The 57,281-nt window shown below is 41.1% G+C and carries 62 protein-coding genes and 3 tRNA genes (1 of these 65 running past the window's edge); 59 read left to right on the top strand and 6 right to left on the bottom strand.

The genetic code is table 11. From position 1 onward, the window contains the following. From recD2 to JOC36_RS06490, 37 genes are all read left to right on the top strand, one after another. Positions 1 to 168, top strand: partial view of an SF1B family DNA helicase RecD2 gene (recD2, locus tag JOC36_RS06670; protein ID WP_205145728.1) — the 3' end only. Its footprint begins 2,298 nt before the window's first position; 168 of the gene's 2,466 nt are visible here — the last part of the coding sequence; its start codon lies off the left edge, out of view; the stop codon is at positions 166 to 168. A gap of 94 nt (positions 169 to 262) precedes the next feature. After that, the gene (locus JOC36_RS06665) at positions 263 to 985 is read left to right on the top strand and encodes a YebC/PmpR family DNA-binding transcriptional regulator (protein WP_205145727.1); all 723 of its coding nucleotides are present in this window, start codon (positions 263 to 265) and stop codon (positions 983 to 985) included. Positions 986 to 1,221: 236 nt separating this feature from the next. After that, positions 1,222 to 2,676, top strand: coding sequence for an NCS2 family permease (locus tag JOC36_RS06660; RefSeq protein WP_205145726.1), 1,455 nt, complete (start codon positions 1,222 to 1,224; stop codon positions 2,674 to 2,676). 97 nt (positions 2,677 to 2,773) lie between these two features. Then, positions 2,774 to 3,616: an ATPase, T2SS/T4P/T4SS family gene (locus tag JOC36_RS06655; protein ID WP_205145725.1), complete on the top strand. Its 843-nt coding sequence runs from the start codon at positions 2,774 to 2,776 to the stop codon at positions 3,614 to 3,616. A 4-nt stretch (positions 3,617 to 3,620) separates the two neighbouring features. Continuing rightward, a complete protein-coding gene (locus tag JOC36_RS06650) occupies positions 3,621 to 4,586 on the top strand; it encodes a type II secretion system F family protein (RefSeq protein ID WP_205145724.1) in 966 nt (321 codons plus the stop codon). Further along, the gene (locus JOC36_RS06645; RefSeq protein WP_205145723.1) at positions 4,583 to 4,891 is read left to right on the top strand and encodes a competence type IV pilus major pilin ComGC; all 309 of its coding nucleotides are present in this window, start codon (positions 4,583 to 4,585) and stop codon (positions 4,889 to 4,891) included. Before JOC36_RS06650 ends, JOC36_RS06645 begins: the two co-directional genes overlap by 4 nt. 124 nt (positions 4,892 to 5,015) lie before the next feature. Further along, complete coding sequence (locus JOC36_RS06640) at positions 5,016 to 5,303, top strand: hypothetical protein (protein ID WP_205145722.1); 288 nt, start codon at positions 5,016 to 5,018, stop codon at positions 5,301 to 5,303. Further along, positions 5,290 to 5,493, top strand: coding sequence for a hypothetical protein (locus tag JOC36_RS06635; RefSeq protein WP_205145721.1), 204 nt, complete (start codon positions 5,290 to 5,292; stop codon positions 5,491 to 5,493). Before JOC36_RS06640 ends, JOC36_RS06635 begins: the two co-directional genes overlap by 14 nt. After that, positions 5,471 to 5,896 (top strand): hypothetical protein, encoded by a 426-nt coding sequence (locus JOC36_RS06630; protein WP_205145720.1) that lies wholly within the window; start codon positions 5,471 to 5,473, stop codon positions 5,894 to 5,896. The genes JOC36_RS06635 and JOC36_RS06630 overlap by 23 nt, the downstream gene beginning before the upstream one ends. Next, positions 5,862 to 6,179, top strand: coding sequence for a hypothetical protein (locus JOC36_RS06625; RefSeq protein ID WP_205145719.1), 318 nt, complete (start codon positions 5,862 to 5,864; stop codon positions 6,177 to 6,179). Before JOC36_RS06630 ends, JOC36_RS06625 begins: the two co-directional genes overlap by 35 nt. 76 nt (positions 6,180 to 6,255) lie before the next feature. Continuing rightward, on the top strand, positions 6,256 to 7,269 hold the full coding sequence (locus JOC36_RS06620; protein ID WP_205145718.1) for a class I SAM-dependent methyltransferase: 1,014 nt from the start codon (positions 6,256 to 6,258) through the stop codon (positions 7,267 to 7,269). Between the two features lie 116 nt (positions 7,270 to 7,385). Further along, complete coding sequence (gene priA / locus JOC36_RS06615) at positions 7,386 to 9,806, top strand: primosomal protein N' (RefSeq protein WP_205145717.1); 2,421 nt, start codon at positions 7,386 to 7,388, stop codon at positions 9,804 to 9,806. 51 nt (positions 9,807 to 9,857) lie between these two features. After that, positions 9,858 to 10,811 carry a methionyl-tRNA formyltransferase gene (gene fmt / locus JOC36_RS06610; protein ID WP_205145716.1) on the top strand — a complete coding sequence of 318 codons (954 nt, stop codon included), beginning with the start codon at positions 9,858 to 9,860 and terminating at the stop codon, positions 10,809 to 10,811. Further along, positions 10,804 to 12,177 carry a 16S rRNA (cytosine(967)-C(5))-methyltransferase RsmB gene (gene rsmB, locus JOC36_RS06605; protein WP_205145715.1) on the top strand — a complete coding sequence of 458 codons (1,374 nt, stop codon included), beginning with the start codon at positions 10,804 to 10,806 and terminating at the stop codon, positions 12,175 to 12,177. The genes fmt and rsmB overlap by 8 nt, the downstream gene beginning before the upstream one ends. A 19-nt stretch (positions 12,178 to 12,196) precedes the next feature. Beyond that, on the top strand, positions 12,197 to 12,937 hold the full coding sequence (locus JOC36_RS06600) for a Stp1/IreP family PP2C-type Ser/Thr phosphatase (protein WP_205145714.1): 741 nt from the start codon (positions 12,197 to 12,199) through the stop codon (positions 12,935 to 12,937). Then, a complete protein-coding gene (gene pknB, locus JOC36_RS06595; protein WP_205145713.1) occupies positions 12,938 to 14,734 on the top strand; it encodes a Stk1 family PASTA domain-containing Ser/Thr kinase in 1,797 nt (598 codons plus the stop codon). Positions 14,735 to 14,760: 26 nt separating this feature from the next. Then, positions 14,761 to 15,672 (top strand): ribosome small subunit-dependent GTPase A, encoded by a 912-nt coding sequence (gene rsgA, locus JOC36_RS06590; RefSeq protein WP_205145712.1) that lies wholly within the window; start codon positions 14,761 to 14,763, stop codon positions 15,670 to 15,672. A gap of 23 nt (positions 15,673 to 15,695) precedes the next feature. Continuing rightward, positions 15,696 to 16,355, top strand: coding sequence for a ribulose-phosphate 3-epimerase (gene rpe / locus JOC36_RS06585; RefSeq protein ID WP_205145711.1), 660 nt, complete (start codon positions 15,696 to 15,698; stop codon positions 16,353 to 16,355). Continuing rightward, positions 16,355 to 16,999 carry a thiamine diphosphokinase gene (locus JOC36_RS06580; RefSeq protein WP_205145710.1) on the top strand — a complete coding sequence of 215 codons (645 nt, stop codon included), beginning with the start codon at positions 16,355 to 16,357 and terminating at the stop codon, positions 16,997 to 16,999. The genes rpe and JOC36_RS06580 overlap by 1 nt, the downstream gene beginning before the upstream one ends. Before the next feature lie 142 nt (positions 17,000 to 17,141). Then, positions 17,142 to 17,342, top strand: coding sequence for a 50S ribosomal protein L28 (gene rpmB, locus JOC36_RS06575; protein WP_057788503.1), 201 nt, complete (start codon positions 17,142 to 17,144; stop codon positions 17,340 to 17,342). Between the two features lie 144 nt (positions 17,343 to 17,486). Beyond that, positions 17,487 to 17,849: an Asp23/Gls24 family envelope stress response protein gene (locus JOC36_RS06570; protein ID WP_205145709.1), complete on the top strand. Its 363-nt coding sequence runs from the start codon at positions 17,487 to 17,489 to the stop codon at positions 17,847 to 17,849. Positions 17,850 to 17,861: 12 nt separating this feature from the next. Continuing rightward, entirely contained in the window at positions 17,862 to 19,544 is a 1,683-nt protein-coding gene (locus JOC36_RS06565; protein ID WP_205145708.1) for a DAK2 domain-containing protein, read from the top strand. A gap of 67 nt (positions 19,545 to 19,611) precedes the next feature. Beyond that, positions 19,612 to 21,651 carry an ATP-dependent DNA helicase RecG gene (recG, locus tag JOC36_RS06560; RefSeq protein ID WP_205145707.1) on the top strand — a complete coding sequence of 680 codons (2,040 nt, stop codon included), beginning with the start codon at positions 19,612 to 19,614 and terminating at the stop codon, positions 21,649 to 21,651. Between the two features lie 75 nt (positions 21,652 to 21,726). Continuing rightward, positions 21,727 to 22,764 (top strand): phosphate acyltransferase PlsX, encoded by a 1,038-nt coding sequence (gene plsX / locus JOC36_RS06555; protein ID WP_205145706.1) that lies wholly within the window; start codon positions 21,727 to 21,729, stop codon positions 22,762 to 22,764. A gap of 9 nt (positions 22,765 to 22,773) precedes the next feature. Next, positions 22,774 to 23,019, top strand: a complete 246-nt coding sequence (locus JOC36_RS06550) for an acyl carrier protein (RefSeq protein WP_205145705.1) — start codon at positions 22,774 to 22,776, stop codon at positions 23,017 to 23,019. A 161-nt stretch (positions 23,020 to 23,180) separates the two neighbouring features. Continuing rightward, on the top strand, positions 23,181 to 23,882 hold the full coding sequence (gene rnc, locus JOC36_RS06545; RefSeq protein ID WP_205145788.1) for a ribonuclease III: 702 nt from the start codon (positions 23,181 to 23,183) through the stop codon (positions 23,880 to 23,882). 26 nt (positions 23,883 to 23,908) lie between these two features. Continuing rightward, on the top strand, positions 23,909 to 27,448 hold the full coding sequence (gene smc, locus JOC36_RS06540; RefSeq protein WP_205145704.1) for a chromosome segregation protein SMC: 3,540 nt from the start codon (positions 23,909 to 23,911) through the stop codon (positions 27,446 to 27,448). 5 nt (positions 27,449 to 27,453) lie between these two features. Further along, positions 27,454 to 28,899, top strand: a complete 1,446-nt coding sequence (ftsY, locus tag JOC36_RS06535) for a signal recognition particle-docking protein FtsY (RefSeq protein WP_205145703.1) — start codon at positions 27,454 to 27,456, stop codon at positions 28,897 to 28,899. 1 nt (position 28,900) lies between these two features. Then, positions 28,901 to 29,242 (top strand): putative DNA-binding protein, encoded by a 342-nt coding sequence (locus tag JOC36_RS06530; RefSeq protein WP_205145702.1) that lies wholly within the window; start codon positions 28,901 to 28,903, stop codon positions 29,240 to 29,242. 3 nt (positions 29,243 to 29,245) lie between these two features. Beyond that, positions 29,246 to 30,697 carry a signal recognition particle protein gene (ffh, locus tag JOC36_RS06525; RefSeq protein ID WP_205145701.1) on the top strand — a complete coding sequence of 484 codons (1,452 nt, stop codon included), beginning with the start codon at positions 29,246 to 29,248 and terminating at the stop codon, positions 30,695 to 30,697. 94 nt (positions 30,698 to 30,791) lie between these two features. Next, positions 30,792 to 31,064, top strand: a complete 273-nt coding sequence (gene rpsP, locus JOC36_RS06520) for a 30S ribosomal protein S16 (RefSeq protein ID WP_205145700.1) — start codon at positions 30,792 to 30,794, stop codon at positions 31,062 to 31,064. Between the two features lie 94 nt (positions 31,065 to 31,158). Further along, positions 31,159 to 31,665 carry a ribosome maturation factor RimM gene (gene rimM / locus JOC36_RS06515; RefSeq protein WP_205145699.1) on the top strand — a complete coding sequence of 169 codons (507 nt, stop codon included), beginning with the start codon at positions 31,159 to 31,161 and terminating at the stop codon, positions 31,663 to 31,665. Position 31,666: 1 nt separating this feature from the next. Further along, positions 31,667 to 32,410 (top strand): tRNA (guanosine(37)-N1)-methyltransferase TrmD, encoded by a 744-nt coding sequence (gene trmD / locus JOC36_RS06510; RefSeq protein WP_205145698.1) that lies wholly within the window; start codon positions 31,667 to 31,669, stop codon positions 32,408 to 32,410. Positions 32,411 to 32,526: 116 nt separating this feature from the next. Beyond that, positions 32,527 to 32,883, top strand: a complete 357-nt coding sequence (gene rplS, locus JOC36_RS06505) for a 50S ribosomal protein L19 (RefSeq protein ID WP_205145697.1) — start codon at positions 32,527 to 32,529, stop codon at positions 32,881 to 32,883. A gap of 120 nt (positions 32,884 to 33,003) precedes the next feature. Continuing rightward, the gene (locus tag JOC36_RS06500) at positions 33,004 to 33,189 is read left to right on the top strand and encodes a 2-hydroxymuconate tautomerase (RefSeq protein ID WP_205145696.1); all 186 of its coding nucleotides are present in this window, start codon (positions 33,004 to 33,006) and stop codon (positions 33,187 to 33,189) included. Positions 33,190 to 33,250: 61 nt separating this feature from the next. Then, complete coding sequence (gene glpK, locus JOC36_RS06495) at positions 33,251 to 34,765, top strand: glycerol kinase GlpK (RefSeq protein ID WP_205145695.1); 1,515 nt, start codon at positions 33,251 to 33,253, stop codon at positions 34,763 to 34,765. 255 nt (positions 34,766 to 35,020) lie between these two features. Beyond that, positions 35,021 to 36,085, top strand: coding sequence for a hypothetical protein (locus JOC36_RS06490; protein ID WP_205145694.1), 1,065 nt, complete (start codon positions 35,021 to 35,023; stop codon positions 36,083 to 36,085). A gap of 47 nt (positions 36,086 to 36,132) precedes the next feature. On the opposite strand, the gene JOC36_RS06485 is transcribed toward JOC36_RS06490, so the two are convergent. Beyond that, complete coding sequence (locus tag JOC36_RS06485) at positions 36,133 to 36,777, bottom strand: deoxynucleoside kinase (RefSeq protein ID WP_205145693.1); 645 nt, start codon at positions 36,775 to 36,777, stop codon at positions 36,133 to 36,135. Positions 36,778 to 36,922: 145 nt separating this feature from the next. Continuing rightward, positions 36,923 to 37,324 (bottom strand): large conductance mechanosensitive channel protein MscL, encoded by a 402-nt coding sequence (mscL, locus tag JOC36_RS06480; RefSeq protein WP_205145692.1) that lies wholly within the window; start codon positions 37,322 to 37,324, stop codon positions 36,923 to 36,925. 168 nt (positions 37,325 to 37,492) lie between these two features. Here mscL and JOC36_RS06475 point away from each other — a divergent pair, with 168 nt between their 5' ends. The 21 genes from JOC36_RS06475 (at position 37,493) to accA (ending at position 53,945) form a co-directional block, all read left to right on the top strand. After that, on the top strand, positions 37,493 to 37,720 hold the full coding sequence (locus JOC36_RS06475; RefSeq protein WP_205145691.1) for a hypothetical protein: 228 nt from the start codon (positions 37,493 to 37,495) through the stop codon (positions 37,718 to 37,720). After that, positions 37,695 to 38,423, top strand: a complete 729-nt coding sequence (locus JOC36_RS06470) for a CPBP family intramembrane glutamic endopeptidase (protein WP_205145690.1) — start codon at positions 37,695 to 37,697, stop codon at positions 38,421 to 38,423. The genes JOC36_RS06475 and JOC36_RS06470 overlap by 26 nt, the downstream gene beginning before the upstream one ends. Positions 38,424 to 38,495: 72 nt before the next feature. After that, positions 38,496 to 39,011, top strand: coding sequence for a hypothetical protein (locus JOC36_RS06465; RefSeq protein ID WP_205145689.1), 516 nt, complete (start codon positions 38,496 to 38,498; stop codon positions 39,009 to 39,011). A gap of 86 nt (positions 39,012 to 39,097) precedes the next feature. Beyond that, positions 39,098 to 39,850, top strand: a complete 753-nt coding sequence (locus tag JOC36_RS06460; protein WP_205145688.1) for an adaptor protein MecA — start codon at positions 39,098 to 39,100, stop codon at positions 39,848 to 39,850. Positions 39,851 to 39,956: 106 nt separating this feature from the next. Continuing rightward, on the top strand, positions 39,957 to 40,730 hold the full coding sequence (locus tag JOC36_RS06455) for a competence protein CoiA family protein (protein ID WP_205145687.1): 774 nt from the start codon (positions 39,957 to 39,959) through the stop codon (positions 40,728 to 40,730). Between the two features lie 54 nt (positions 40,731 to 40,784). Beyond that, a complete protein-coding gene (pepF, locus tag JOC36_RS06450) occupies positions 40,785 to 42,599 on the top strand; it encodes an oligoendopeptidase F (RefSeq protein ID WP_205145686.1) in 1,815 nt (604 codons plus the stop codon). A gap of 119 nt (positions 42,600 to 42,718) precedes the next feature. Continuing rightward, positions 42,719 to 43,153 (top strand): DUF948 domain-containing protein, encoded by a 435-nt coding sequence (locus tag JOC36_RS06445; protein ID WP_205145685.1) that lies wholly within the window; start codon positions 42,719 to 42,721, stop codon positions 43,151 to 43,153. Positions 43,154 to 43,155: 2 nt separating this feature from the next. Further along, positions 43,156 to 43,740, top strand: a complete 585-nt coding sequence (locus JOC36_RS06440; RefSeq protein WP_205145684.1) for a hypothetical protein — start codon at positions 43,156 to 43,158, stop codon at positions 43,738 to 43,740. 161 nt (positions 43,741 to 43,901) lie between these two features. Next, the gene (fabZ, locus tag JOC36_RS06435; RefSeq protein ID WP_205145683.1) at positions 43,902 to 44,348 is read left to right on the top strand and encodes a 3-hydroxyacyl-ACP dehydratase FabZ; all 447 of its coding nucleotides are present in this window, start codon (positions 43,902 to 43,904) and stop codon (positions 44,346 to 44,348) included. Between the two features lie 17 nt (positions 44,349 to 44,365). Then, the gene (locus JOC36_RS06430) at positions 44,366 to 44,827 is read left to right on the top strand and encodes a MarR family winged helix-turn-helix transcriptional regulator (RefSeq protein ID WP_205145682.1); all 462 of its coding nucleotides are present in this window, start codon (positions 44,366 to 44,368) and stop codon (positions 44,825 to 44,827) included. Between the two features lie 8 nt (positions 44,828 to 44,835). After that, complete coding sequence (locus JOC36_RS06425; RefSeq protein ID WP_205145681.1) at positions 44,836 to 45,807, top strand: beta-ketoacyl-ACP synthase III; 972 nt, start codon at positions 44,836 to 44,838, stop codon at positions 45,805 to 45,807. Positions 45,808 to 45,893: 86 nt separating this feature from the next. After that, positions 45,894 to 46,139: an acyl carrier protein gene (locus JOC36_RS06420; protein WP_205145680.1), complete on the top strand. Its 246-nt coding sequence runs from the start codon at positions 45,894 to 45,896 to the stop codon at positions 46,137 to 46,139. Positions 46,140 to 46,162: 23 nt separating this feature from the next. Beyond that, positions 46,163 to 47,128, top strand: a complete 966-nt coding sequence (locus JOC36_RS06415) for a DUF561 domain-containing protein (protein WP_205145679.1) — start codon at positions 46,163 to 46,165, stop codon at positions 47,126 to 47,128. Beyond that, the gene (locus tag JOC36_RS06410; RefSeq protein ID WP_205145678.1) at positions 47,128 to 48,063 is read left to right on the top strand and encodes an ACP S-malonyltransferase; all 936 of its coding nucleotides are present in this window, start codon (positions 47,128 to 47,130) and stop codon (positions 48,061 to 48,063) included. Before JOC36_RS06415 ends, JOC36_RS06410 begins: the two co-directional genes overlap by 1 nt. A 2-nt stretch (positions 48,064 to 48,065) precedes the next feature. Then, positions 48,066 to 48,788: a 3-oxoacyl-ACP reductase family protein gene (locus tag JOC36_RS06405; protein WP_205145677.1), complete on the top strand. Its 723-nt coding sequence runs from the start codon at positions 48,066 to 48,068 to the stop codon at positions 48,786 to 48,788. Positions 48,789 to 48,811: 23 nt separating this feature from the next. After that, on the top strand, positions 48,812 to 50,047 hold the full coding sequence (gene fabF, locus JOC36_RS06400) for a beta-ketoacyl-ACP synthase II (protein ID WP_205145676.1): 1,236 nt from the start codon (positions 48,812 to 48,814) through the stop codon (positions 50,045 to 50,047). 2 nt (positions 50,048 to 50,049) lie between these two features. Next, positions 50,050 to 50,505 carry an acetyl-CoA carboxylase biotin carboxyl carrier protein gene (gene accB, locus JOC36_RS06395; RefSeq protein WP_205145675.1) on the top strand — a complete coding sequence of 152 codons (456 nt, stop codon included), beginning with the start codon at positions 50,050 to 50,052 and terminating at the stop codon, positions 50,503 to 50,505. An 18-nt stretch (positions 50,506 to 50,523) separates the two neighbouring features. After that, positions 50,524 to 50,952: a 3-hydroxyacyl-ACP dehydratase FabZ gene (gene fabZ, locus JOC36_RS06390; RefSeq protein WP_205145674.1), complete on the top strand. Its 429-nt coding sequence runs from the start codon at positions 50,524 to 50,526 to the stop codon at positions 50,950 to 50,952. 2 nt (positions 50,953 to 50,954) lie between these two features. Next, positions 50,955 to 52,352, top strand: coding sequence for an acetyl-CoA carboxylase biotin carboxylase subunit (locus JOC36_RS06385; protein ID WP_205145673.1), 1,398 nt, complete (start codon positions 50,955 to 50,957; stop codon positions 52,350 to 52,352). After that, positions 52,330 to 53,160, top strand: a complete 831-nt coding sequence (gene accD / locus JOC36_RS08785) for an acetyl-CoA carboxylase, carboxyltransferase subunit beta (RefSeq protein WP_205145672.1) — start codon at positions 52,330 to 52,332, stop codon at positions 53,158 to 53,160. Before JOC36_RS06385 ends, accD begins: the two co-directional genes overlap by 23 nt. Before the next feature lie 2 nt (positions 53,161 to 53,162). Continuing rightward, positions 53,163 to 53,945: an acetyl-CoA carboxylase carboxyltransferase subunit alpha gene (gene accA, locus JOC36_RS08780; protein ID WP_205145671.1), complete on the top strand. Its 783-nt coding sequence runs from the start codon at positions 53,163 to 53,165 to the stop codon at positions 53,943 to 53,945. A gap of 40 nt (positions 53,946 to 53,985) precedes the next feature. On the opposite strand, the gene JOC36_RS06370 is transcribed toward accA, so the two are convergent. Continuing rightward, on the bottom strand, positions 53,986 to 55,086 hold the full coding sequence (locus JOC36_RS06370; RefSeq protein WP_205145670.1) for a M24 family metallopeptidase: 1,101 nt from the start codon (positions 55,084 to 55,086) through the stop codon (positions 53,986 to 53,988). Positions 55,087 to 55,259: 173 nt separating this feature from the next. Here JOC36_RS06370 and ccpA point away from each other — a divergent pair, with 173 nt between their 5' ends. After that, positions 55,260 to 56,261, top strand: coding sequence for a catabolite control protein A (gene ccpA / locus JOC36_RS06365; RefSeq protein ID WP_205145669.1), 1,002 nt, complete (start codon positions 55,260 to 55,262; stop codon positions 56,259 to 56,261). A gap of 473 nt (positions 56,262 to 56,734) precedes the next feature. On the opposite strand, the gene JOC36_RS06360 is transcribed toward ccpA, so the two are convergent. The 3 genes from JOC36_RS06360 to JOC36_RS06350 all read right to left on the bottom strand — a co-directional run bounded on the left by JOC36_RS06360 (position 56,735) and on the right by JOC36_RS06350 (position 57,260). Continuing rightward, positions 56,735 to 56,823: transfer RNA gene (locus tag JOC36_RS06360), tRNA-Ser, on the bottom strand. A gap of 273 nt (positions 56,824 to 57,096) precedes the next feature. After that, positions 57,097 to 57,168 (bottom strand) — tRNA-Glu (locus JOC36_RS06355). A gap of 20 nt (positions 57,169 to 57,188) precedes the next feature. Then, positions 57,189 to 57,260 (bottom strand) — tRNA-Glu (locus tag JOC36_RS06350). Positions 57,261 to 57,281 lie beyond the last annotated feature (21 nt).

The raw sequence follows: 57,281 nt of genomic DNA, 5'->3' as shown, positions 1-57,281 counted from the left end.
CAGATACAATCTGAAAATGAGAAGGCAATTAAGCCAAAGGCTGATGAGACGGTAGCAGCAAAGACACCTGATGATGACAAGCTTTTGACAACGGCAATGATTCAAGCCGGAACGATTGACCCGAATATTGGAATGGCAGGCTTGACACCGGTTGATTTTGAGAGTTAAAATTAATCTTACAATAGTGTAATGTTGGCTAATTTTGTCTTGAATAAAAAGCCAATGCTTATATTGAATAGTTTAATGAAAAGGGGTATTTGACATGTCAGGACACAGTAAATGGCATAACATTCAAGGGCGTAAAAACGCTCAAGATGCTAAGCGTGGTAAGATTTTCCAAAAGCTATCACGTGACTTGTATACAGTTGCTAAAGAAGGTGGTGCTGATCCAGATTCAAACGCCACTTTACGTTTAGTAATGGATAAGGCTAAGGCTGCTAACATGCCTAAGGAAAACATCCAACGTGCGTTGGATAAGGCTTCTGGGGCAGATGGTGCGAACTATCAAGAATTGGTCTATGAAGGATATGGACCAGCCGGTGTTGCAGTGTTGGTTGAAGCTTTGACTGATAACACAAACCGTACAGCTTCATCAGTGCGTGCTAGTTTCAAGCACTTTGGTGGTGAACTAGGAACTTCTGGTTCAGTGTCATTCCAATTTGATCGTAAGGGTTACTTGGAAATTACACGTGATGAAGATTCTGATCTTGATGAAGATCAAGTCTTTGAAGATGCAATTGAAGCAGGTGCCGAAGATGTGAAGACTTACGATGATCAATTCGAAATCTACACTGATAAGCAAGACTTTAAGGATGTTCGTGATGCATTGGCTGACAAAGGGTATACCTTTGAAACTGCTGAAGTAACCATGATTCCACAAAATCCTGTGGCCGTACCTGAGGACAAGCAAGAAACATTGGCAAACTTAGTTGATGAACTAGAAGACAATGATGATGTTTCTGCCGTATATACAACAGCTGAATAATCAAAAAAGAAGCAATTTATGATAAATTGCTTCTTTTTTATTGACCAATGTTCGGGAAAATACTATTATAGATATTTGTAAAGTAATGTTTAGTCGTTAACGTGTTTTGCCACAGACTGAATCCGTGAACAAAAGCCGAACTAACGACATAGTTTTTACTATGTCGTTTTCTTTTTCTCACGCTTTTTGCTGTTGGTAAGAACGCATACGGCGAAGGGTGTAGTGGAAAGGAAATCATGTTAGAACGTATTTTTAAGCTCAAAGAGAATAACACATCGGTAAAAACAGAAGTTATTGCCGGTATCACAACCTTTGTAGCAATGGCTTATATTATCTTTTTGAATCCAGCTGTCTTATCATTGACTGGTATGCCTAGTCAGGGTGTGTTTTTGGCCACCATTTTAACGGCGATTATTGGAACGTTAATTATGGGGTTATTTGCGAACTTGCCGTATGCATTAGCACCATCAATTGGGATGCAAGCGATGTTTACGTACACAATTGTGTTTGGCTTGGGCTTTACTTGGCAACAAGCGTTAGGAATGGTCTTCTTAGTTGGATTAGTTGATGTGTTTATCACCTTAACCAAATTGCGTTCTGCGATTGTTAAAGCGATTCCTGATCAGTTGAAGCATGCGATTTCAGCCGGAATCGGATTATTTATTGCCTATATTGGATTAAAAAATTCAGGCTTCTTAAATTTTGTGATTGATCCTTCCAATATCACGTCAATTAATAACAAGCCCTATACTCCTGGTATGGCGGTGAAGTCGATTGATACGATGTTGGCAAATGGTGGGATTACACCACAATTAACTAATTTCAAAGCAGCACCGGTTGTACTGGCTCTAATTGGATTTATTATTTTGGTATTATTGGTAGTGATGAACGTCCCAGCAGCATTTTTGATTTCTGTGGCTGCAACGACATTAATTGGAATTCCAATGGGGGTTACAAACACGCATATTGATGCGCTTGGATCATTCGGAACAACCTTTAAAGATTTTGGATCAATTTTTGGCCAAGCGCTTGGACCTCAAGGCCTCTGGTCAATGTTTACAACACCTAAACATATTTTGGTGGTGATTTTAACAGTCTTTTCAATGGGCTTGTCAGGATTATTTGATGCGATTGGAACCTTTATCGGAACTGGTATGTCAACGGGAATCTTCTCAAAGGCAGACCAAAAAGAATTTTATGAAGGTAAAGGTTTTAAGTCTAAGATGGATCGGGGACTCGTTGCTGATACATTTGCGACGATGTTTGCCGGAATTTTGGGAACTTCAAATACAACCACATTTATTGAATCTTCGACTGGAATTAAAGCTGGTGGTCGGACCGGCTTAACGTCAGTCGTAGTTGCAATTGGCTTTGCACTTGCCTTCATAGCAGCTCCTTTGGTGAATGTGATTCCAAGCGTCGCAACGGCGCCAATCTTGGTTATCGTTGGTATTTCGATGATGAATGAATTCAAGTTGATTGATTGGGATGATATCGACATTGCAATTCCAGCATTCTTTACTTCAGCATTTATGGCCTTTTCATATTCAATTTCTTATGGAATTGCGGCTGGATTTATTTTCTATATTTTGATTAAATCAGTAAAGCGTCAATTCAAACAAATTAGCCCAGTTTTGTGGGTAGTGACCTTATTGTTTTTATTGAATTTCATTTCAATGGCCTTGGGTTAAAATTAATGAAGCAACTCCTAGTTTGGAGTTGCTTTTTTTTTTTGCAAAAATTAGTCCGGCGATGGTCTTTATTCTTGCTATTTGAGGAGGTGAGTGTGTGGAAGATTTATTTAGACAAATACTACAAAAGGCAGTCACGAAACAGGTGAGTGATATTTATTTAAAAGTTGAAGCACAAACCATCGCGGTCATGTATTTATTGCCTGATGGCCAAACAAGCTTCGAAACGCTTCCGTACATGCAAGGAATGGCATTAATCCGTTTTATTAAATTTCAGGCTCATTTGAATTTAGCAGAAACAAGAAGGCCGCAAGCTGGGCACTGGTGTTATGAGTTGACATCACAAACACTGCAGTTACGCATATCTGCAGTTGGAGATTTTAAACAAACGGAGTCGTTGGTATTACGGATTATTTATCCAGTTCGAATGATACAAACGCAGTTAATTCAAAATGCTGCCTTCATGGCATTTGGACAAGCTTTGCAGCAAAAAAACGGGCTATTTCTGATTGGTGGGGCGATGGGGGCTGGAAAATCGACGACTTTAGCCTGCTTAGTACAACATTATTTACATGAACAAATTGTTTTATCAATTGAAGATCCAGTAGAAATTGAACAAAGACATGTTTTGCAATTGCAGGTTAATCAATTAGCCCAAATGACATACGCCAGTTTATTTAAATTGGCTTTACGGCATCACCCGCATGTGATTGTTATTGGAGAAATTCGGGATGCGCAAACAGCTCAACTGGTGGTACAAGCTGCCTTAACAGGGCATTGTATTTTAACGACAATGCATGCGCTTAATTTAGAGGGAATGCGGCAACGTTTATTAAATCTTGGGATAAATCGCCAGGATTTAAGCTATGCGTTGACTGGTTTAGCTTTCCAAAAGCGGCAAAATCAGCATGTGAATTTTGACGTTGAACTTGTGAGGTGATAAATTGCGTACAAAAAGATGGCGGCGTAAACAACAAGCTGAATTCTTTATTCGATTAGGGCGATTATTGGATAATGGGTTCGATCTGATGACAGCGTTGCAATTGATGATGCAACAAAAACGATTGTGGGGAGCGGATTTTCAATACATTATGTCAGAATTACAAGCTGGCAAGGCGTTAAAAGATGCTCTCAAACCTTTTGTAGATCAAAAACTTGTTGCAGAATTATATTTCGTTGAATTACACGGTGAATTGATTGCTTATTTAAATCAATTAGGGCAACGCGAACGGCATCATCATCAATATGTCCGAAAATTTTGGCAACTGGCAAGTTATCCCTTGTTTTTGTTAGGGCTTATCTTAGTTTTAACTTTTTATTTTGTGCATCAATTTTCTAAGCAAACCTTAGATCTTAGTAATGGTTGGATATGGGGGTGGATGGGTGCTGGTTTAGGTATCATGATTGCTGGATGGAAGTGGCACCCGCAGTTAAGTTGGTGGGTGCAATATGTGCCAGGTCTGAGTGACCTATGGCGAACCAATTTACAAGTGCAACTATGTTTTCAAATGGGATGTCTCATCAAAGCCGGCGTGAATTTAGCTGATATTCTGTTGATTTTTGAGCAACAACCGGTTTTGAGAACGCTACGATCATATGCGACTTTAGAAAATGCAGTTAAACAAGCCTTAGATCAGGGCCGTCCGTTATCAGAAGTCTTGCAGTTTTTGCACTGCTTGCCAAAAGGAATTCAATCTTTATTTGATGTCGGGCAAACATCTGAAAAGGTGGGCTTATCATTGTTGCATTTTGCTAAAGAATTGCAAAGAGAGTTGGAACAAAACATCTTATTGTATTTACAGTTATCGCAACCACTACTATTTATGTTGATTGGTATTTGTATTATTGGCCTGTATGGTGAATTTTTGTTGCCAAATTATCAAACGATTGAGGGGTTACCAGGAAAATGATTAGCTGGCAGAAATTAAAAAAACGGGCGGGTTTTACCCTTATTGAAATCATTACGACTTTGTTTATTATGAGTTTACTGATGTTATTGGTTTTGCCAAATATTAATCACTTACGTCAATTTGCGCAAGAGAAGCAAAAGACTGCTTTTCGTCAGACGATTAGACATCAAGTGGCACTCTATAAAGAGCATTATCCAGATGAACCAGCCCTGACAACAACGAATATGCAAGCAAAAGGTTATCTAACTGCAGAACAAGTGCGTCAGATTGAACGCGATAAGATTGTCCTTGATGATAATAAATAAGCTAAAGCACTGTTGGGCAAGAAAGAAAGGTTTTATATTGGTAGAATTAGTTGTGGTACTGGGGATCGTCGTAACGTTGACACTAACGTTTAGTCTGACTTATCCCAAGGATTCAAGCTTTAGTATGGTTGAACGCTGGTTTGATCGTCATTTTTATAGTATTCGCATTCGCTACTTGCATCGTCGATCTACGACAGATATTTATTTTTATAAGAAGAAAATATTGTTTAGTAATGGTTTGGGGATGCAATCAATGAAATTACCTGGTGCTTGGATGGCAAGCTCTGAAGTTGTGTTACATCTGAGAGCTGACGGGATGCGTGGTAAAAGTATCCAGTTTGTGAATTCGAAAACCCGCCAACGCCGATTACTTGTTTTTCAAGTCGGAGGAGGAACCTATGCGTGGCGCTAGCCGTTCCGGTTTCATAATCATGGAAAGCATCGTTAGTTTACTATTATTAACAAGCATCACCTTGCCAATGGGGCACCAGATTTTTAGCCAATATCATAAGGTGGTTCACTTGAAGCAAAGCTGTGACGAATTAGAGCAGCGGGTGTTAAAAGCAGAAAAGGAGTGGCATGCATCCAAAAAAGACTGCTAGTATTCTTGTGGAATGTGTCATCGGCTTACTGTTTTTGAGTCTTATTATTGGATTAACTGAAGGACAAAGTAACTTTTATCGGGCACTACGGGTACACCAACAAAGGCACATTCATGAGCAACAATTGATGGCTTTTGAGCAGCAGGTCATGCATCATTTTGTTGGATGTGAGCCAAAAGATATTTATTCGGATGAAATTGTGTTTATTCATCCGATAACCAAGCAAACTTCTCATTTAATATTTCGACTGCCATCAGTGTGTTTAGTCAGCAGGAAAGGCGGCCATTTCGTTTTGTTAAATGGCTTGAGAAGAGTTCGTTTTGAGCGTTTAAGTAAGCGTCAGTTTCGAATGGTGGTAACTTTTTTAGATGGGTATCAAAATCAGAAAATTTGTCATACTTAACACCAAGCAAGCTGCCTTTTGTTTAGAACCAGTGCTGTTGCTTAGCTTTGTGTTAATGAGTGTGGGATATGGCATGCACGGACAGCTATTGGTTGAACAACGTGATTTGCTTCAAGAGGAAGTGTATTGGACGCAGCGCCAACGTGCGTTGCAATACATACGACATAATGAGCTTGCAATTAAAAAAGGTGGGTTTGAAAAGGCCGGCTATGAGATTTCATTTAATGATAAAAAAGGTGTGTATCAAGTTAAATCGCCAACGTGGTTTTATTTTTCAATCTAGGAGGCTGGGCAAGGGGCTCAAATCCGAGTATAATTAAAGCACTTAATCAGAACAGGTAATCTATGGAGGTGATCAAATGTACGACGAAATTGAAGACGCGATTAAACAAATTCAAGCCGGACAAGAACGCTTAATCGAGCAATTAGATATTCCCGCGATTGACGCGTTAATTTTGGCATTTGAAGGTTTAACGCATCAAAATGATGAAGCCTTCGACCAACTTGAACAAGCTGAACGAAAGGCTGTCCGAAAAAACTTGAAGGATAGTCAATTTGCGACGCTCAAACTTGAACAAAAGCGCCAAGTGCTACAACTATTATTGGTGGCCACGGTTAAACAGGACCAACTTCAAGGTAACTATCAACCGACACCAGATGCAATCGGCATGTGGGTCAGCTTTCTTGCTGAAAAATTCTTACCAAGTCAAAGTCATCATCGCATTTTAGATTTGACATTAGGAACGGGGAATCTCTTAGCAACCGTTAACTTGGCCTTAAACCAACGTGGTGATCAGGGAGATTACTTTGGTGTTGAAAATGATGACACAATGATTACAGTTGCTAGTGGTGTTGCAGCGCTACTTGATTTAGACTGGCATCTTATTCATCAAGATACACTTGATACGGATGACCAACAAGAGACCAAGGATATGGACTTGGTCATTGGTGATTTACCAGTTGGATATTACCCTAAAACGGATATTGTAGGTTACGCGACACAACAAGAAGAAGGGATGACGTATGTCCACCATTTGTTGATTGAAGAAACAATTCGCCACCTACGTCCTGGTGGATTAGGTGTTTTGGTTGTCCCAGCTAATTTATTCGAGTCTGATCAAGCAGCTAGCTTACTTAAATATTTCCAAACGGATGAAATGTATTTCCAAGCTTTTATTCAATTCTCTGACAATCTGTTTTTGGATAAAAAGGCCCGTAAAGCTCTCTTGGTCATTCAAAAGGCAGGCGACGATGCTAAACAAGCTGAACCGGTTCTATTAGCTAAAGCACCTGAAGTAAATCACAGTGATGAGAACTTAAACTTTGTCAATGAACTAAACGATTGGTTGATAGATAATGAACTTGTCCATTAAGCCATCAAATATGCTTAACGTTTAACGTGAGCATATTTTTTTTGCTGTCATTAGAGGTTCGGCGCGAAATTTGTTATAATGAAACGTTATATAATGCAAGAAAAGGGGGATTTGAAATGTATGCACAAGTGATTGTTGATGTGCCAACGATGCAAACAAATCAACCCTATACCTATGAAATACCAGCCGCATTAGCTGAGCTGGTACAACCAGGCATGCGTGTTGTTGTCCCGTTTGGTCGGGGAACGCGGCGCGTGCAAGGGTTTGTGGTAGGTACGACTGAAACAACCACAACTGACGCCCCTTTGAAGTCGATTGATGAATTGATTGATGTAACACCGGTCTTAAATCATGAAATGTTGGCATTAGCAGATTGGTTAGCAAAAAGTAATTTTGCCTTTAAAATCAGCGTGCTACAAGCGATGTTACCCAATGTGATGCGAGCAAAGTATGTTAAAACTGTTCAATTAATTGACGAGAGCGCGGTGGCAGATGATGCCCAATTGACGGCTTTTTTTGCAGACCGTTATGAAGTACCCCTAGATGACGACCATGTCGCACCTGAACTATTGAAATCAATCCAACGGTTGCAACGGCAAGGACACGTGGCGATTAATTATTATGTGGGAGATAAGGCGAAAATTAAAAAAGTTACTGCTTTAAAACCGCTCATGTCATCACAAGCTTATGATGATGCGCGCCAAAAATTGAATAAAGTGGCCAAACAACAAGCACGGCTATTGACTTTCCTAATGACGGCACCTAATGAGTGGATTGCACAAAAGCAAGTGCTTGATGCGACAGGGATTGACTATGCCACCCTTAAAAAAGCTGAAAGCAATGGCTGGATTGCTCGCCAAGAAATTGAACAATACCGGATTCCACAGTTAACATCAAAGATTGAGTCAACGACACCATTGCCACTGACAGCAGACCAACAGGCCGTTTTTGACCAACTAAAGCCTAGCCTACAATCAAAAGATCATCAGACCTTCTTACTGGAAGGCGTGACAGGATCTGGTAAAACGGAAATTTATTTGCAAGATATGGCTGAAGTATTAGCACAAGGCAAAACTGCTTTGATGTTAGTACCTGAAATTACGCTAACGCCACAAATGGTTCGACGCGTTAAGAGCCGTTTTGGAGAATCAGTAGCGGTTTTGCACAGTGCTTTATCGGATGGAGAACGCTATGATGAATGGCGTCGCATTGAACGTGGTGAAGCTAAAGTGGTCGTGGGAGCACGTTCAGCGATTTTTGCACCTTTAGATAATCTGGGTTTGATTATCTTAGATGAAGAACATGATGCCTCGTATAAGCAAGAAGATAATCCACGCTACCATGCTCGCGATGTTGCAGCCTGGAGAGCTGAATATCACGGCGCTACTTTACTGTTAGGTTCTGCAACACCCGCTTTGGAAAGTCGGGCGCGTGCTCAAAAAGGTCTCTATACTTTGTTACGCTTACCTAATCGGATTAATCAACAACCTTTGCCACCGGTAGAAGTGGTGGATATGCGTCAAGCAATGAAACAAGGTGAGGATGAATTATTTTCACATCAGTTGCTAGAGGCCATTCAACAACGATTGAATCGTGGTGAGCAAAGCGTGCTTTTGTTAAATCGTCGCGGTTACGCTAATTATGTTAATTGTCGTGATTGTGGCTATACGCCAACATGTATAAACTGTGATCTGGCGCTAACGATGCATAAAGCTTCGCACAATATGGTTTGTCATTACTGTGGTTACCAAGAACCCATTCCTGAACAATGTCCCAATTGTGGTTCAAAGCGGATTCGTCCGTTCGGAGCGGGAACGCAAAAGGTGGAAACACTTTTGCAACAATATTTTCCGCAAGCTAAAACTTTGCGGATGGACTTAGATACAACGCGTAAAAAAGGGGCAACTGATCAAATGTTAGAAGCCTTTGGTCGACATGAAGCTGATATTTTGTTGGGAACACAAATGATTGCGAAAGGTCTTGATTTTCCGGATGTAACTTTAGTGGGAGTGTTGAATGCTGACACAACGTTAGCTTTGCCCGATTTTCGGTCGGCTGAACGGACCTTTCAACTATTAACGCAGGTCTCAGGCCGGGCCGGTCGTGATGAAAAACATGGTGAGGTTGTTGTCCAAACTTTTAACCCGGAACATTATGCGATTCAATTTGCCAAGCAGCATGATTATGAAGGCTTTTATCGGTATGAGATGAATTTACGAAAAGACTGGCAATATTCGCCATATTTTTATACAATTCAGTTAAAAATTACACATGAACAGCAAAATGAAGCAGCACGTGTAGCCTATCAAATTGCGGATTGGCTTAAGCCACATTTGGATGAACAAGCGGTTATGCTTGGCCCTTCAATGGGGTCAGTCGCCCGTTTGAACAATAAATATGTTTACCGCATTATTATCAAATATAAGAAAAGTGAACATCTATTCAAAGCCTTAGATGAGTTAATGCAAACTGGCCAACAATTGCAAAAGCAAAAAGTCGGTTTAGTCATTGATCGAGACCCAGTTAATTTTGTTTAAGCAGCTAGTCATCAGCTGACTAGCATACATAAAATGTAAAGAGGAGCTAATATGACACAAAAAATAATTTTTATGGGGACCCCCGATTTTTCAGTTCCAATTTTAAAAGCATTGGCTAACGATGATGCGTATGAAGTTTTGGCTGTTTTAACGCAACCTGATCGTCCAGTTGGTCGTAAGCGGGTATTAACGGCCACTCCAGTTAAAGAAGTAGCGGTGGATTTAAATCTACCAGTATATCAACCTGAGAAATTAGTTGGTTCGGAGGAACTACAAATTTTGATTGATTTAGCACCTGATTTTATCATTACAGCTGCATATGGGCAGTTTTTGCCGGTTAAATTGTTGAATGCTGCCAAAATCGCGGCGATTAATGTTCATGCTTCTTTGTTACCAAAATATCGTGGTGGCGCACCAATTCATTACGCTGTGATGAACGGTGATGCGCAGACGGGTGTGACGATTATGTATATGGTTAAAGCGATGGATGCTGGTGATATGATTGCGCAAAAAGTCGTGAACATTGGTGAAAACACGACCACAGGGGAGATGTTTGATGAGTTGAGTTTAGTGGGGCGTGATTTACTAATGGATACTTTGCCAAAATTGGTGGACGGTACCAGTGAGCGGACTCCTCAGGATCCAGACCAAGTGACTTTTGCGCCTAATATTACTCCGGAACAAGAAGTGCTTGATTTTAACCGCACAGCGCGAGAACTTCATAATCAAGTTCGGGGGTTAAATCCTTTCCCAACGGCTCACACGACCATTAACGGTGTGCGTACGAAAGTTCAGCAGACGCATCTGGTTGATGCAACAACAAATCTTCCAGCTGGTACGGTTGTGAAGAAAAGTAAAAAGGAACTTTGGATTGCTGCCGCTGAGGGGACAATCCTAGCTTTTGATGAATTACAACCAGCTGGAAAACCTAAAATGGCAGTTTCTGCTTATCTAAACGGTCACGCTAAGTTTGATGAAGGGCAACAGGTAATTTCACATGAGTAAAAAACAAACTGCTATTAGTCAGTGGGAGAAACAAAATCCACGTGCGATGGCTGTCCGTACTTTAGAAAATATTCAAAATGGAGCCTATTCGAACTTAGAATTAAATGCCATGATTAAACAGGCCGATTTATCCGAGCGAGATATTCATTTTATGACGAACCTGGTTTATGGAGTTATTCAGCACCGGCTCACTTTGGAATATTGGTTAGACCCTTTTATTAAGCAACCTAAAAAGTTGGACCCATGGGTGCGAGAGTTATTGTTTGTCGCGCTATTTCAATGGCAATATCTTGATAAAGTTCCTAAGCGTGCTATTTTTGATGAAACAATTAAAATTGCCAAAAAACGTGGACATGATGGGATTCGTCGTTTAGTTACGGGAACTTTGCACGCTATGGATCGTCAAGGACTACCGGATTACAACAAAATTACCGATGATGTAAACCGATTATCAATTGCTTACTCAGTGCCAGAATGGATTATCCAAATGTGGGTTAAACAATATGGCGTCGTACGTAGTGAAACAATTGCCATTAGTATTAATCAGGCTCCAGCTCAATCAGCTCGTGTGAATACTGCTAAAGCAACGGTTGCTGAAGCTACGGCTAGTTTAGAAGCGGAAGGCTTGCAGGTTGAACCATCTCGTGTCTCGCCTGTTGGTTTGCGAATTTCAAATGGGCATGCAGCTAGTTCAGAAGCTTTTAAGCAAGGCTTAATTACCGTGCAAGACGAATCAGCAATGCTGATGGTGCCAAGCTTAGACATTGAACCGGGCATGCGGGTATTGGATGCGGCTGCTGCTCCCGGAGGTAAAACCACCCAAATTGCCACTTATTTAGACTCAACTGTGGGTGGGCAAGTTGATGCATTGGATATTCATGAACATAAATTAAAGTTAATTGAGGATAATGCTGATCGTTTGGGTGTTCGGGCTCAAGTAGTGCCACATCTTTTAGATGCTCGTAAAGTTGACGAAAGCTTTGCGGACGCGACTTTTGATCGAATTTTAGTTGATGCACCTTGTTCTGGGCTTGGACTAATGCGTCGAAAACCTGAAGTGCGCTATGAAAAAAAGCTCACTGATAGCCAACAGTTGCAAAAAATTCAATTAGCCATATTAGATGCGGTTGCAAATAAACTCAAAGTAGGCGGCCGCTTAGTATATGGGACATGTACATTTGTGCAGATCGAAAATGATGATGTGATTCAAAACTTTTTGCAAAATCATTCCGATTTTAAAATTGTTCCCACCAAATTGGACTATGATTTGCCAATTGTTGATACGCAGCAATTAGTGCACATTATGCCTGATCAATTTGGTTCAGATGGGTTCTTCATCGCCACACTAGAAAAAGTAGCAAATTAATTCGCTAGAGGAGTGCTTTATGAAAATTGCCTATGCCACCGATACAGGAAAAGTTCGGGCTAATAATCAAGATTATGTGGGTGCTTTTAAAAACCAATTTGGCATCCAACTTGCAATCGTCGCTGATGGAGTTGGCGGTGAGCAAGCAGGGGATGTCGCTTCAAATATGGCTGTTTCACATTTGGGAAATCAGTGGCAGCAAACTGAGATCCAAACGGTTGCGGATGCTAAAGCATGGTTAACCGAGAGCTTGAAGGCAGAAAATGACGTGATCTTACAAACATCGCAACGTTATCGGACGCTTGAAGGCATGGCAACAACCATTGTGTTAGCTGTCATTTTCCCATCCCAAATTTGTTTTGCTAATCTGGGTGATTCACGTGCATACATGTTACGTAACGAGCAATTGCATCAAATCACCGTTGATCATAATTTGGCTCAAGAATTACTGACAGCTGGATCAATTGATGCCACTGAAGCGACGCATAATCCAGGACGTAATGTCTTAACGCGTCAGTTGGGTGTTGATGATGAAGTGGAAATGGAGTTCTTTGACTTTGCTTTACAATCTGGTGATCAGATTATGTTGACGACGGATGGATTGGTGAAACATTTGGATGATACGCAAATTGCAAATATCCTAAATCAGGCAACAACGATTGATCAAGCGATTCATGAGTTGATTGAGCAAACGAATCAAGCGGGTGGTTCTGATAACATTACTGTGTTGTTAGGCTATCAAGAAAGCGAGGGCGTGTAGATGCAGACTGATCAAGTTTTCGGTGGTCGGTATCAAATTATTGGCTCGTTAGGTGAGGGCGGAATGGCCAACGTCTATAAAGCGCGCGATTTAATTTTAGACCGAGAAGTTGCCTTGAAGATTATGCGTTTAGATATGCGTGATGATCCAGTTGCTCAAAAGCGCTTTGAAAATGAAATTCGTGCCTCAACGGAGTTGGTACATCCCAATATTACCCAAGTTTATGATTATGGCGATGAAGATCATAACCAATATTTGGTAACGGAATATATTGCTGGTCCGGATTTGAAGCGTTATGAGATGGATAACTTTCCTTTACCTTTGACTAAGGTAGTTGATATCATGAGTCAAATTTTAAGCGGTATTCAATTGGCGCATGAACATGGCATTATCCATCGAGATTTAAAACCACAAAATATCCTGATGACCAATGATGGTACCGCTAAAATCACTGATTTTGGGATTGCTCGGGCCCAATCGTCGTTTGGGATGACGCAAACAAATATGGCCATTGGGTCGGTACATTACATGGCACCTGAACAGGTCCGTGGGGAAACAGCCACCCCGCAAAGTGATATATATTCACTTGGAATTATGTTATATGAATTGTTGGCCGGCAAAGTGCCATTTGATGGCGAGACGGCTGTGGCGGTTGCTGTCAAGCAAACAACGGATCCAATGCCACATGTGCGTGAAGATGATCCTCGCATCCCGCAAGCGTTAGAGAATGTTATTCTACACGCAACAGCTAAGGATCCACAGGAGCGATATACATCAGCAAATGCGATGCGCAATGATTTGGCAACTGCGCTTTCACCAGATCGAGTGAACGAAGAACGTTTTGTTCCTGAAGGCGAGGCACTGAATGATGAAGCGACAAAGGTGCGCCCTGCCTTGAAGACACAACCTGAACAACAGGCAAAGGATGAGACATCAGCAGTGGCTGCTACAACGCCGGATACCAGCAAAAAGGTTGAAAAGTCGGCTAAAAAGGACGACAAGCCCCGTCATAAAAAGCGTTATTGGATTATAGGGTGCTTGTTAGCAATTGTGGCACTATGTGTTGGCATCACTGCTTATGGTTTGCAACAACCAGAGCAAACAAAAGTCCCAGATATCCAAGGTGCGACGATGAAGCAGGCCAAAGCTGAATTGAAATCAGCTGGATTAAAAGTTGGCGATGTGACGGAACGTGATTCTGACACCATTAAGAAAGATCGCATTATCTCTGCTAAACCAGATGCAGGTAAACATCTCAAACGCGGAAGTGAAGTGGACTTAGTCGTCTCTACTGGTTCTCGGAAAATTCGTTTTGGTGATTATCGTAATGAACGCTTTGAAAGTGTGGCAGACAGTCTTAAGGCGAAGGGTTATACAGTTACGACGTCTCATGCACATAGTAATGATGTACCGGTCGGGTACATTATGGATCAAAGTATAAAGCCTGATAAGAAAGTTATTCCGGATAAAACGACAGTTAATTTTGTCATTTCGGTGGGACCTGAAACGACAAGTGATGTTTCTGGATCGACAAATGATGGAAATCAGCAAAATCAGAATAATTCGAACAATCATGCAACTGGTTCTGGTTCAACAAAGCATCAATCACAATCCCAACAAGCTGCTAGTCAGGCTTCAGAATCTGAAGCATCATCACAGTCAAGTGAAGCAAATGGTTCGGTTGATGAAACTACAGATTCAACAGCTGAATCTAGCGCTAGTTCAGCCTCAAACCCAGCACCATCAACTTCTTCTTCGGCAACAGCCCCTAGTCAGGAACAAGATGGAGCTGATTAAAGTTATAATAGAATAAAGGTGAATACATGACATATCATGGACAAATTCAATTATCATTAGCCGGATTTTATGATATAAAAACGGCAGATGGTGAAGTCTTTCGGGCGCGGGCACGCGGAAATTTTCGAAAAAAAGATGTAAAACCATTGGTTGGAGATTTTGTTACATTTAGTGCAACCCAAGCCGATGATGGGTATATCTTGAGTATTGATGATCGAAAAAATGCTTTAGTACGGCCACCAGTAGCGAATGTGGATCAAGCAATTGTCGTTACATCTGTTGAAGTGCCTGAGTTTTCTAGTAATTTACTAGATCGACAACTAGTTGCTTTGGAAGAACGACAAATTGAACCAATTATCTATTTTTCAAAGACAGATCTTGTTTCAGATGAGGCGAGAGCACATTTTGCAGAAATTGCAGCGGGTTATCAAGCAGCTGGCTATCAGGTTATATTTCCTAAAGTAACGTTTGATGAGGAAAGTTTAGATGCACTTAAAGAGGCTTTGCCTAATCGTTTAACTGTCTTTATGGGGCAAACGGGGGCTGGTAAGAGTACCTTGTTAAACCATTTGGTACCAAGCTTAGAATTGAAAACTGGTGCGGTATCAGACACGTTGATGCGTGGAAAGCATACGACTCGTCAAGTTGGGTTAATTGAAATGTATGGTGGCTTGGTTGCAGATACTCCTGGCTTTTCAGCCTTTGAGGTCTTTGATATGGAAGCTAACGAGTTAGGCCAATATTTTCGTGAATTTAATCGTTATAGCCCAGAGTGCCGTTATCGTGGATGTGTTCATCTTAAAGAACCTGGGTGCGTGGTTAAAACAGCTGTTGAAGCTGGGGAAATTATGCCATCACGATATGAAAACTATCAATTGTTTTATGATTTGATTGAAGGTCGTCGTCCGGTTTATAATAAACATGATAAGAAACACTAAACACACAAGAAGAGGGATAAATTATGTCAATTAAAGTTGCACCATCAATTTTGTCAGCAGATTACTTAAATCTACAACGTGATGTTGAATTAGTCGAAAAGGCTGGAGCTGATATGTTACACGTCGATGTAATGGACGGAATGTTTGTACCATCAATTTCATACGGTCCCGGCTGGGTCAAGGCGTTGAAGCAAGTGATGACACTACCATTAGATGTTCATTTGATGGTTGAACAACCAGAACGTTATGTGGAAGAATTTGCCGCTGCTGGGGCTGATTTAATTGGTGTGCAATATGAAGCTACGCAACATATTCATCGTGCTTTACAGTTGATTAAAAACAGCGGTGCTAAAGCTGAAGTTGTGATTAACCCTGGAACAGCGGTTGAATTAATTGAGCCAGTTTTGGATATGGTTGATCAAGTTTTGATTATGACGGTTAACCCTGGATTTGGTGGCCAAAAGTTCTTGCCAGCAACCCTAAAGAAGATTGAAAAGTTAGCGCAAATCAAGCGTGAACAAGGATATGATTTTGAAATCCAAATTGACGGTGGCGCAAATGATGTGACGACTAAGCAAGCATACGATGCAGGTGCGACAGTTGCTGTAGCGGGTTCATATGTCTATGATAAGGTTGATCCAGCCGCAAAGATTGCGCGTTTGAAGGAAGTAACAAGTGACTAATGACTAAGACGTTTCAACTATTGGTGGGAGGCCCAACTCAAGATTTGCCCGAAGCGCTGGTCCAAGGAACATTAACTGGACGTTGGGCTGCCGCAGATCGTGGTGCTTTAAGATTGTTAACCTATGGTTATCAGCCTGAGTTAGTAGTTGGTGATTTTGATTCAATGACGAAAGCAGAACAAACCCAAGTGTTTGCGCACGCGCAGAAAGTTGTTCCAAAATTGGATCAGGACCAGACTGATACTGAATTATTATTGAAATCATTGGAAACTTATGCGGATGTTGATCGAATCGACATCTATGGGGCCACCGGTGGTCGACTTGATCAATTATTTTCAAATTTTTGGATTTTTACACAGCCAGCATTAAATCAGTTGATTGAAAAAATTCATATAATCGATCAATATAATGATGTAACTTTTTACAGAGCAGGTCAGCATACGATTTATAAGAATCCTCAAATGCGATATGTTGGTTTTATGCCACTCACCCGAGTTGAACACTTAACGTTAGTTGATCAAAAATATCCGCTAACGGACTGGTCGGGAGGACCGTTTTCATGGTCTTCGAACGAGTTTGTTGGCAATGAAAATCATTTTTCTTTTGAGCAGGGAATCGTAGCGGTGATTCAAAGTCGGAATTAAGCAAACCGCTTTGGCAACGCTAAAATCGTGTAAAGTAAAAATACTTTACACAAAAACCTTGCACAAGTGAAAATGGTTTGGTATCATTATTCAAGTAAATAAAAGCACTAATATAAAGAGCTTAAGATTGGAGGGTAAACATATGGCAGTTGATGCAGTCAATGGAAAGCGTACGCGCTTTGGTAACCAACGTTCACACGCCCTTAACTCAAGTCGTCGTAGCTGGAAGCCAAACTTGCAAAAGGTGACGGTTAAGATTAACGGTTCAGCACCTAAGAAGGTGTACCTATCAGCTCGTACTTTGAAGGCTGGTTTGAAGAACGGTACAATTGAGCGTGTTTAATTGAGAAAGCTACCAATTTCGGTGGCTTTTTTCTTTTAGCGCAAAAACCTGTTAAAATAAGAGTTATGAATAAATGCGAATCAGCCAAGTGCTAAGAGTTCATGCATAACTTACGAAGTAATTTTAAACGGAGGAACAGACAACATGGCAGTGAAGATGCAATTCAATCAAGGATCAATTGAAATCGAAAACGATGTTATCGCAACGATTGTCGGTGGCGCTGCTACAGATAATTACGGGGTAGTAGGGATGGCTAGTCAAACCCCGCTCCGCGATGGTGTGAATCAAATTTTGAATGGTGATAATTTTTCTAAAGGGGTGGTCGTGCGCCAGTCTGAAGAAGGGGTCATCGTCGATGTGTTCATTATTGTTGGTTATGGCATGAAGATTTCTGAAATTTCAAAAAGTGTCCAAGCCCGTGTAAAGAACGATTTAAACGTGATGTTAGGAATTGTTGCTAAGGAAGTTAACGTAACAGTTCAAGGCGTCCGTATGCTTGAAGACTAAGGAGTAGAGATTGTGGAAGTTGTAACAGAGATTACCAATGTTGAATTTGGTAAAATGATTAATTCTGCTGCGAGTGCGCTGCAGGATAATGCAGATAAGATTAACAAATTAAATGTTTTCCCCGTTCCTGATGGTGATACTGGTACTAATATGACCTTATCAATGGCCAGTGGTGCTGAATATGAGCGTGCAGAAACAGACACACGGGTTGGCAGTTTAGCTAAGGCAACTTCAAAAGGTTTGTTGATGGGTGCACGTGGAAATTCTGGTGTGATTTTGTCACAAATTTTCCGTGGTTTTTCTAATTCTGCAGCTGATAAGACGACATTAACTGCCCGTGAATTTGCAGATGCCTTGATGGCTGGAGCAGAAACTGCTTATAAGGCAGTGATGAAGCCAACTGAGGGAACGATTCTAACTGTCATCCGTGAAGCTGCGTCTGCTGCCAATCAGACAGCTAAGCAATCAACTGATGTGCTTGCTGTTATGAAAGCGACACTTGATGCTGCCGAAGCAGCCTTAGCTTCAACGCCTGACTTGTTGGCTGCCCTTAAGGAAGTTGGCGTGGTCGATTCTGGTGGACAAGGTCTTGTTATCGTCTTCCAAGCCTTTTACGGTGCCTTAAGTGGTGAAGAAATTACTTCTGGAAATGTAGATAACGCTGGTTTGGAGGCAATGATTCAGTCAATGCACAATGCCGGGGTTCAAGGCGATTTGGATCCAAATGATATTAAGTATAGCTACTGTACTGAGATCATGGTTGATATTGCCCAAGGAACGACATATGATAAGAAATTTGATTATGACACGTTCTATAACCATTTAGCGGAGTTAGGTGACTCGCTTTTGGTTATCAATGATGATGAAGTCGTGAAAGTTCATGTGCACACGGAAGATCCGGGTGAAGTAATCGAATGGGGAACCCATTATGGTGCTTTACGTAAGGTCAAGGTCGATAACATGCGTGATCAACAAGCAGAAGCTGCGGCTAAGGCTGAGGCACAACGCGAAAGTGAAGCTGCTGCGGAAAAAGCAAAAGGCATTGCTGTGATTGCTGTTGCGACTGGAACAGGTATGAAGACGTTATTTGAAGATGCCGGTGTTGCTAAAGTAATTGACGGTGAACAAGCACCATCAACCGCTGATTTGGTTGATGCAGTTAACCAAACCGGCGCAAAGAAAGCAATTATTCTACCAAACGACAGTAATATTTTCATGGCCGCTGATCAAGCGGTTGATTTAACGGATATGCCAACGCAAGTTGTTCGGACAAAGACACAGCAACAAGGGCTTACGGCCATGTTGTTAGGTTATAATCCAGAAGGCGAGTTGGAAACAACAGCGCATGCAATGGCATCGGTCATTGCCGATGTTAAATCAGGTTCTGTAACGACATCTGTTCGGGATACCACGATTAAGGGCTTAGCCATTCAAAGTGGTGATGCCATTGGTATCTATGATGGTGAAATTGTTGTTGCAAAGCCAAATGGTGATATTCAAGCTGCGGCTAATGCGCTTCTTGAAAAGATGTTGGATGAAGATTCAGAATTAGTGACAATCTATTACGGCCAAGAAGCCGATGAAAAGATGGCTGATACATTAGCTGAATATGGTGAGACCTTAGATGATGAATTAGAATTTGAAATTCATGATGGTGGTCAACCACTTTATCCAATTTTGATGTCAGTTGAATAGCTTTGGCTTTAAAAAAGCTGGAAAGGGTTAGCACTTGCTAGCTCTTTTTTTGAGAGGAGGTGAGACGATGACGAAAAGCATGTTAGATTCAGTTGCTGTTTTAAACGGCGTTGGGCCCAAACGTGAACAGGCTTTAAACCATTTAGGTATTTACACGATTGAAGATTTAGTAACGTATTATCCCACGCGTTATGAAGATTTAGCACAAAAATTACCTTCACAGACTGAAGATGGCGAAAAAGTTACTTTTAAAGGTGTTGTCGCCTCTGAACCGATTTTACGACGTTTTGGACGCAAAAAAGCGATGGTGACTTTTCGTTTACTGGTGGAAAACGAACCTATCCAGGTTAGCTTTTTTAATCAGCCGTGGATTGGCAATAAAGTATCTCAACAAATGACCTTAGCTGTCTATGGGACTTATGATAAAGCCCGCCAGCGTTTAACGGGTATGAAATTATTGTTAAATGATTCAGAAGATGAACAGCAAGCAATTTATCCAGCTTCCAAAGAAATCCGCCAATCAACGATTAAAGAATTGGTCTTTCAAGCCTTGCATACTTATGCTGACGAATTGAAAGGAGAAGTGATTCCAAAAGCAATTCGGCAACGGTATCAGCTTATGAATCATGGTGATGTAATTAAAAATATGCATCAGCCAACCGATGATGTCACCGTACAGGCGGCTCGACGCACAGCTTCATTTGAAGAATTCTTTATTTTTCAAATGCGTTTACAATTGATTAAGCAGATGGATCGGCATAATCAAGGGCGACCCGTATTATTTAATAATGGTGAAGTAAAAAAATTTATTACGACCTTGCCATTTGAATTAACCGATGCTCAAAAACGGGTTGTCAATGAAATTTTGCGTGATATGCGACGGCCGTTGCATATGAATCGACTTTTGCAAGGTGACGTTGGTTCGGGTAAAACGGTGGTCGCTGCCTTAGCGATGTATGCAGCTATTACGGCCGGTATGCAGACAGCACTTATGGCCCCAACCGAAATTTTGGCTCAACAACATGCTCAAACGTTAAGTCAATTTTTTAATCCCGCTGAAGTACGTGTAGAATTATTAACTGGTTCAACACGGGCAGCGGCACGGCGTCAAATTCTAGAAGATTTGGTAGCCGGGGATATTGATATTTTGATTGGAACCCACGCGTTGATTCAACCGGATGTGCTCTTTCATAATTTAGGTCTAGCAGTGATTGATGAGCAACATCGTTTTGGTGTTAAACAACGTGCGCAGTTACGAGAAATTGGGATGAATCCAGACATCTTAGCGATGACAGCTACCCCAATTCCGCGGACCTTGGCAATTACAGCTTACGGCGAGATGGATGTTTCAGTGATTGATCAACTTCCGGCTGGACGTAAGCAAATTAAAACAGAGTGGGTGCGCCAAAATGGCTATGATAATGTCATTGCTTTTATCAAAGAACAGTTAGACCAAGGGGCTCAAGCGTATGTGGTAACACCCTTGATTGAGGAATCAGAGGTGCTAGATGTGCAAAATGCACAAGCCGTTTACGCGGAACTAGCAGAAACGTTTGCGCCGGATTATCGTGTCGGTCTTCTCCATGGAAGAATGACGAATGATGAAAAAGAAGCAGTTATGCAAGCTTTTAAAGCTAATCAATTTCAAGTCCTAGTGTCAACGACAGTAATTGAAGTTGGTGTGGATGTTCCCAATGCGAGCGTCATGATGATTTTGGATGCTGATCGTTTTGGCCTTTCACAGTTACACCAATTAAGAGGTCGAGTTGGACGTGGTGAACGCCAATCATATACTTTTTTGGTCAGTGATCCGAAAACCCAATATGGAATTGAACGAATGGAAGCGATGACACAAACGACCGATGGCTTTGTGCTGGCTCAAAAAGATTTAGAATTGCGTGGCGCTGGAGACATTTTGGGGCAACGTCAATCAGGTGTACCTGAATTTAAAGTCGCTGATCCAGTTCATGATCTTAAAATGATGACAATTGCACAAGAAGAAGCGATTGAGACCGTTGCAACACCGGATTGGGATCAAGATCCTGAGATTCAAACGTTAGTGACGTTGTTAGACGAAACGATGGGGCGCTATCGAAACTTTGACTAATCAGGGTAAATGCTTTTATAATGGTGTTTGCGAGTTTTTTAATAACAGAAAAGAATAGGAATTAAGGTGAAAAACATGTTTAAGATTGCCGTTGATGCAATGGGTGGCGATAATGCGCCTAAGGCCATTGTAGCGGGTGTTGAAAAGGCACGTGATGAAATGCCAAACGTTGAATTTCAATTGTACGGACCAATTGATCAAGTTCAACCATTGGTTCAAAATGACCAACAAATTAAGCTTGTCCAAGCCGATGAAGTTATCGACATGGGTGAAGAACCAGTTAAAGCGATGCGAACGAAAAAAAATAGTTCACTTGTTTTAGCTGCCGAAGCGGTTAAAGCTGGGACAGCCGATGCACTATTTTCAGCTGGTAATACAGGAGCATTATTAGCAACCGGTATTTTCATTGTGGGACGGATGAAAGGGATTGATCGGCCTGCGTTGATGGCTTTGCTACCTGCGTTGAAGGGTCCTAATTCTGTCTTTACAATGATGGATGTTGGTGCGAATGCTGAGAATAAGCCTAATCATTTGTATCAATATGGTATTTTGGGCTCATTTTACGCCAATGCTGTTTTGGGGATTGAAAATCCACGTGTTGGTTTGTTGAATAATGGTGGTGAAGAAGATAAGGGTGATCCAATGCACAAAGAAGCGCATCAGCTATTGCAAAAGGGTAGTGATGCTGGGCACCTAAACTTCGTTGGAAATGTTGAGTCCCGCGATATTTTGCAAGGCCCTGCCGATGTTGTTGTAGCTGATGGATTTTCTGGGAACGCAACCTTGAAGGCTTTGGAAGGAACGGCACAAGCAATTCTTTCGATGCTTAAGCACACCATCCTTGATGGTAATTTGAAAACAAAGTTGGGTGGTTTGATGATTAAGCCAGCCCTTAAAGATGTCGTTGGACAATTAGATTATGCGCAATATGGTGGAGCTGTGGTTATTGGAACCAAAGCACCAGTGGTCAAAACGCATGGTTCAGCAACACCGGTTGAAGTGGCAAACACAATGAAACAAATTGAAAAAATCTTGCAGGCAGATTTGACTGGAAAAGTTGCGGAATTCGTTAAGGAACATCCAGAGGAGCTCTCAGGTAAGACAGACAAATAGGGGATTAAAATGGAATCACGACAAGCTTTAACTGAAAAATTAATTCAGCTCGTGGCAAAACGGTTTTCAGTTGATCCACAGCAATTATCTGGAAAGACGGACTTAACACAAGATATTGATGCTGATTCAATCGATTTTGTTGAGTTATTACTGCAAATGGAAGATGAATTTGATACCGCCATCTCTGATGAGACTGCTGAGCATTTGAAGACAATCGATGATATTGTTGACTTTGTCATCGAACATGGAAAATAATATGAAACGACGCTAGCAAATTTGTTGTGTTTAAACTATGACCACCGTCTAAGGTAGTTAGGGATGCGCACGATAAATGCTGTTAGCGTCTTTTTTTCGCACAACCACCGCTTTTTAAATCTGCTATAATAGGAGGCATGCTAGAATTGAAAGGATTCAATATGATTGAACAGTTAGAACAAGAATTAGCCGAACAGTATGATATACATTTTGATAATCAGCAGCTACTACAAGAAGCGCTAACTCAGGCCAATTATCTTAACGAACACCCTGAAGAGTCTGGAAATGATTATCAACGTTTAGAATTTTTAGGGGATGCAGTCATGCAACAATCGACTGCCGTGTATTTATTTAAACGTTACCCAGATTGGGATGAAGGTCGGTTGACAGAGTTGCGGATTGCAATGGTGCAGACCCGCTCATTTGCAGCTTTGTCACGTGAGTTACATCTGGATCAGTATATTCGTCTCGGTAATGGAGAAGAATTATCTGGTGCCCGGCAACGCGATTCATTGCTTGAAGATATTTGGGAAGCTTTTATTGGTGCGCTTTATTTGGATCAAGGGCAAGACACCGTAATGCGCTTTTTGGATCAGATTTTATTTTCAAAAATTGATGAAGGCTTTTTTGAACAATTCGTTGATTATAAGTCAAAGCTACAAGAATATTTACAGCAAGATGGGCCGGTTGATATTCAGTATCAAAAATTAGCTGAACAACCTGTTGAAAATAATGATCAGCTGTTTACGGTCGAAGTGACTGTTAAACAACAAAAGTTAGCAACAGGTCAAGGAAAATCAACTAAAGCGGCTGAAAAAGATGCTGCACGAAAAGCTTATCAAAGCTTAATGCAAAGTAAATAAGATAAATTGGGGCTAGGACACAGCATATGAAATTAAAAGCTTTATCTATGCAAGGGTTTAAATCTTTCGCTGATAAAACGCAAATTGATTTTATGCCCGGGATTACAGGTGTCGTTGGCCCAAATGGTTCTGGTAAATCAAACATTATCGAAGCTATTCGTTGGGTAATGGGCGAACAATCTGCCAAAGGATTACGTGGTGACAAGATGGCGGACGTGATTTTTGGCGGTACTAAAAATCGTGCACCTTTGAATCGGGCGGAAGTTTCAATTGTGTTTGACAATCAGGATCATTACCTCAATTCAGAGTTTTCTGAAATTGAGATCAAACGGACCTTGTATCGCAATGGTGAATCAAAGTACCAACTAAATGGTAAACAAGTGCGCTTGAAGGATATTCAAGAGTTGTTTATGGATTCTGGATTAGGGCACGAAAGTTTTTCGATTATCTCACAGGGCCGAGTGGAACACATTTTTAGTGCCAAACCAGAAGATCGTCGGGCGATTATCGAAGACGTCGCTGGGGTGTACAAATATAAACAAAATAAAACGCAAGCTAGTAAGAAATTAGCAACAGTTCAGGATAATTTAGCACGTGTGACGGATATTATTTATGAACTGGAACAACGTTTGGAGCCACTTGCCCAGCAAAGTGCCCAAGCCATGGATTATCAAAACCAAAAAGCTGAGTACGATCAATTGAATCAAACGCGTCTACAGTTAGTTTTGACCCTAGGGCATGCACAGCTACATGAGTTAACGCAAAATTTGACTGAACAACAGCAAGCCTTGTCGGAAGCAACTGCACAGTTAAATGCAGCACAAACGCAATTGGCTGAGCAAAAAGAAACTTTGCAAGCACAACGTGCTCAACAACAGCAACAACAACAGGCTTTATTGCAAGCGACGCAAGCAGTTGAAAATATTGCTGGTGAGTTGAAAGTGCAAAAAGAACGTGAACATAATCAAGCGCAGTTAGTGCAAACAACTGAGCAAACATTAGCTGAGCGGGAAAATGCTGAGCAGACATTGCAAGCTGGTTTAGCTCATGCCCAAGCGGAGCTCAAACAAGCGCAACAAACGGTGGTTGATTTAGCTGAACAAATTAAGCAATTGGACCACGTTGAGGAACGTGATACTTTAGCAACGCTACAGGAAAACTTGGCAAAGTTACGAGCTGATTCGGTCGACGCCTTGCAAGCCTTGACGACTGCTAAAAATCATCAACAATATGCACAACAAGAATCTAAACGAGCGGATGCGCAAACCCAACGCTATCAAGAGCGTGCGGATGCCTTAGCGCAACAAGCGCAACAAGCGCAAGTACAATTAGAACAGGCACAAGATCAAGCAAAACAGGCTAAGACTGAATTGGCACAGGCTCAACAGGTTTTAGCTGAGCAACAAAAGCAAGGGCAGCAAGCTGAACAAACGTATCAAGAAAGCCGTAAAGCATGGTATCAGGAGCTACAAACACAACAGGAAGTACAAGCGCGGTTACAGTCATTGCAACGCTTGAATGAACAATATGATGGTTATTATCAGGGTGTTAAGAACTTGATGCGGCATCAAAGTGATTTTCCTGGAATCCAAGGGGTTGTGACTGAATTGATTACGGTTGCACCTGAGCATCAGTTGGCAATCGAGACGGCTTTAGGATCTGCCTTACAACAAGTTGTTGTGGACCAACCTGATACGGCTAAGCAAGCAATTCGCTTTTTAAGCGAGCGTCATTTGGGACGCGTGACATTTTTACCACTAAGTACGATTAAGGCGCGTCAATTGCCACAAGATGTACTACAAACAGCGCAACAACAAGTAGGGTATTTGGGAACGGCAGCGGATTTGGTCCACATTGAACCAAGTCAAGTTATTGTCAAACAGCATTTGTTAAATACAACCTTGGTTGTTGATAATCTTGATCATGCAACACAATTGGCCAAAGCTATCCGGCAACGAGCTCGGATTGTGACACTTGATGGACAAGTGATTAATGCGGGTGGTGCAATGACTGGTGGTGCTAGCCGTAATCAGCAACAAGGTTTATTGAGTCAAAAGAATGAAATGGCTGAACTGAACACACGTTTAACGGAGTTAAATCAATCAGTTGCTGATATGGAAGCTAAAGTTGCTAAGCAACAAACACAGTTAAATGAATTGACAGAAGCATTTAAGGCTAAGCAAAACGAGGTCATGCAATTATCTCAGGCTGATCAAGATCAACGAGCGGAAGTTGAGTTAGCTCAACAGCGTTTAGCACAAGTTGAGCAGAACCAAAAAAGCCTAGCTTATGATATGCAGGCGGCCGGGATCCAAACAGAAACAACGCATCAAGACCCACAACTTGAAGTGCAACAGGCACAAGCAGCTTATGATGAAGCCAATGCAAACTTGGCGGCAGCGCAGGCTAAAATTGAGGAATTGCAACAACGCTTGGAAGCAAGTGATGCCCAATTGCTTGATGTGCGGTTAGCCCATCAAACCGCCGAAAATAACGTTGAGCATTTGCAACAGACAGTTGCAAATCAGCAACAGCAATTGCAAGATAATCAAGATGCTCAAAAACAGTTGCAGCAGCAATTGACTGATTTAAAAACAAATCAAGTTGACGTCAAAGCACGGTTAGCGACTGAATATGAAGCAAAACAGGCAGAACGGGATGACTTAGAAGCCAGTGGTGGAGCTTTAACTCAAGCAGTAGAAGCTTTGACGCAAAATATTGAACAAATTGAGCAAGCAGTCACAAATTATCAAGATCGGGCGCAACAGTTGCAACAGCATGTTAATCAAACTCAAATGAAAAAGGATCAATTGGCGAGTCAAATTGAGCAGACTCAGGTCCAATTATCTGAAGATTACCATGCAACCTATGAACCTCAAAAGGAAGCCAGTGAAGAGCAGGTACAAACTTTGAATGGTCGCTTGAAGTTATTGAAGCGTGGCTTGGATGAAATTGGGGCGGTGAACTTAAATGCAATTGCTGAATATGAAGAAGTTAAGCAACGTTATGACTTCTTGCAACAACAAAAGCAGGATTTGATTGATTCTCAAGATGATTTAACGGAAACGATGAGTGAAATGGACGAGGAAGTAAAAACGCGGTTTAAGACGACGTTTGATGCTGTAAATGCCCAATTTGAACAAATTTTTGTTAAAATGTTTGGAGGTGGACAAGCTAAACTATATCTTAGCCAACCAGACGATTTATTAGAGACTGGGATTGATATCAAAGCGCAACCACCTGGTAAAAAATTCCAGCAAATGAGTTTGTTATCAGGGGGAGAAAAGGCTTTAACAGCAATTAGTTTGTTGTTTGCAATTTTGGCTGTTCGTCCAGTACCGTTTGTTGTCCTTGACGAAACCGAAGCTGCACTAGATGAAGCGAATGTCGATCGTTTTGCGAATTATTTGCATGAGGCCAACCAACGGACACAATTTATTGTGATTACACATCGCCAAGGTACCATGGCAGCCTGTGATGTTTTGTATGGGGTAACGATGCAAGAACCAGGTGTTTCAACCATGGTTTCAGTCAATTTAAATGAAGCAGTTAATGAAAGAGGGTAAGCACAATGGGATTATTTGATTTTTTTAAACATAAGCCACAGGTTAAGGTGGAGGTTTTAGAACCGCACACTCTTACAGATGAAAAAGCTGCTCAAGTTGCTGCGAAATTAGCAGAAACAACGCCTGACTCAATGGCAGCAACGCCAAGCGACATTGATTTGGTTGAATCAGATGCAACGACCGTTGAAGTGGCACGTTCAACCGACCAAACAGTTGTTGAAGATAATTTGGAAACGCATGCAGATGATTTGGTAGCGGCCAAGCAAGCAGCACAAGCTTCTATGGGAATTTCAGAATCAGATGCAAGTATTTTTGCTTCAACATCAGTTTCTGAATCTCAGGCAGCCTCAGTTACAGCAGCTTCATTGTCAGTTTCTGAATCACAAGCTGCCTCAGAAGCCAAAGCGGCTGAATCGGCTTCCATATCTGAAATGCAGGCTACTTCTGAGTCGTTATCTGCTGATCTGGTCAGTGAAGCAGAAGCTGCTAATAAAGAAACAGACACAGCTGAAGCGGATAAAAAAGATTTGGATCAAGGGCTATCAAAGACACGTCATACTTGGTCAGAACGTTGGAATCAATTTATGTCAAATTTCCGTTCTGTCGATGAAGACTTTTTTGATGATTTAGAAGAAACTTTAATTGGAGCTGATGTTGGTGCGCAAACAGCCGTGACGCTCACTGACGAATTGCGTGATGAAGTTAAGCTAAAGAATGCGAAAAGTAAGGATCAAGTTTCAAAAATTATCATTGAAAAATTGATTGAATTGTATGAGCGCCAAGGCGTTGATGAAGATGCTTCAATGCACATTAATTCAGACGGATTGACGGTCATCTTGTTTGTTGGTGTGAACGGGGTTGGTAAGACCACCACTATCGGAAAAATGTCACAATACTATAAGCAAGCTGGTAAAAAGGTCGTTTTGGCCGCAGCAGATACTTTCCGAGCTGGTGCAACTGAACAACTTGTTGAATGGGGGCGTCGGAATGATATTCCGGTAGTTACTGGTGATGAAAAAGCTGATCCTGCCTCTGTCGTATATGATGGCGTAAAGACCGCACAAGCTGATGGTGCGGATATTCTGTTTGTTGATACAGCTGGTCGTCTACAAAACAATGTCAACTTAATGCAAGAATTGTCAAAGATGAAGCGCATTATTCAACGTGAAATTCCTGAAGCACCACAAGAAGTTTTGTTAGTCCTTGATGCAACAACTGGGCAAAACGCCTTGCAACAAGCACGATTGTTTAAGGATTCAACTGATGTGACAGGCATTGTTCTCACTAAATTGGATGGAACGGCTAAGGGTGGTATCATCTTACCAATTCGAAATGAATTGCACTTACCTGTGAAGTGGGTTGGTGTTGGGGAACAAGTATCTGACTTAAAGCCATTCGATGCCAATGAATTCGTCAAAGGTCTCTTTGGTCCTTTGTTAGAGGAGAAATAACATGGAGTTGGCAAAAACCACCCGTTTAAATGCGTTGTTTGGTTTTTATCAACCATTGCTAACGCCGAAACAAAATGACTATTTGGAATTGTATTATGCTGATGATTTATCGTTAGGAGAAGTAGCAGAAGAGTGCGATGTATCACGGCAGGCTGTTTATGATAATCTCAAACGGAGTACACAGTTGTTGGAAGATTATGAAAGTAAACTCCACTTGTATGCGGACTATCAAAAGAGACAAAAGATGGCAGCATCTTTACAGAAATATATTGATGATACTTATCCAGAAGATGAAACATTACAAACAATGATTGATCAATTAGTGACATTAGAAGAGGAGTAATAGATGGCTTTTGAAGGTTTAACAGAAAGATTGCAAGGTGCTATTAGTGGCTTACGCCGTAAGGGAAAAGTGACTGATGCCGATTTGCGTGACACGATGCGTGAAATTCGCATGGCTTTACTCGATGCCGACGTTAACTATTCTGTAGTTAAAGAATTTGTGCGGAACGTACGCGAAAAAGCTGCTGGGGCAAATGTTTTAGAAGGATTAAATCCAGCCCAACAAATTGTTTCAATCGTGAATGACGAACTGGTTGAAATGATGGGTGAGGAAGCTGCACCACTAAACAAGTCTCCTAAGATTCCAACCGTGATTATGATGGTTGGTTTACAGGGTGCTGGTAAAACGACAACCGCTGGTAAGTTAGCTAAGAAATTGAAGGATGAGCAAAACGCGCGTCCATTTATGATTGCCGCCGACGTTTATCGTCCTGCTGCGATTCAGCAGTTGCAAACGATTGGTGAACAAATTGATGTCCCTGTTTTTGAAATGGGGACTGATGCGGATCCACGTGAAATTGTCCGCCAGGGATTAGCTAAGGCTGATGAGATGAAGGCTGATTATGTCTTTATTGATGCGGCGGGTCGTTTACAAATTGACGAAGCATTGATGCAAGAATTAGCCGACATTAAAGAAATCGCACAACCTGACGAAATTATGTTAGTTGTCGATGCGATGACGGGACAAAACGCCACAGAAACAGCGGAAGGGTTTAACGACCGCTTAGGCATTACCGGTGTGACATTGACAAAGCTTGATGGTGATACACGTGGTGGAGCAGCGTTATCAATTCGTGCTGTAACGGGTAAGCCAATCAAGTTTGTTGGTCAAGGTGAAAAGATGGATGACTTAGATGTCTTCTATCCTGATCGAATGGCGAGTCGTATTTTGGGCATGGGTGATATGATGACCCTAATTGAGAAGGCCCAAAAGGATTATGACGAAAAGCAAGCCGAAGCCACCATGGAAAAGATGAAGTCAAGTACTTTTGACTTTAACGATTTCTTGGATCAAATGGAACAAGTGCAAAATATGGGACCAATGGAAGATTTGATTAAAATGATTCCGGGAATGGCAAGCAATCCAGCTTTGAAGAATGTACAAATTGATCCAAAGGATATGGAACACCTTAAGGCGATTGTTTACTCAATGACACCTGCTGAGCGTGAAAATCCAGATTTGCTAAATCCATCACGTCGACGTCGTATTGCTGCTGGTTCAGGTCGGCCAATTGTCGAAGTTAATCGCATGATTAAGCAATTTAATGAGATGAAAAAGATGATGGGTTCGGTCTTGAATGGTGACATGCAAGGGATGGAACAAATGATGGGTGCCATGGGCATGGGCGGTAATGGCGCCGGTGCCGGTGGTGGTTTGCAAGGTAAAATGGCCAATGTCGCGATGAAGCAAATGGCCCGTCGAGTGAAGAAAAATAAGAAAAAGCGGCGTAAATAATAAAAAATTAAATGTGTAAAGGAAAAACACTTTACACATGCTTGTGTAACTGGTATATTATTACCTGTAGAAAAATTACTGGAGGAATACAAACATGGCTACTAAGATTCGTATGAAGCGTATGGGTTCAAAGAAGCGCCCATTCTATCGTATTGTTGTTGCTGACTCACGTGCACCACGTGATGGTCGTTTTATCGAAACTGTTGGTCTTTACAACCCATTGGTTGAAGAAAACCAAGTACGTTTGGAAGAAGACACAATTTTGGACTGGTTGAACAAGGGTGCTCAACCATCAGATACTGTTAAGAACTTGTTGTCAGATGCTGGCATCATGCAAAAGTATCACGAAGCAAAGTACAGCAAGTAATTGCTGCTAATGAGGGCGACCAATTGCGGTTGCTCTTTTTTTATGTGAGCGTGTGCTATACTAAACACAAAAAACATCTCAGAAAGAGGCTAGCATGAGTTTATTTAAAGTCGGATCAATCGTAAACACACACGGCATTCGCGGTGAAGTGCGTGTGGTGCCTATCACTGATTTTCCAGAGGAGCGCTTTCAAGTTGGTGAACAACTGGTGATTGATGGTAAGCAACCTCTCACAGTTGAAATCGCGACAGCACGACCACACAAGCAATTCTATTTGCTTTCATTTAAAGATATGCAAGATATTAATCTCGTTGAACAATATAAGGGACGTGATTTAATGGTTGATGAAACACAAATTGAGGCATTGGCAGATGAAGATGCCTATTATTATCATGATATTATTGGATTGGAAGTAATTGACCAAGCCACAGGGGATCATTTAGGGAAAGTCAGTGAAATCTTGGAACTACCAGCCAATGATGTTTGGGTCGTAAAACGACCAAGTACGGAAGATTTGTTATTACCCAACATTAAACAGGTTGTTGAAAAAGTAGACTTAGAAAATGGACAGGTTTTTGTGAACCAATTAGAGGAAATTTAAGATGCGCATAGATGTTTTGAGCTTATTCCCAGATATGTTTGCGCCCATGCGTGAATCAATTATCGGCAAAACGATTGATAAAGGGCTGGTTGATTTCAATGTTGTGGATTTTAGAGACTATACGACCAATAAACATAACAAAGTTGACGATGAAATTTATGGTGGTGGGCAGGGCATGTTATTAATGCCCCAGCCAATTTTTGATGCAATGGATGCTGTCGAACAAGCGGCGGGAGATCGTGGTCGTGTGATTTTAATGGATCCAGCAGGTGAGACGTTCAATCAAGCTAAAGCTGAAGAACTGGCTAAAGAACCCCATTTAACATTTATTGCCGGTCATTACGAAGGGTATGATGAACGCATTCGTGAATTGGTGACTGATGAAATTTCGATTGGTGATTTTGTGTTAACTGGCGGTGAGTTAGGTGCGATGACCGTCATTGATGCGACGGTGCGTCTTTTAGATGATGCATTGGGGGATGAAAATTCAGCCGTTGATGATTCGTTTTCAACTGGTTTATTGGAATACCCTCAATATACACGCCCAGCTGATTTCAGAGGGCGCCAAGTACCTGATGTGCTAACTTCGGGTAACCATGCGAAAATTGCTGAATGGAAGCAAAAAGAAGCACTAAGGCGGACATATTTACGTCGACCTGATTTATTAGAAAATTATCCATTTGATAAGACATCACGCCGTTTGTTACGTGAAGTCGAAGCTGAAGAAAATGATGCAAATTCATAAAAACATTTGCAATCACAGGGCACCTATGATATATTACTCATTGGTGTTTTCACCAAAATAAAAGCCGATAATCCGCTGGCCAAGTGGCGAATGATTGTTGATGAGGAGATAAGATTATGCGTCAAAATGCATTGTTAGAAAAGATCACTGCTGATCAACTACGTACGGACATTCCTGAATTCCGTGCTGGTGATACTGTTCGTGTTTATGCACGAATTGTTGAAGGATCACGTGAACGTGTCCAATTGTTCGAAGGTGTTGTTGTTAAGCGTCGCGGAACTGGTATCCAAGCTACTTATACTGTTCGTAAGATTTCAAGTGGTGTTGGTGTGGAACGTACATTCCCACTTCACTCACCACGTGTTGATAAGATCGAAGTAGTCCGTCATGGTCGCGTTCGTCGTGCCAAGTTGTACTACTTGCGTGCATTGCAAGGTAAGGCTGCTCGTATTCCTGAAGCTCGCCGTAAGTAATGCTTGCATCGATAAAAAGGCTACCCCTTGGGTAGTCTTTTTTTGTGCCGTCAAACTTGAATTTACCGCGGATAGATGATAAATTTAAAAGATAATTACATAGAAAAATGAGGAAAAAAGATGCCATTTGTACATGTTGAATTAGTAGAAGGTCGGACGCCAGAACAATTGAAAGCGATGATGACCGAAATTACTGATGCAGTTGAAAAAAATACCGGGGCTCCTCGTTCAGCAATCAAAGTCATTGTTGATGAAATGCGTGCAGATCGTTTTATGGATGGTGGAACATTACGTTCTGAAAAATAAAAACAAGACGAGCATGACCAATTTGGCATGCTTTTAATTTTGAGGTATGAGGAAGGCAGCTATGGCTGAACAATATATTTTATCAATTGACCAAGGTACAACGAGTACACGGGCTATTTTATTTAATCATGATGGTGTAGCCATTGCACAAGAACAACGAGAATTACCCCAAATTTTCCGTGAGCCCGGCTGGGTTGAACATGATGCTAACATTATCTGGGATGATACGCGCCAACTATTAAATGAAGTGGTGTTAAAAGCAAATATTGAGCCCTATAAAGTTGGTGGGATTGGGATTACCAACCAGCGTGAAACAACGGTACTTTGGGACCGCTTAACAGCAGAGCCCATTGCGCCAGCCATTGTGTGGCAATCAAAACAAAGTGATGAGATTGCTGAGCAATTAAAAGCCGAACATGAACAATTAATCTATGACAAAACTGGCTTGTGGGTTGATGCTTATTTTTCAGCCACTAAGATTATGTGGTTATTGCAGCACACACCAGGAGCGATGGAAAAAGCCGAACGCGGTGATATTTTATTTGGTACGATTGATTCATGGTTGCTTTATAAAATGACTGATGGGGCCGTGCATGCGACTGATTATACTAATGCATCGCGTACGATGTTGTTTAACATCCACACTTTGGAGTGGGACGACGAATTACTTGAGTTATTTGGTATTCCTAAAGCAATGCTACCAAAGGTAGAGGATTCAGCGCATGTATTTGGACATACCGCTAACTATGTATTTTTTGGTTTACATGTACCGATTTCTGGAATTGCCGGTGACCAACAAGCAGCTTTAGTTGGGCATCGTGCCTTCAACCAAGGGTCTGTTAAAAATACATACGGAACCGGCTCATTTATTGTGATGAACACGGGTAAACAAATTGCTCGGTCAAATAATGGTTTGCTATCAACCATTGCTTACAGTTTGAATGGGGAAGTGACTTATGCGCTTGAAGGATCTGTTTTCATTGCTGGGGCGGCTATTCAATGGTTGCGGGATGGGCTAGAATTGATTAAGGATGCTAGTGAAACATCCGAACTTGCAACCTTATCGCGTGTGCAGCATCCTGATTTCATTTATATGGTTCCGGCTTTCACTGGTTTAGGGGCACCATATTGGGACCAACAAACGCGTGGGGCAATTTTCGGGATTACGAGAGCAACTAATAAAGCTGATATTGTTCGCGCTACTTTGGAATCTTTGGCTTATCAAACCCGTGATGTATTAATGGCTATGGAAAATGATATTGCCTTAGAAATGGATGTATTAGTGGTTGACGGAGGTGTGTCAGTTAATGATTACTTGCAACAATTCCAAGCTGATTTATTACAACTGCCAGTACGTCGGCCTGATCAATTAGAAACAACAGCCTTAGGTGCAGCTTTCTTAGCTGGTTTAGGGATTGGTTTTTGGTCAGATTTGGATGACTTACCAGAGTTACCATCAAACCACATTAAGATGCCTGATACGGCTTTAGCTGGTGAAATGGAACAAACGTATGGCCGCTGGAAGAAGGCTGTGCGTGCAGCGCAAAGTTTTCCACTACAGGATGATTTTTCGTAATATTAAGTTTATGTTACAAACATTAGAAAATTAAGTTAAACTGAGCATTTTAGTCTAAGCGCCTGTTACAGGTAAGGCTAAAATGCTTTTTTCTTGTTTATAACTATAAATGATGAGCCTGATACAGATATGGGTGGATAAATAAGCTTTAAAAGAGGTCGGTTAAACTTAATGGCCCCTTAAATTCGCCCTCCATAAGGTGTTATTTTGCGGTATCATGAGTGTATTAAATTAAGTTTAAGAGGGAAATCGGATATGGGAAAGAAGCGAAATACAATCGTTGTGAGTGGTATGATTGGCGCGCTTGGTGTGATGGGGGCTACGCAAGTTCCTGAAGTTAAAGCGGCTATGCAACACTTTGAGCAAGCGGAAAAGTCAACGAGCCAACAGGTTGTGCAAACCGACCCGGTTCATCAAAGCTTACAGAAGTTGATGGGGCAAGATCAACCTGAGAAGCAATCGGCAGCTAAGAAAGCTGAACCAAAACGAACGAAGAGCGATTTGAAGCAAGTGTCAGCTAAAAAGTCTGACGCAGTTAAGCAAGCACAGCAAGCGGCGACGGTTGCTAGTTCACAAGCTGTCCAAACCGAGACAGCTAAGTCACAATCGGCTGAAGCAAAATCTCAAGCAGCGGTTAGCCAGACCATGGTGGCACAGGCAACTGATACACAAGCGATTACAGAGGCAGCAACTTCACAAGAACCAGCTATTGATCAAACTGTTGTAACAAGTGAAAGTGCAACCTCTCAAGTAACATCGGCGGTAGATAGTAATGTTAATCAAACGGTTAGTGAATCTGCTAGTGCCGCAATTATTCCATCAGAGTCTGCTGCAATTTCAGAGTCTGCTGTAAGTAGTTTGGCTCCAGCCGCATCAGAACAAACCGTCACTTCTGATGCTACCAGCCAAGCAGTGAGTCCCGATTCAACAACCGGTGCGGTAGAGCAAAGTGCGGTGGCAACTGATACACAACAACAAGGCAATGCGATGACTGATGCGGCAACTGAAGTAGTGAATAATGGAACGGCAACGACTTCTGGACAATTAGTTGCACAGTCATATCAAGCCGCTACGGGTCGGACAATCCCAGCCAATACAACAGAACAAGAAGCTTATTTTGCCACCACGGATGTTAATGGACAACCAGTGGACGCAGTTGCCCAACCAGGTGATGTTTTGTTCTGGGGTGATCATGGAACAGCATATCAATCAGGAGTTTATTTTGGAGATAATCAAGTGGCAACAGTTGCTGATCAAACTGCAACAGCTGCGGTTCAACCAATTCAACAAAGTCCTGATTTTGTGGGAACATATCAATAAAGATAAAATAAAAAGCTTTGGATTTGTAAATCCAAGGCTTTTTTTATTTATTGCATTTCAGCATCAAGTTGTGCAAGACGTGCATCAATTTGGTCTAAAATGATTTTTTGATTTTCTGGTTCTTCAAGATTATAGGTTTGCAAATCAACCATCATTTTTGGTGAAGCATCATAATCCTTGTACCATTGCTGATAGGCCTGCCACATTTTGTAATAGTAATCACGTAACTCATCATTGTCATCAAATTGCTCATAATCGCGACCCCGTTTTTTAATCCGATACAAAATCGTGTCAAAATCAGCGTTAGCAAAGACCATTAAATCGGGGCGACTTTTGCGCATTGATTGAAGTTCAGACATCATGTTGTCTAATAATTGCATGTAGACATCTAATTCGGCATCCGAAATGTTACCTTCACGATGATTTTCTTGTGTAAACAGCGCATCTTCATATATTGAGCGATCTAAGACGTTGTTGTCGTCAGCTAAGGCTTTTTTAATCATGGCGAAGCGCTTATTCAAAAAGTAAATTTGTAAGAGAAAACCATATTGCTTAGGATTGTCATAATAGAGTGGGAGGACTGGATTGTCACCAACTGGTTCAAAAAAGGCCTCTGTCCCTAAATGCTTTGCAATTAAATCTGTTAATGTTGTTTTACCAACGCCAATCATTCCCGCTGTGATTATCACCATGATTGTCCTTCTTCCTTTAGGATTTCGTTAGTTATTCACTAACATGCCGTTAACTATCTTAGCTAAATTAATGTGTTAATTCAATTCTTGACTTATGTAAAATTTTATCCATTAAAAAAAGTCACAACTAGTTGTGACTTTTATATTAAGCTTGATTTTGCTTAGCAAGCTCATCACGAATGGCTTGTAAGACATCTAGTTCGCTTTCTTCAGGTGCTTCTTCATCTGCATCAGATTGATCTAAGTGGGTTAATTGACGTGCTTTGTTCATGGCCTTAATCATTAAAAAGACAATGAATGCCGTCAAAACGAAGGTAATTGTCGTTCCAATAAAGTTACCAATTTGTAATTTAGCTGAGCCAACTTCAATTACCCAATCACTAAATGAGACTGATCCAGTGAAAATACCGATGATGGGCATGAAAATATCATCAACCAAGGCTTTCATAAGTGCTTGTAAAGCACCACCCATAATAAAGGCTACCGCCATATCGACGATATTACCATCTGAAATGAAATCACGGAATTCTTTAAAAAATGCTTTCATGATAATACTCCTTAAAAATATCTGAGATTACTTTATCATAAGCAATCGCTGCCATTGAAAAAATTGCCTTTTTTAGCTTATAATTTAACGTTCTGTTAAAATATTTATAGTAAAATAAACTATTAGTAGTTTAGATTCAGAGAAATTACTGGAAATCGAGGAACAAGCATGCGCGGATTAATTTATGCGTTATTTTGTACTGTGACATTGTTGAGTTTTGTGGGTTTATCAATGCTCAGTAAAATTTATAATTGGCCCGTTTGGGTGTCAATCATTGTGTTCATTGTTGCGGTCATCTTATTTACGTATTTAATGTCACAATTGGTGGTTCGTTTACAACTAGCAAAGCAAAAAAAGGAGCAAACTAACCATGCAGACGAAACTCAAAACGATTGATTATGCTTTTCAAGGCTTTTTTTGGCTCATAATTGGAGTAGTTTTAGACTTTGCTATTCAAGTTTTTGGTGTTAGTGCCAGTCGGGGATTAGCTTTAGCATTTCATTTTCCACAAAATGGGTGGGTTGCAACTTTATGTATGGTTATCGTTGTGCTGATTTTTATGACCATTGCCGTAGCCGTCTTACTCTATGCAATCCGACGTGTGAATCCTAAAGTTGGCTTACACCGGCCTCAAGTAAGTAAGATCATGTGGATTTTTTACGGATATGCGCTAATTATCCTAGGGACGATGGCTTTAACGTTAGTGCGTTTAGGCTTAACTGGGCAAGTACCACAAGCTAAGAATCAACAGATGATTGAACAATTGGCCCATCAAGGTACTTTTGGACTGACTTTTACGATCATCTTGGCTGTTGTGGTCGCCCCTGTGGTTGAAGAACTTATTTTCCGTGGCGTAGTGTTGAATTATTTCTTTAAGAATAGTGCATGGTGGTTAAACGTCTTTATTTCAGCTGGGTTATTTGGCTATTTTCATGTTTATTCAGCGTTTAATATCTTTGACTTTTTGCAATATAGTTTATTGGGCTTGATTCTGGCATATGTCTATAAACACACGCATCAAATCCAATATGCGATGGGGTTACATTTTTTGAATAATGCCATTTCAATTGGTTTGATGGTAATAACCATCATGAGTTGATGATAAAAGATTGGGCTTTTGGTAAAAATAGCCTATAATAGCCGTAAACGATGCCATACAAAGGAGCGAGATATGTCAACATTTTTACATACGACTTTTGGAAGTCAAAAAGTATTACAACAAATTCGAGCAGAGCATCCTGACCAAGTGATTATGATGGTTTCTGACGATCAAGATCAAAGCAATTTTCAATTACTTGAACAGACACATGACGAGCAAGCACCATTTTCAAGTCCAGTTAGTTACCAAGTTTTAGATCAACAGAAACAAACGGATGAAATCCGCGGCTGGGTGCACTTTGCATTTTTCACTTTGCCTGAATCTGAACGTGGTACATTTGTTAAACAGTGGAGTCAATATCAAGATGATGCCTTCGTTGGGACACCTGGATTAGTGAATAGTGAATTATTACAACGTACCGACGATTGGAATCAACTTGCTATCCTAACTACTTGGACGATGCGCGAATACTATACAATTTGGCAAGCAGATAACCAAAGTCCACTTCAACGTTATGAAGATTACGGAAACCGTTATGGCAATCGAAATAGTAGTTATTCACCGGTTGCACTAACAAAACAACTTTAAAAAAGTAAGTTAACAGTCTTTATTTTTTAGCAGAGTTTGCTATAATATGCTGTTATAAATTAATTAAGAAGGGAGCCCAATTTAACATGGAATTTGAACGTATAAATGATGATACGATTCGCGTGCTCATCACAAAGCGTGATTTAGATGATCGCGGGGTTTCAATCACCGATTTGATGGGCAACCAGGAAGAGACTGAACAATTCTTTTATGGCATTTTAGAAGAAGCCAATGTAGATTATGACTTTTTGAAAAATAGTGATGGTGCGGTATCGTTCCAGGTCATCCCAAGTCGGAATGGGTTAGAAGTTTTCATCTCAAATCATATGCCAGATCCAGATACGATGGATGCTTTGGTAAAATCAGTTACGTCTGAAGGAACTGATGGACAAGATGTTGTTGAAGGTGATAATGATGATGCCATGACGAAGGAATTACTCAACAAACTATTAGCAACGGATGCAACAGAGGAAGATTCAGAACCAGCCAATCGCGTATCTGATCGATTAACGCGTTTGAGTGATCAAGAAGTTAATCCTGATCATGAAGATATGCCCGAGTATGTGTTCTTAAAGTTGAAAAATTTTGAAGATGTGTTGGCATTAGCACAGGTGGTGAGCCAAGGTATTCAAGATTCAGTTTTGTACAAACAAGCGGATGCCTATTATTTGAAGCTGATTTTTCAAGATGATTTGAGTCGAGCTGATCGACAAAATATTTTGAGTGTGGCTTTGGAATACGGTAAGCTAAGTCCAATTGACGCAGATGTTTTAGCTGAACACGGGCAAGTCATTTTTGAACAATCCGCACTGGCACAACTTAATCAATATTTTAACTAAGCAAGATGGCTTTCATAAATGAAAGCCATCTTTTTTCGTCTTTAAAGAGGTAGCACTGTAGAGCCGACTTAATGAAAGAATTTCTATTTTGTGAGAGAGGGTTTACGTGGAAACGATAGAACATCGGGATGGTAAACGGGCAGTGTTTGAATTTTTCAAACACTATTTTGAACATGTCGAATTAGAAATTTATGTAACAGATTTACAGCAACGACCAGATATTCTCATTTTTTTACCTAATCAACAGTTGATTGCAGTTGAACTACAATGTGCTAAATTGAATTTTGAAACTTTAAAGACGCGTTGCATCGGGTATCAAAAAGCCCAGATTAAGTGCATGTGGCTTCTAAGACGAAATTATTTGAAAGAGATTCCGTACGCTTTCTTACAATTTGATGGCGTAAGCCTATTTGTATGGTATTGGCAAAGCAATCATCCAGTTAAAATGTTTTTTGATGGTGTGCACCCACTTGTGCGGTCACAACAAAGGTTATGGAATTCGGCTCGATTACGGTATCTGATTCAAAGAGGCATCATTAAACGACAAGCACCATACTATGATTTACAGTGCCAAATTTATCAGCAGGAAGGAAACTTACGTCAGTTACCGGATTGTTGTGTGCCACAGGTTTATTACCCGATTGGACCTAAGCAACCATATTGGTATGTATTATATGTCCTCTATTTAAGATTGAAACGAGGGCCTCAATCAAATCAACTTTTGTACCAAGCTTTATATGTGTTACCATGGCATCAATCAGTATATTTTAGTCACAATCAGTGGTGTCAGTTGGTCCTGACGGCCATTTTAGAATGCTGGCAAATGCAAGGTGTGATTAGGCAACAGGCGAGTAAATGGGCTTTAGTCAGCAATAATTGATGTAAAAGCATTCAGCTTCGCCAGTTGACATTAATAGAAAAAGAGGTAACAGTTATGGCAAAGGAATTACCAAAACGAGATGAGGTACCAACCTCGCAAACATGGGATTTATCTACAATTTATCCAACCGATGCTGCTTGGCAGGAAGCTTTTGACGACGTTTCTGAGCGCGTGCAAATGGCCGATTATTTTGCAAAACATGTGCTAGATTCAGGGGATAGCTTGTTACAAGCCTTGCAATATGGCTTGGGCTTGATGCGTGATTTGGAAACAGTTTATGTCTATGCGTCAATGAAAAATGATCAGGATACTGCCAATAATCGCTATCAAGGGATGTTCGATCAAGCCCAAAGCTTGGCAGCACAAGTTGCCAGTGCGATTACATTCTTTGATCCGGCTGTCTTGAGTTTATCAGATGAACAACTAGCCGAATTTAAAAAGCAGACACCTGAGTTACATGACTATGATCACTACTTAGATGAAATTCTAACTAAAAAAGGCCATGTTTTACCTGCAGAACAAGAGGCCCTTTTGGCTGCAGCCGGGGATGTTTTTGGTGCCTCAGAAAAAACCTTTAGTGTTCTTGATAATGCAGATATTAAGTTTGGAACGGTAAAAAATGAAGCGGGGGAAACTGAGCAACTCTCTAATGGCGTTTACGCCCGTTTGTTAGAATCAACTGATCCAACGGTTCGCAGGAACACTTTTCAGACTTTTTATAAGGCATATATTGATTTAGAAAATACTTTTGCTTCAACTTTGTCGAGTCACGTTAAAGGGCATAATTATATGGCCAAAGCCCACCATTATGATAGTGCCCGTCAAGCAGCGTTAGCGCAAAATCATGTTCCAGAGTCAGTGTATGATACGTTGGTAACAGAAGTGAATCGGGCTTTACCACTTTTGCAACGATATGTGGCACTACGGAAGCAACTCTTGGGGTTAGATGAATTACATTCATATGATCTGTATACGCCAATTTTGGGTGAGCCTGATTACGCAATCGATTTTGAATCAGCCAAGGCTGAAGCCTTAGAGGCATTAGCCCCATTGGGTAATGATTACTTAGATATTGTGAACAAAGCTTTCGATTCACGCTGGATTGATGTGGTCGAAAATCAAGGTAAGCGTTCAGGAGCGTACTCAGGGGGTGCTTATGACACGAATCCGTTCATGCTACTTAATTGGGTAGACAACTTAAATAATTTATACACGTTAGTACATGAAATGGGACATAGCGTGCATAGTTATTTGACTCGTCAAAATCAACCTTATCAATATGGAGATTATCCAATTTTCTTAGCGGAAATTGCTTCAACGACGAATGAGAATTTATTAACAGATTATCTATTAAAGCAAGTTGAAGACCCTGCTTTGCGCGCTTATATTTTAAATCAATATCTTGATGGCGTGAAAGGGACTGTCTTTAGACAAACTCAGTTTGCTGAGTTTGAACAATGGATGCACCAGCAAGATGCAAATGGGGTACCTTTAACAGCCGACGTATTGAATACTAAGTATGGTGAATTAAATCGTCACTATTATGGTGATGCTTTGACTTTTGATCCCGAAATTGCGCACGAATGGGAGCGTATTCCACATTTCTATTACAATTTCTATGTTTTCCAATATAGTACTGGCTTTGCGGCAGCAACGGCTTTGGCTGATCAAATCATTACAGAAGGTGCACCAGCGGTTGCGCGTTATAAGCAATATCTAAAAGCGGGTTCATCTGATTATCCAATTGAAGTGATGCAGGCGGCTGGTGTTGATATGACGCAACCTGATTACTTGAAGGAGACATTTGCAACGTTTGAAAAGCGTTTAAACGAGTTTGAAAAATTGGTCACTGATTTAGCAAATCAATAAAAATATGTTTCACCTTTGAATTTCATATTGAATTATCATAAAGATGGTTCCTTTGATTGAAAGTAAGCGGTTAAACAGGTACAATGAAAACATATTAAGTAGTTTATGTGGAGGTTCATATGACATTAGGTGGTTTAGCTTGGTTAATCGTGGCCATTGCCATTTTATTATTGCTTGGATCAATTAGTTTTTTGGTCTTTCGGATTACACGTCCGTTAAAGAATGTCCTAGTAGATGCGGATATTATCGCTCGTGAAGCTGATGAATTAATGGTAAATGCCAATTCATTACTTGATGATGTGAATAATAAGGTTGGAAAGTTAGACCCGGCGGTGCAAGCTGTTGCTGATTTGGGGGTTTCTGTTTCTGACTTGAATGCAGCTACTAAGAATTTGACGCAAAAAGCAAATGCAAAGGGTGGTGCCAAGGGTGCTAAAGCAGGCGCTAAAGCTTTTTCAACGGTAAACAATTTCAGAAAAAACCGTAAAGACAAAAAGGCTGCAAGCACAACAACAACGGCGCAAAGCCAAACAACAAATAATACTGAGGTATAATTATGAGTCATAATGTATTTAAGAGTTTATTAGCTGGTGGTGCGATTGCGGCAACTGGTTATGTGGTCTATAAGCGTTTGGATCAAAAGCAACAAGCTGAAATTCAAAACGAAGTTGGTAAGCTTGGTGATGAGATTAAGTTACGCGCTGTAGATGCACAATACGCAGTCAATGATTTAATTGCTAAGGCTGGTCTAGAAGACCAAGCGGCAATGTTGAAAGATAAAGCAAGTTCTGCAGCACAAAAAGTGCAAGCTCGTTCAAGTGAAATGTGGGACAAGGCGCAAGATTCAGCTGAATCAGCGCGCCAAAACGCACAAGCCAAAAAAGAGGACGCTGAAGATACCATTGTTGTGAACCTCGACAATTTGGATGAAATTGAAGCAGAAGCAAAGGCAGCAGCACAAAATACTGCTAATGCAGCTGCTGATGTTGCTGAAGCAACTGGCGACAAGGTTAAGGCTAAAGTAGATCAATTACCTGATGAAGCTGGTTTAGCTGAATCTGGTAAGGAAGCTCTATCTAGCGCTAAGCAACAGGGATTAGCTGCGGCAGATAAGGCTGGGTTAGCTGATTTAAAGAAATAATTTTAAAATTAATAAAAGCTCGTTCATCGTTATGGTGGCGGGCTTTTTTGCTTACTAAAAATGTGTGATTTAAATTTTTTGTTTGACAATCGGACTAAAAATTTATAACATTTGATTATCGAATGTTTCGAGGTTCGAAATAAAATAGAAGGAGTTAGATAATGGTTGCATTGAATACGACTGAAGTCATGGATATCATTCCAAATCGTTATCCGATTTTATATATTGATTATGTTGATGAGATTGTCCCTGATGAGTCACTAATTGCGACAAAGAATGTGACGATTAATGAGCCTTATTTCCAAGGCCATTTTCCACATAACCCAGTGATGCCTGGTGTGTTTATTATTGAAACGATGGCCCAAGCGGCTTCAATTTTGATTCTATCATCACCACAATTCAAAAATAAGACAGCTTATATGACTGGGGTCGACAAAGCTAAGTTTAAGCGCATGATTAAGCCTGGTGATGTGATGAAGGTCCATGTGCAATTTGATAAAATGCGTGAGCGGATGGGTACTGTTAAGGTAGCAACTTACGTTGATGATCAACTTGCAACAAGTGCAGAATTGATGTTTGTTGTTTCAGATGTTGAACAAACAAAATAAAAGATGGAGAAATAGAAATGGTTGCTAGTGATGATGCTTTTGAAGAAATAAATGATGCCCTTGTTGATGTGTTCAATAATGTTGGGTGGATTGAAGAAGCATCTTTACACGAATCAATCTTTAAAGACATTTCTTTAAAGGAGATGCATATCATTGCGGCAATTTCGATGTATCAGGAGTCAACTGCTTCAGAAGTTGCTAAAATTGTGCATTTAACTCCAAGTTCAATGACGACAGCTATTGATAAGTTGGTCAAGAAAGGCTATGTGGAGCGCCGTCGTTCTGAATCGGATCGGCGGATGGTTCGCTTGGGTTTGACCCATCGTGGCCGCGTGGTGTATCGCGCTCACCAAGCCTTCCATCGTCATTTAACGCATTATTTGGTTGATTCTTTAAATGCATCAGATATGCAAGTTGTTGAAGATGCGGTGTTGCACCTCCAAGAATATTTGAATAATCTAAATCATTCTATTAAATAAAAGTGATTATGGAAAAATTTTCAATTATGGCAACTGCTGCGGCTGTTCCTGATAAAGTTGTAACGAATGATGATTTGGCAGAAATCATGGATACCTCTGATGAATGGATTAGTAGTCGGACCGGTATACGGCAACGCCATATCACCACGGAGCAAAGTACAACTGATTTAGCAACTGCTGTAGCTGAACAATTGCTACAAAAAGCAGCAATTGAACCCGCGAAAATTGACTTCATTATTGTGGCGACGATGTCACCAGATAATTTGGCGCCAACTGTTGCGGCACAAGTGCAAAGTCGGATTCAAGCGGACCATGCCTTTGCCTTTGATATTAATGTTGCCTGCACTGGATTTGTCAGTGCCCTCAGTTTGGCCAGCAAGTTATTAAGTAGTCATTACCAGCATGGCATCGTGATTGGTGCTGAAACGCTTAGTCGTTTGGTTGACTGGGAGGAGCGCTCAACGGCGGTTCTATTTGGTGATGGCGCAGGTGGCGTCCTCATGTCTGAGTCGGATGAACAAATTGGTTTATTGAGCGAATCTCTCCATTCTTATGGTGAACAGGGGAGTGCGCTGACCGCTGGTCAAATTAGTGCGCAAACACGTTGGAATCCAGCTGGCGAACAAACTGATTTACCATTTAAAATGGATGGACGGGCGGTTTATCAATTTGCGACTCGGCGCGTACCACAAGTTATTAATGAAGCAATTGACGCTGCAGGTGTTAGCTTAGATGATGTTGATTACTTTGTGTTACACCAAGCCAATGCGCGGATTGTAAAAAGTATTGCAAACCATCTTGATCAACCCATTACAAAATTCCCGATGGATGTAGCTAGCTATGGAAATACCAGTGCTGCTAGCATTCCAATTTTATTAGCTGAACTGGTTGAACAGGGTCAGTTACATGCCGGCCAAAAAATTATGTTGGCTGGGTTTGGTGCTGGTCTTTCGACTGGTGCCACTTTAATTCAAATATAGGTTATAATAGTATTGTGTATTTAATGCATAATAAATTACAGGAAGATTAGCCAAAGCTAATCACAGATATAAAGGAGAATAGAAACATGACTAACGAAGAGATTTTTAACAAGGTACAAGCAATTTTGATGGATCAATTTGATCTTGAAAGCGATGATGTAAAGCCAGCAACAAACTTTGAAGATGATATCGATGCTGATTCATTGGACTTGTTTGAAGTTTTGAACCGAGTTGAAGACGAATTTGGAATTGAACTAGAAGTTGCAGAAGACATTAAGACTGTTCAAGACCTTGTTAACAAGATTAGCGAACAACTAGCTGCAAAGAATTAATCTAGTATTAGTGAGGAGGTCACATGAACGTACAGTTAAATAACCCTATTTTTGAAAAATTAGGGATGACCTATCCAATCATTCAAGGTGGTATGGCTTGGGCTGGAACGGGTCATTTGGCTGGTTCCGTTTCAGAAGCAGGTGGTCTTGGAATTATTGGAACCGGTTATTGGCATGCTGATCAAGTGCGCGCAGAAATTAAGCGGGCACGTGAAGTAACAGATCGCCCTTTTGGGGTGAATGTTATGTTAATGTCACGACACATTCGTGAAGTCTTCGATGTCATCATTGAAGAAGGTGTCAAAGTGGTTGCAACCGGGGCTGGTGATCCCTCGCCATATTTGGATGAACTTCATGAGCATGGTATTACCGTTATGCCAGTAGTACCATCAGTGGGATTGGCCCAAATGATGGAGAAGAAGGGTGTTGACGCTGTGATTGCTGAAGGATCAGAGTCAGGGGGCCACATTGGTTCTTTGGCAACGATGACTTTGGTACCACAAGTTGTTGATGCTGTTAATATTCCAGTTATTGCGGCTGGAGGAATTGCAGATGGCCGTGGTGCGGCCGCGGCAGTGATGCTTGGTGCCAGTGGTATCCAAATGGGAACACGTTTCCTAGCATCTGAAGAATCAGAAATTCACCAAAACTTTAAAGATGCTGTGCTTAAAGCACGGGATATCGATACAGTTGTCACAGGTGAATTGATGGGAAATCGTGCCCGTGTTTTGAAGACTAAGATGGCTAAAAAGTACATCAAGAATGAACGCGTGGAAGTTACTAAGCCAAAGCCAGATGCTGCAGCCGTTGAAAAGCTAGAAAATGGCTCACTTCGTCGTGCTGTTGTTGATGGTGATAAGGAAAATGGTGCCTTCATGGCCGGCCAAATTGCTGGGATGGTGAATGATATTGAGCCTGTTTCAGAAATTTTGGAAAACACATGGTCTCAAGCATCTGAACTATTGAATAAAACTTGGAGGACCAAGTAATGCGAATCGGCTTACTATTGAGTGGGCAAGGTGCGCAAAAAGCGGGAATGGGACGTGATTTGTATGATAATAATGCTAATTATCGTGCAACGGTTGATCGTGCCAGTGAGTTAATGGGTTGTGATTTTCAAAAAGAGATTTTAGAAGATGATGCTAAATTAGCTCAAACCCAATATGCGCAGGTAGCCATTTACACCATGTCGATGGGAATTTATGCGGCTTTAGATGATGCAGTTAAGGCACAAGTTGTTGGGGCAGTCGGCCTAAGTTTAGGTGAGTATACGGCTTTAACAATTGCCGGAGCGCTTACGTTTGATCAAGGTTTTAACATCTTGAAAGATCGGGGACGCTTTATGCAAGAAGCTAGTGACGAAGTTGAAAGTAAAATGATTGTTATCTTAGATGATGATCAAGCTAAGATTTTGGAACAAATTGAGGCGGCGAAGTTAGCGGGTGCAACTTTGTACCCCGCTAATTTCAATACGCCTAAACAATTGGTGATCGCTGGTTTGGGAACTGATGTTGATGAGTTTGCCCAACAATTACAAGACCAAGGTATCCGGGTGGTGCCTTTGGCGGTTAGTGGGGCTTTCCACACACCATTCATGCAAAATGCTGCTGAAAAGTTACAAGCGCGTTTGGCCCAAGAAAGTGTTCAGCCACTCAAGGTGCCTGTTTATTCAAATACGACGAGTGCCGCATTTGAGGACGTTTTGGCGACCTTGAATGAACAGATTGTTAAGCCAACCCATTTTGCAGGTGCTCTCGCCTCGATGAATGAAGCGGGCTTAGATGCAACCATCGAATTAGGGCCTGATAAGACCCTAACAAAATTTGCAAAGGCGATCGTTCCTGGTGAGGTAAAGCGTTACGCAGTCAGTGATCTTGAATCATTGGAAAAAGTGAACGCAGAACTATCGAATAATGAGGAGTAATGATGGATTTAACAGATAAGATTGTTTTAGTAACTGGTTCAACTCGTGGTATTGGTTTGGCAATTGCTAAGCGCTTTAGTGCTCAAGGGGCTAAGGTGATTTTGCATGGCCGTTCAGAACCAAGTCAAGACGTCATGGATCAATTCCCAGCGGATACGAAAGTATTGTTAGGTGACATTGCTGATGCAGAAACAATTCAAGCAAACATTGCTGATTTAATTGAAGAAGTTGGTCAAATTGATGTTTTGGTTAATAATGCCGGAATTGTCAAAGATACATTGTCAATTCGGATGTCAGCAGATGATTTTGCTAAGGTTGTTAATACAAATCTAACGGGAACATTTAATGTAACCCAGCCAATCTTTAAGCATATGCTTAAGAAGCGGACGGGTGTGATTATTAATATGTCATCAGTCGTTGGTTTGCACGGTAATGTGGGGCAAGCTAACTATTCTGCTTCTAAGGCGGGCTTGATTGGTTTGACCAAGACTCTCGCTAAAGAAGGGGCTAAGCGTGGTGTGCGTGTGAATGCGATTGCGCCAGGGATGATTGCTTCTGATATGACGCTTTCATTGAGTGAAAAAGTTCAAGAATCAATTTTAGCTGCTATTCCATTGAATCGCTTAGGTGATGTGGATGAGATTGCGCAAACAGCACAATTCTTAGTAGAAAATAACTATATTACAGGTGAGACGATTACGGTCGATGGTGGCCTTGCACTGTAATTTTTAATAATCGAGGTATAGAAATGACAAGAGTTGTAATCACTGGTTTAGGTGCAGTGACACCACTTGGTAATTCAGCAGAGACGTATTTAGATAATTTAATGGCTGGTCAAGTTGGTATCAGTGAAATCACAAAGTTTGATGCAAGTGATACTGGTATTTCAGTAGCAGGTCAAGTCAAGGATTTTGATCCTGCTGAACGTGTTGGTAAGCGTGAAGCGCGTAAAATGGACCTATTTTCACAATATGGTGTTCATGCTACGGGTGAAGCATTGGAGCAAGCAGGTATCAATGAAGAGAATACAAAGCCCGAACAAATGGGGGCAATCCTTGGAAATGGTATCGGTGGTTTGATTACGATCCAAGAACAAGTCATTAAGATGCATGAAAAGGGTCCTAAGCGGGTTAGCCCAATGTTCGTGCCAATGGCTATTCCAAATATGCTATCAGGAAATATCTCAATGCGTTATAACGCGCAAAATATCAACTATGTCCTTTCAACGGCATGTGCTTCAGCTACCAATGCGATTGGTGAAGCGTATACACGGATTAAGAATGGCTTAGCTGATGTGATGATTACTGGTGGTTCTGAAGCCACGGTTGAAAAGATGGGAATCTCAGGATTCGCCGCTTTGACAGCTTTGTCAACAAATGAAGACCCTATGCATGCTTCAATGCCTTTTGATGAAGACCGTAATGGTTTCGTTATGGGTGAAGGTTCAGGAATCTTGATTCTTGAATCACTAGAGCATGCACAAGCGCGTGGCGCTAATATCTTAGCTGAAGTTGTTGGGTATGGTGCAAATTCAGATGCTTATCATTTGACAGCCCCAACCCCTGACGGTTCAGGACCTGCTGGATCAATGAAGTTGGCTTTGGAGGATGCTCAAATCCAACCAGCTGAGATTGATTATTTGAATGCCCATGGAACTGCAACACCAGCAAATGATTCGGCCGAAGCAAATGCAATTACGGCAGTCTTTGGTGAAAAGGGTGTTGATGTCTCTTCTACTAAGGGTATGACTGGTCATTTGCTAGGTGCTGCTGGAGCGGTTGAAGCCTTAGCAGCAGTTGGTTCAATTTTGCGTGATGAAATGCCTGCTAATATTGGATTGACAAAGCAAGGTGAAGATACTGCCAGCGTTAAGCTAGTTAAGCCTGGTGAGGATCAAAAGAAGTCAGTTAAGTATGCGATGTCAGCAAATTATGGCTTTGGTGGCCATAATGCGGCCGTTGTCTTTAAAGAGTGGAGTGAATAGTTGTGGAATTAACATTAGATGAAATTAAAGATTTAATTCAAACAATTGATGCCAGTTCATTGCGTGAATTTGCAGTGAATGAAGGCGACTATAGCTTACATTTGAGTAAAAATGACGCGCCACAGCCAGTGGCTGCACCAGTTGCACCAATTCAAACGGATGCAACAGCTCAAAATGTTGCAGTACCTGCGACTGAAGGTGAGTCAACTGAACCAACCGGAACTTATGTGAAGGCTGCCTTAGTTGGAACCGTGTACTTACGACCAAATCCTGATGCAGAACCATTTGTTAAAGTTGGTGATCATGTCAACGTAGGGGATCAAGTTGCTTTGATTGAAGCGATGAAGTTAATGACACCAGTTAAGACAGAGGTGGCCGGTACGGTTAAAAACATCTTAGTTGCGGATGAAGATATGGTTGATTATGATATGAACCTAATTGAGATTATTCCGGATTAAAGGTGAGGGGGAAACGTAATGGAATTAGATACAGCACAAATTCAAGAAATCCTGCCACATCGTTATCCGATGCTACTCGTAGATCGGGTGATTGATTTGGAGCCAGGGAAGTCAATTACAGGGATTAAGAATGTTTCAAGAAATGAAGAAGTTTTCCAAGGACATTTTCCAGGAAATCCAATTTTCCCAGGTGTGATGCAAATTGAAGCACTTGCACAAACTGGCGCAATTGCGATTTTATCAATGCCTGAATTTGAAGGTAAGACGGCTTATTTGGCAAGTGTACCAAAGGCTCGCTTCCATAAGCCTGTTCAACCTGGTGATCAAATGGAGCTTAAAGTTGAGCTTGAACGCTTCCGTGGCCCAATGGGTGTCGGAAAAGGTACGGCCTACGTTAATGGTAAGCGCATGACAACGGCTGAATTAACATTTGCAATTGGAGACTAAAAATGTTTAAAAAAGTGTTAGTTGCTAACCGTGGTGAAATTGCGGTTAGAATTATTCGCACGCTCCGGGAAATGGGAATTCAATCTGTCGCGGTTTACTCAACGGCTGATAAGGATAGCTTGCACGTAAAGTTGGCTGACGAAGCAGTTGCCATCGGTGGTCCAAAGACCCAAGATAGCTACTTAGATATGAATAACATCTTAAGTGCGGCTTTGTTAACAGGAGCTGACGCCATTCATCCTGGTTATGGCTTCCTTTCAGAAAATGAAATGTTTGCTGAAATGGTGACGGCGGTAGGAATTAAGTGGATTGGTCCAAGTTCTGATGTCATTGCGTTAATGGGTAATAAAGCCCAAGCGCGGGAAGCTATGCGTAAAGCTGGTGTGCCCGTTATTCCTGGTTCAGAAGGTTTTGTACGGAACGTCGCTGAAGTTGAAGCAATCGCTGATGAAGTTGGATATCCAATTTTGTTGAAAGCGGCTGCTGGTGGTGGCGGTAAAGGTATGCGTTTTGTGTACCACCAAGATGAACTTGCTTCACAATTTAATGATGCACAAAATGAAGCTCAAGCAGCGTTCGGGGATGATCAACTTTATGTTGAAAAAGTCATGACGAATGTGCGGCACATTGAGATGCAAATTATGCGTGATCAAGCTGGACATATGGTTTATTTCCCTGAGCGTAATTGTTCTTTGCAACGTAAGAATCAAAAGTTGATTGAAGAGACACCAGCAGTTGGTGTTTCACAAGCCCAACGTGATGAATTAGGTGCCATTGCTAAGAAAGCGGTTGATGCCATTGATTATGAAAACACGGGAACAATCGAATTCTTAGAAGATACTGATGGTCATTTCTATTTCATGGAAATGAACACACGGATTCAGGTTGAACATCCTGTTACTGAGATGTTGGTCAATCTTGATTTAATTCGACTACAAATTTTGGTTGCAGCTGGTGAAGATTTGCCAGTTCAACAAAGTGATATTAAGATGAATGGTCATGTTATTGAAGCACGTATTAATGCGGAAGTTCCAGAAAAAGGGTTCTTACCAAGTACAGGTACCATTACTAATCTGTATTGGCCAAATGGTGGCTTAGGTAGTCGAATCGATACGGGAATTTATAATCATGACAAGATTCAACCTTTTTATGATGCAATGATTGGTAAGGTGATTGCACAAGACCATACGCGTGATCTTGCTGTGCGAAAGCTACGCCGGATGTTGAGCGAAATTGAAATTGATGGGATTGAAACGAATCGAAATTTCCAATTAGATTTGTTAAGTGATGAACATTTTAATTCTGGTGATTTCAATACAACCTACATCGAAGATTATTTCTTGCCTGCATGGCAAAAGCAACTTGAGGAGGCTTCAGATGGGAGCGGTACATCAATTTAAAAATGAACCTTCTGATGCGGCTAAAAAGGTTCCTGATGGTCTTTTTGTCGATTGTCCATATTGTCACACTCATTTTTATGAAAAACAGTTGGGGCCCAACAAAGTTTGTCCCAATTGTGGCTATGGGTTCCGATTAACGGCCCAAGAGCGACTTGAACAAATCGTAGATAAAGATTCATTCCGTGAAATGGATGCTGATTTATCACTACAAAATCCGGACTTTCCAGGTTATGCTGAGAAGTTGCATAAAGCTCAACATGATACGCATTTACGTGATGCTGTTGTGACTGGTACCGCTAAGGTTAAAGGTCAAACAGTTGCGATTGGTGTGATGGACAGTCACTTCGTGATGGGGTCACTTGGAACGATTGTTGGGGAAAAAATCACTCGCTTATTTGAACGTGGCTTACAAGATAAACTTCCAGTGGTCTTATTCACGGCTTCTGGTGGTGCCCGAATGCAAGAAGGAATTCAGTCATTGATGCAAATGGCTAAAATTTCTGGAGCATTAGCTCAATTTCAAGAGGCAGGTTTGTTTTATTTGGTCGTCCTCACAGATCCAACCACTGGTGGTGTGACTGCATCATTTGCGATGGATGGTGATGTAACGCTAGCGGAACCCCATGCCTTAATTGGTTTTGCGGGTCGGCGGGTCATCGAACAAACGGTTCATGAAAAACTACCAGCTGATTTCCAACGGGCTGAGTCACTCATGGAGCAAGGATTTGTTGATGCGATTGTTAAGCGTGACGAACTGGCGGATACGATTGGGCGTTTGCTCAAGCTACACCAGAAAAGTGAGGTCTAATTATGAGTTTATTTAAGCGTGATTTAGATCCAGCTGAAGTTGTTGCAAAATCTCGTGAAGATCGGTACTCTGCAAATTATATTATTCAATCTTTATTTACGGACTTTTTTGAAATGCACGGAGATCGCTTAAATGGTGATGATCCAAGCATTATTGCAGGGGTTGCGATGCTAAACGAACAGCCTGTGACAGTGATTGCGATTGATAAAGGGGTAACCTTGGATGAAAAAATGGCTAAGCGTAATGGTTCGCCAACTCCAAATGGTTATCGTAAGGCGCAACGTATGATGGAACAGGCGGAGAAATTTAGGCGCCCAATTATTACTTTCATTAACACGCCAGGTGCCTATCCTGGTAAAGAAGCTGAAGAAAATGGTCAAGGTGAAGCGATTGCACAGTCAATTTTGAAGAGCATGAAGCTAACGGTACCAGTTATCGCGATTATTTATGGTGAAGGTGGTTCTGGTGGAGCTTTGGCATTGGCAACAGCTGATGAAGTTTGGATGCTTGAAAATGCAACGTATTCAGTCTTATCTCCGGAAGGTTTTGCTTCAATTTTATGGAAAGATGGTAAGCGGTCTGATGAAGCAGCTCGATTGATGGGTCTAACGGCTAACGAGTTGGCGGATGAAGGCATTGTTGATTATGTTATTCCAGAAGGTTGGACAAAGCGTCGTCTGATGCGGTTAATGCAACTAAAGCTAGAGCAAACAATTGAACGATTAATGAAACTTGATCCACAGGAGTTGCTATCACGGCGACGTCAACGGTTCAGAAAGTTTTAAAAAAAGCTAACTTACGAAACCTCGTAAGTTAGCTTTTTTATTAGTCGATAATTTGTAATTCTTTGGTTGTATGCGTAAATGAATCGGCCCCTTCATCGGTTAAGACAATTGAATCTTCAATACGAATACCTAAGTCACCAGGGATATAGATACCTGGTTCAATTGAAAAGGCCATACCTGGACGGAGGACGAGATCATTGTTTGGTGCAATTTGAATTGATTCATGCACTGAGCTACCGATTCCATGACCAAGCCGATGCACGAAATATTCGCCATAGCCAGCCTTTGTAATGACGTCTCGCGCAATTTGATCTAATTCACCAGCTGTCATTCCTGGTTTAACGGCATCTTGCGCGGTTAATTGGGCTTCAAGAACAACTTGGTAAATATCGCGCTGGTGGTCAGAGACACTTTGAAAGGCAACAGTACGGGTACTGTCAGAAACATAGCCATCAGAGACTGTCCCCAAATCAAATAAGGCTAAATCACCAGGTTGTAGCTGAGTTTGGCCAGTTGAACCATGTGGATTGGCAGCGTGTGCACCGAACTGTACAAGGGTTTCAAAAGACATTGCCGCTACACCATCCGTTTTAAGGTGGTATTCAAGATCTGCCATAACAGCTAATTCAGTTTTGTGCGTTGCTAATGCATCAAAGCCGTATTGGAAAGCACGATCGGCGTCAGCGCCAGCTTGGTGCATTTTTTCAATTTCAGCTGGTGTCTTAATCAAGCGCATTTGCTCAATGGTTTGGCTAACATCGTCGGCAAAAATGGCTTCTGGGATTGCTGTTTGTAGTGCTTGAGCTTGCTTGAGGGTGAGTACATTTTTCTCAACAGCCCAGCGATGGTAATGGTCACTAGACGCTTTGATATGCTCTCCAATCAATTCAAAAGGATTCTGGGCATCTTGGTACCCATAGACGTCAAAAGGCCAACCAGTGGCTTTTACGGCCTCTACTTCCAAGGCAGGGGCAAAGATGAACGGATCAGTTTGTGGAAAGACCACTAAACTTAAAATACGCTCAATTGGGTCAGATTCAAAACCAGTCAGATACGCAATGCTGTGATAATCAGAAATATAGGCTAAATCATCACCTTGTTGGTTTAACCAAGTTTGTAATTCTTTGATATTTTCGTACATAAACATGTCACCCTTCTAAGTTATTTAGTTTTATTGTACACGTTTTCAATTTAACGCGTGAGAAAAATTTGGAAATGTGCTAAAATTGGTCTTTGTCGTATGAAAAAATCATGAAAGCATGGTATCATTTAGTTGGTAACGCTTTCAGATTAAATGAGAAGGAGTCCGCTTCTATGGATAAGCAAACAATTACAATTTATGATGTTGCACGTGAAGCGAAGGTTTCGATGGCAACCGTTTCTCGTGTGGTTAATGGAAATGCTAACGTAAAACCAGCAACAAAAGAAAAAGTAGAAAAAGTTATTGAAGAATTAGGCTATCGTCCTAATGCAGTCGCACGTGGTCTGGCATCTCGTAAGTCGACGACGGTCGGCTTAATTATTCCGGATATTACAGATCAATATTTTGCCGAATTAGCTTTAGGTATTGAAGATATTGCTCATATGTATGATTATCAAATTATTTTATCTAGTTCAAATTCAATCGACATTAAAGAAGACTTGATTGATAATTTGCTGGGTAAGCAAGTTGATGGCATTATTTTTATGGGAAACCAAGTCACACCGGAAATTGAAAATCATTTGATTGAAATTGATTTGCCAGTGGTCTTAACTGGAACGCTTGATGCTAAAAAGCATTTAGCGAGTGTGAATATTGATTACTTAAGTGCCTTCAAGCAGGCCACTAACCGTTTGTTGGATCATGGACGACAACGGATTGCATTTATTTCAGGACCACTGTCTGAATTTAGTAAGCAGGATTATAAATTCCAAGGTTATCAAGCTGCCTTAAGTGAGCATGATCTTTCAAGTGATACTGATTTAATTTTTGAAGGTAATTATACTTACGATGAGGGATATGCTTTTGCTCAAAAATTAATTGACGCTAAGGCTGATGCTGCAGTTATTTCAACCGATGAGATGGCTGCCGGGGTATTGAATGGTTTGACTGATTTGGGCGTTTCAGTTCCTGATGATTTTGAATTAATTGCTAGCAACAATTCTCAATTAGTAAAGATTACTCGTCCAGCGATGTCGTCAATTACACAACCAATCTATGATATGGGTGCCGTTTCGATGCGACTATTAACAAAGTTAATGAATCAAGAAGATCTTGAAGAACGTCAAATTGAATTACCATATGGTTTTGTTGAACGTGAATCAACCAAGAATTAAATATGTAAAAAGACGTTATTTCATTTGGAAATGACGTCTTTTTTGTGAAAAAATCATTAGTTTAAGTTGGCGCTTTTCAAGAGGGTTAGGAGCTGATTAGCATTGAGTCTTTGGACAATGCAATATAGTGTTTTTAACACCGTAAAAGTTTCTAAGCGCTTGTATTTTAGGTGCTGAAATCGGAAATATTATCGCTCTATATTATAAGTTGTCATAGTTTGGCTAGAAAAACCAATCGCTAGTTACATTTTTGGAAATAAAAAAACTGACCCGAAAGGCCTCAGGTCAGTTCTGTTGTGGAAAAAATCCGCTTACATTTAAGTAGGCGGATTTTTTGGTATTAGTTTATTAGTGAATGTGGTGAATCTGTATTTTGGTTAAAATAAAGGGACTGCTGACTGACAAACAGCCTACAGCCCCTAGAATAAGCCAACGTGAATGCAATAATGACATTAACTTTAGGATATGCTTTAAGGAGACAACGGGATTCGAACCCGTGCGCCGGCTCTACACCGGTTCGGCGGATTTCGAGTCCGCTGCATTACCACTCTGCCATATCTCCAAGTACATTGAACTATTATAGCGATAGTAGTTCAATTATTCAAGCTGTATGAACGTAGTTAACTAGGATAATGATTGGTATTGTCTGAATGTATTTATCGATGATGCAGTTTTGCGAAAGCTATGATGATTTTAATATCCGTAAACTAAGCGGGAATGAGTTATTAGTGGGAAAATTGTGTAAAAATAGGAGCTCATGGAATGTGGAGTGTCTATATACATATTTTTATGCGTAAAAAAAGCCTAGCTCAGACGAGATAGGCTTTTTAAATAATAGCTCATCAGGGAGTCGAACCCTGGATGCCGGTGTGAAAAACCGGAGTCTTAACCGCTTGACCAATGAGCCAGAAAATAAAAATGATAAAATAGCTCATCAGGGAGTCGAACCCTGGATGCCGGTGTGAAAAACCGGAGTCTTAACCGCTTGACCAATGAGCCAGAAAATAAAAATGATAAAAT

Source organism: Weissella uvarum (assembly GCF_016908785.1).
Taxonomy (GTDB): Bacteria; Bacillota; Bacilli; order Lactobacillales; family Lactobacillaceae; genus Weissella; species Weissella uvarum.
This window is presented reverse-complemented; position numbering and strand designations above follow the sequence as displayed.

Excerpts from the sequence above, each read along its gene's own strand:
- fabF (WP_205145676.1), top strand. The coding sequence starts at position 48,812 with ATGACAAGAGTTGTAATCACTGGTTTAGGTGCAGTGACACCACTTGGT.
- JOC36_RS06465 (WP_205145689.1), top strand. The coding sequence starts at position 38,496 with ATGTCAACATTTTTACATACGACTTTTGGAAGTCAAAAAGTATTACAA.
- rsmB (WP_205145715.1), top strand. The coding sequence starts at position 10,804 with ATGAGTAAAAAACAAACTGCTATTAGTCAGTGGGAGAAACAAAATCCA.
- plsX (WP_205145706.1), top strand. The coding sequence starts at position 21,727 with ATGTTTAAGATTGCCGTTGATGCAATGGGTGGCGATAATGCGCCTAAG.
- JOC36_RS06405 (WP_205145677.1), top strand. The coding sequence starts at position 48,066 with ATGGATTTAACAGATAAGATTGTTTTAGTAACTGGTTCAACTCGTGGT.
- rsgA (WP_205145712.1), top strand. The coding sequence starts at position 14,761 with ATGACATATCATGGACAAATTCAATTATCATTAGCCGGATTTTATGAT.
- JOC36_RS06550 (WP_205145705.1), top strand. The coding sequence starts at position 22,774 with ATGGAATCACGACAAGCTTTAACTGAAAAATTAATTCAGCTCGTGGCA.
- JOC36_RS06580 (WP_205145710.1), top strand. The coding sequence starts at position 16,355 with ATGACTAAGACGTTTCAACTATTGGTGGGAGGCCCAACTCAAGATTTG.
- JOC36_RS06430 (WP_205145682.1), top strand. The coding sequence starts at position 44,366 with ATGGTTGCTAGTGATGATGCTTTTGAAGAAATAAATGATGCCCTTGTT.
- JOC36_RS06485 (WP_205145693.1), bottom strand. The coding sequence starts at position 36,777 with ATGGTGATAATCACAGCGGGAATGATTGGCGTTGGTAAAACAACATTA.
- JOC36_RS06600 (WP_205145714.1), top strand. The coding sequence starts at position 12,197 with ATGAAAATTGCCTATGCCACCGATACAGGAAAAGTTCGGGCTAATAAT.
- JOC36_RS06620 (WP_205145718.1), top strand. The coding sequence starts at position 6,256 with ATGTACGACGAAATTGAAGACGCGATTAAACAAATTCAAGCCGGACAA.
- rplS (WP_205145697.1), top strand. The coding sequence starts at position 32,527 with ATGCGTCAAAATGCATTGTTAGAAAAGATCACTGCTGATCAACTACGT.
- trmD (WP_205145698.1), top strand. The coding sequence starts at position 31,667 with ATGCGCATAGATGTTTTGAGCTTATTCCCAGATATGTTTGCGCCCATG.
- JOC36_RS06660 (WP_205145726.1), top strand. The coding sequence starts at position 1,222 with ATGTTAGAACGTATTTTTAAGCTCAAAGAGAATAACACATCGGTAAAA.
- smc (WP_205145704.1), top strand. The coding sequence starts at position 23,909 with ATGAAATTAAAAGCTTTATCTATGCAAGGGTTTAAATCTTTCGCTGAT.
- recG (WP_205145707.1), top strand. The coding sequence starts at position 19,612 with ATGACGAAAAGCATGTTAGATTCAGTTGCTGTTTTAAACGGCGTTGGG.
- accA (WP_205145671.1), top strand. The coding sequence starts at position 53,163 with ATGAGTTTATTTAAGCGTGATTTAGATCCAGCTGAAGTTGTTGCAAAA.
- fabZ (WP_205145674.1), top strand. The coding sequence starts at position 50,524 with ATGGAATTAGATACAGCACAAATTCAAGAAATCCTGCCACATCGTTAT.
- mscL (WP_205145692.1), bottom strand. The coding sequence starts at position 37,324 with ATGAAAGCATTTTTTAAAGAATTCCGTGATTTCATTTCAGATGGTAAT.
- fmt (WP_205145716.1), top strand. The coding sequence starts at position 9,858 with ATGACACAAAAAATAATTTTTATGGGGACCCCCGATTTTTCAGTTCCA.
- rpsP (WP_205145700.1), top strand. The coding sequence starts at position 30,792 with ATGGCTACTAAGATTCGTATGAAGCGTATGGGTTCAAAGAAGCGCCCA.
- pepF (WP_205145686.1), top strand. The coding sequence starts at position 40,785 with ATGGCAAAGGAATTACCAAAACGAGATGAGGTACCAACCTCGCAAACA.
- JOC36_RS06530 (WP_205145702.1), top strand. The coding sequence starts at position 28,901 with ATGGAGTTGGCAAAAACCACCCGTTTAAATGCGTTGTTTGGTTTTTAT.
- JOC36_RS06490 (WP_205145694.1), top strand. The coding sequence starts at position 35,021 with ATGGGAAAGAAGCGAAATACAATCGTTGTGAGTGGTATGATTGGCGCG.
- JOC36_RS06460 (WP_205145688.1), top strand. The coding sequence starts at position 39,098 with ATGGAATTTGAACGTATAAATGATGATACGATTCGCGTGCTCATCACA.
- rpmB (WP_057788503.1), top strand. The coding sequence starts at position 17,142 with ATGGCAGTTGATGCAGTCAATGGAAAGCGTACGCGCTTTGGTAACCAA.
- ccpA (WP_205145669.1), top strand. The coding sequence starts at position 55,260 with ATGGATAAGCAAACAATTACAATTTATGATGTTGCACGTGAAGCGAAG.
- rpe (WP_205145711.1), top strand. The coding sequence starts at position 15,696 with ATGTCAATTAAAGTTGCACCATCAATTTTGTCAGCAGATTACTTAAAT.
- JOC36_RS06445 (WP_205145685.1), top strand. The coding sequence starts at position 42,719 with ATGACATTAGGTGGTTTAGCTTGGTTAATCGTGGCCATTGCCATTTTA.
- JOC36_RS06635 (WP_205145721.1), top strand. The coding sequence starts at position 5,290 with ATGCGTGGCGCTAGCCGTTCCGGTTTCATAATCATGGAAAGCATCGTT.
- JOC36_RS06415 (WP_205145679.1), top strand. The coding sequence starts at position 46,163 with ATGAACGTACAGTTAAATAACCCTATTTTTGAAAAATTAGGGATGACC.
- rimM (WP_205145699.1), top strand. The coding sequence starts at position 31,159 with ATGAGTTTATTTAAAGTCGGATCAATCGTAAACACACACGGCATTCGC.
- JOC36_RS06370 (WP_205145670.1), bottom strand. The coding sequence starts at position 55,086 with ATGTACGAAAATATCAAAGAATTACAAACTTGGTTAAACCAACAAGGT.
- JOC36_RS06425 (WP_205145681.1), top strand. The coding sequence starts at position 44,836 with ATGGAAAAATTTTCAATTATGGCAACTGCTGCGGCTGTTCCTGATAAA.
- JOC36_RS06385 (WP_205145673.1), top strand. The coding sequence starts at position 50,955 with ATGTTTAAAAAAGTGTTAGTTGCTAACCGTGGTGAAATTGCGGTTAGA.
- JOC36_RS06640 (WP_205145722.1), top strand. The coding sequence starts at position 5,016 with ATGGTTGAACGCTGGTTTGATCGTCATTTTTATAGTATTCGCATTCGC.
- JOC36_RS06570 (WP_205145709.1), top strand. The coding sequence starts at position 17,487 with ATGGCAGTGAAGATGCAATTCAATCAAGGATCAATTGAAATCGAAAAC.
- ftsY (WP_205145703.1), top strand. The coding sequence starts at position 27,454 with ATGGGATTATTTGATTTTTTTAAACATAAGCCACAGGTTAAGGTGGAG.
- fabZ (WP_205145683.1), top strand. The coding sequence starts at position 43,902 with ATGGTTGCATTGAATACGACTGAAGTCATGGATATCATTCCAAATCGT.
- glpK (WP_205145695.1), top strand. The coding sequence starts at position 33,251 with ATGGCTGAACAATATATTTTATCAATTGACCAAGGTACAACGAGTACA.
- JOC36_RS06420 (WP_205145680.1), top strand. The coding sequence starts at position 45,894 with ATGACTAACGAAGAGATTTTTAACAAGGTACAAGCAATTTTGATGGAT.
- priA (WP_205145717.1), top strand. The coding sequence starts at position 7,386 with ATGTATGCACAAGTGATTGTTGATGTGCCAACGATGCAAACAAATCAA.
- accD (WP_205145672.1), top strand. The coding sequence starts at position 52,330 with ATGGGAGCGGTACATCAATTTAAAAATGAACCTTCTGATGCGGCTAAA.
- JOC36_RS06665 (WP_205145727.1), top strand. The coding sequence starts at position 263 with ATGTCAGGACACAGTAAATGGCATAACATTCAAGGGCGTAAAAACGCT.
- rnc (WP_205145788.1), top strand. The coding sequence starts at position 23,181 with ATGATTGAACAGTTAGAACAAGAATTAGCCGAACAGTATGATATACAT.
- JOC36_RS06470 (WP_205145690.1), top strand. The coding sequence starts at position 37,695 with ATGCAGACGAAACTCAAAACGATTGATTATGCTTTTCAAGGCTTTTTT.
- JOC36_RS06625 (WP_205145719.1), top strand. The coding sequence starts at position 5,862 with ATGGGTATCAAAATCAGAAAATTTGTCATACTTAACACCAAGCAAGCT.
- JOC36_RS06630 (WP_205145720.1), top strand. The coding sequence starts at position 5,471 with ATGCATCCAAAAAAGACTGCTAGTATTCTTGTGGAATGTGTCATCGGC.
- JOC36_RS06645 (WP_205145723.1), top strand. The coding sequence starts at position 4,583 with ATGATTAGCTGGCAGAAATTAAAAAAACGGGCGGGTTTTACCCTTATT.
- JOC36_RS06500 (WP_205145696.1), top strand. The coding sequence starts at position 33,004 with ATGCCATTTGTACATGTTGAATTAGTAGAAGGTCGGACGCCAGAACAA.
- pknB (WP_205145713.1), top strand. The coding sequence starts at position 12,938 with ATGCAGACTGATCAAGTTTTCGGTGGTCGGTATCAAATTATTGGCTCG.
- JOC36_RS06410 (WP_205145678.1), top strand. The coding sequence starts at position 47,128 with ATGCGAATCGGCTTACTATTGAGTGGGCAAGGTGCGCAAAAAGCGGGA.
- JOC36_RS06440 (WP_205145684.1), top strand. The coding sequence starts at position 43,156 with ATGAGTCATAATGTATTTAAGAGTTTATTAGCTGGTGGTGCGATTGCG.
- JOC36_RS06475 (WP_205145691.1), top strand. The coding sequence starts at position 37,493 with ATGCGCGGATTAATTTATGCGTTATTTTGTACTGTGACATTGTTGAGT.
- ffh (WP_205145701.1), top strand. The coding sequence starts at position 29,246 with ATGGCTTTTGAAGGTTTAACAGAAAGATTGCAAGGTGCTATTAGTGGC.